We start from the raw sequence: 57,671 nt of genomic DNA, 5'->3' as shown, positions 1-57,671 counted from the left end.
CAGTGACAATCAAGGTGGGATATGTGTCGGAGGCAGCAAGCTATAATATGCCATCACAAACGGAAGTCCTGCCTTTTCTTCAAATTCTGGCGAACAAGAAAGACATGAAACAACCCATTGGCGAGAATGTCAAAACAAGCTTGAAAGGGGTATTCGATTTTTTCAGAGACTTGTTAAAAACAAAATAGTAAAAATGAGTAATTTAAATTATGGGGTAGTAGGCAATTGTCGGACTGCCGCACTTATATCCGAAAAAGGCAGCATAGACTGGTTGTGTTTTCCCGATTTTGATTCTCCGTCTATCTTTGCATCACTACTTGATCGGGAAAGAGGAGGAAGTTTTGGATTTGACGTTACAGAAGACTATCATATCTCACAATCTTACGTTCCTCACACTAACATATTGTCTACTTCTTTTTCTTCGAAAGAGGGAGAATTTGTCGTACTTGATTACATGCCTTATTACCGTTCCTGCGAAAATGCCCATTATCTTCCGGCAGAATTGTATCGATATGTGAGGTGGATAAAAGGTAAGCCCCGTTTCAAAGTAAACTATGTCCCTGCTCCCAATTATGCGCAAGGTAAAGTGATTCATAATGTCACTTCTGAATTTATAGAAAGCTATTGTTCTTCTGATAATAAAGATAGACAATATTTGTATTCTTCCCTTCCTTTGCAGAACATCGAACAGAAAAAAGAAATTATATTGGAAAAAGATGAGTTCTTTCTTTTGTCATACAATGAAAAGGTCATTCCGGTGGACATTGAACGGGAAAAAATTGAATATTGCCGTACTTTGGTTTATTGGCTTAATTGGACCAACCGTACTAAGAAATATTCTCTCTATAATGATGTGATAGAAAGAAGCATGCTGGTTTTGAAACTGATGTCTTACTATAACGGAGCCGTACTGGCCGCCCTTACTACCAGTTTGCCCGAATCCGTCGGCGAAGTACGTAATTGGGATTATCGGTTCTGTTGGTTGAGGGATGCCTCCATGTCTATCGAAACTTTGTTCCAGATAGGCCATATAGGGGCAGCAAGACGTTTTATGAAGTTCATACAGTCCACTTTCGTATCCAAGCACGAATCCTATCAGATAATGTACGGCATTCGGGGAGAAAGGCAGCTGACCGAGATTATTCTGGAGCATTTGTCCGGATATAAGAATTCCAAACCAGTACGGATAGGTAATGATGCTTACCATCAAAAGCAGAATGACTCGTTCGGTTATCTGATGGATTTGATTTACCAGTACTATCGGCTGATGCCCGGTACATTAGACGAAATAGAGGATATGTGGGAAATGGTAAAGAGCATTCTTTCCACGGTAATGGAAGATTGGAAGAAACCAGATAAGGGGATATGGGAAATCAGAGGAGAAAGCCGCCATTTTGTTTCATCCAAAGTGATGTGTTGGGTGGCTTTGGACCGTGGTGCAAAGATAGCTTCCATGCTCAATAAATACGGTTATAGTGAACGTTGGCAAAAGGAAGCTGACAAGGTATGGCAGGATGTAATGACATATGGATGGAAGGAAGAACTTCAAAGTTTCTCGCAGACTTATGATAATATGGCAATGGATTCCTCTTTGCTGTTGATGGAACCTTACGGTTTTATTGCAGCAGACGATATCCGATACCATAAGACAGTGAAGGCTGTGAAAAAAGCTCTTTTGCATAAGGGATTGATGTACCGGTATAACAGCGAAGATGATTTCGGGCTTCCTTCCTCGGCTTTTACCATTTGCACTTTTTGGCTGATACGTGCGCTTTTTGTTATCGGAGAAAAGGAAGAAGCCCGTTGTTTGTTTGATGATGTTCTGACATATTCCAATCATTTGGGATTATTCAGTGAGGATATTGATTTTAATACGAAGGAACAACTGGGGAATTTTCCACAAGCTTATTCGCATTTGGCATTAGTCAATACGGCTATTCTGTTTGCAGAAGAAAATAAGAGATTGGCTTTTATCCGGCCGTAACGAGGAGGGGAACTTAATTAATACTGCAAATGGGAGCATTTTGTATTTGTCCTTCTTTCTTTCGTTTTTAATTCCATTGAATGATGATACCTTTCTTTTTTTATGTATTTTTGCATAAATAAAATTTCACTATTTCGGCAGTTGTTTTGTACTCATATCGCTGATATAGTTTAGGAACTCAAAATAAAGGATTATCATGTTACGGAAGATTAGACTGACTTTTGCAATGATTTGCTTTGTACTCATCACCTTGTTGTTCCTTGATTTTACGGGAACGTTGCATGGGTGGTTCGGCTGGTTGGCCAAAATCCAGTTTTTGCCGGCTGTATTGGCGCTAAATGTGGGAGTGATATTGTTTCTTGTAATTCTCACTTTGGTATGCGGGCGTATCTATTGTTCTGTGATTTGCCCCTTAGGGGTATTTCAGGATATACTGGCATGGCTGGGCCGGCAACCTAAAAAACGCAGGAAGCTTCCTTACTCTTATTCTCCGGCCTTATCTTGGCTGCGCTATGGCGTATTGGGTGTGTTTATCATTGCTTTGATTGCCGGAATTGGTTCATTGGCTGCTCTACTTGCACCCTATAGTGCATACGGACGTATTGCCAATAATCTTTTTCAACCTATATGGCAATGGGGCAACAATCTGCTTGCTTATCTGGCTGAACGGGCAGACAGTTATGCCTTTTATGAAACGGATGTATGGTTGAAGAGCCTGCCGACTTTTATTATTGCTGCCGCTACTTTGGCTGTGCTTGTTGTTCTGGCCGGACGCAACGGACGAACCTATTGTAATACGATTTGCCCGGTAGGAACGGTCTTGGGCTTCCTTTCACGTTATTCGCTTTTCCGCATCACAATAGATTCGGAAAAGTGCAACCAATGCAGTCTTTGTTCACGCAACTGCAAGGCAGCCTGCATCAACTTTAAGGAGCATCAGATTGATGCAAGCCGGTGTGTGGTTTGCATGAACTGCATTGAGAAGTGCAAGCATGGAGCCATTTCCTACAAGTATCATCCTTTCGGTAAACCTGCTGCGGGCAAGGCAGATTCGGAACAGATAAACGAAAACCGCCGCAGTTTTTTCACAGCAACGGCTCTGGTTGCAGCCACTTCTGTTTTAAAAGCGCAGGAAAAGAAAGTAGACGGAGGACTGGCAGCCATTGAAGATAAGAAGATTCCTGAGCGAAGCACTCCCCTCACTCCTCCCGGCTCATTGAGTGCCCGCAATATGGCGCAACACTGCACGGCCTGCCAGCTCTGTGTGTCGGCATGTCCCAATCAGGTTCTTCGTCCTTCTGCAGACTTAAGGAAATTGATGCAACCGGAAATGTCATACGAACGCGGCTATTGTAGACCGGAATGTACAAAATGTTCGGAGGTATGTCCTGCAAGGGCTATCCGTCCGATAACCAAAGCTGATAAATCATCCGTTCAGATAGGGCATGCCGTGTGGGTAAAGAAAAATTGCATACCACTGACGGATGGTGTGCAGTGTGGCAACTGTGCACGCCATTGTCCGACGGGAGCCATACAAATGGTGCCGAGTATACCTGAAGACAAGGATTCTCCAAAGATTCCGGTAATCAATGTGGAGCGTTGTATCGGCTGCGGGGCATGTGAGAATCTTTGTCCGGCCCGTCCGTTCAGTGCCATCTATGTGGAAGGACATGAAAGACATCGAATTATATAACAAAGTAGAATTTCTATAAGTATGGAAGAACATCATAAAAACAATATGAACCGTCGTGATTTCTTGAAGATAGTGGGAATTACAGCCGCCACATCTACTGCTGCCCTCTATGGATGTGGTTCTAAGGAAGGAAGCAGTGAAGGCAGTAAAGTATTGGGCCCCATTCCGACGGATAAAATGACCTATCGTAGTTTTCCTGGTTTGGGGAGTGACAAAGTTTCTATTTTAGGATATGGCTGTATGCGCTGGCCTACCGTTCCTGCTCCGGATGGAAAAGGGGAAATGATAGACCAGGATGCTGTAAACGAACTGGTGGATTATGCCATTGCCCATGGCGTGAATTATTTCGATACGTCTCCGATGTATGTACAAGGATGGAGTGAGAAGTCTACGGGAATAGCTCTGAAACGCCATCCACGCGAATCGTTCTATCTTGCCACCAAACTATCCAATTTTCATCCTGATACCTGGACTCGCGAGGGTTCCATCGCCATGTACCGTAAGTCGTTCGAGGATATGCAGGTGGACTATATAGACTACTATCTGCTACACATGATTGGTGGCGGTGGCATGGAGCAATTCCGCAAACGCTACATAGACAACGGTATGATTGATTTTCTTGTCAAGGAGCGTGAAGCAGGACGCATCCGCCGTTTGGGATGGTCGTTCCACGGAGATATCGAAGTCTATGACTATGCCTTGCAGATGCATGACCGTGGTGAAGTTCATTGGGACTTTGTACAAATACAGTTGAATTATGTGGACTGGAAACATGCTTCGGGCAGCAACTTCAAGGCAGAGTATCTGTATGACGAGCTGGCCAAGCGTAAGATCCCTGCTGTCATTATGGAGCCTCTGCTGGGTGGGCGGCTCTCCAATGTCCCCGACCATATTGTGGCACGGCTGAAGCAGCGCGAACCCGAACGCAGTGTGGCGTCTTGGGCATTCCGTTATGCCGGTTCTCCCCAGGATGTACTGACAGTGCTGAGCGGCATGACTTATATGGAACATTTGCAGGATAACATCCGTACTTACTCTCCATTGGTACCACTCACAGAAGAAGAAACTCAGTATCTGTATGATACGGCAGATTTGATGATGGAGTACCCCACCATACCTTGCAACGACTGCAAGTACTGCATGCCTTGCCCGTATGGAATTGACATTCCTGCCATCTTGATACATTACAATAAATGTGTCAATGAAGGAAATGTGCCGGAAAGCAGCCAGGATGAGAATTATCGGAAAGCACGCCGTGCTTTTCTCGTAGGATATGACCGAAGTGTACCCAAACTGAGGCAGGCCGACCATTGTACCGGGTGCAACCAGTGTTCTCCGCATTGCCCGCAAACGATTGATATTCCCAAAGAACTGCATCGTATTGACAAATTTGTAGAACAGTTGAAACAAGAGACTTTATAAAATGGAGAGTATCATTGACATACTGCACAAGGGAGGATACTCTTGTGTTATGAAGAACCGGGAGGAAGTCCGTACTTTCACCCAACGGGGAGTAGCGGATTTGTATGATTTGTACCAGGCAGATTCTGCATTTATGAAGGGGGCTGCCATTGCCGATAAGGTTATAGGGAAAGGTGCCGCTGCTTTGATGGTACTGGGAGGCTTTAAAACGGTCTATGCCGATATAATCAGCACTCCTGCGCTGGCATTGCTGTGCGAAGCAGGAATTGAAACGACTTTTGCCCAAGAGGTTCCCCATATCATTAACCGTGACAAGACCGGCTGGTGCCCGTTGGAGACGGCTTGCATGGAGCTGAATACGGTAGAGGAGATGTATCCGGTGATTCAGAATTTTATATCAAGAATCAGGGCAAAATAGCAACAGCCTGCTCTCTTTCCCTGATTACCTGATGCCTTTCTCTTCCAGCATCTTGAAGTCTTCCTTGAGCATACCGACATCATCCAGTGTGCGGGCTTCATTGTGGTCGTTCAGATAGACTCTGGGTCTTTCGATAAACAGAGCGCTGGTGACAGATAAAGAGTCATTCCGGTATGGGGTCTCCACTCCACCTATTTCCAGCATTGTCTGGAAGAATGAGGCACTGGAAGATACATTCTTCTGCCTATTGGCTTGTGCGGCCTCCAATAACGATGGGTATCTCTGCCGGTAGTTGTCGGACATCCAAATAAAGAATGGCACATGTATCTGATAATAGGAAGGTACCGGTGAGGCATGCAGAAAGAGATGCCGGTTGTCATCGAAAATATCTTCTCCATGGTCTGAAGTGTATATCAGGGCAGAATTGACATGTTGTTCTTGAAGCATATCTATCAGACGAACCAGAAAATTATCCGTGTAGCGGATAGAATTGTCATAGGCATTAATCAGGTTGTCTTTGTATTTCACTTCCGCATCAACGGGCATGTCCGGCAGGAAGAAAGCCTGCTCTGCCGGATAGCGCTCTTTATAATTAAAATGAGAACCGTAAGTGTGGAGAACTATAAATTGCCTGGAAACTCCTTTGCCCAGTTCTTTTGCTACCAGTTTCAACAGTTCGTTATCAGAGGGGTTGTAATTGGAATCCCCCACATCTTCTTTAATGAAATCATACGTGTCGGCTTCTTTGCCGAAGAAGTCTATAAATGAGTGGTTATAGCGCTGGTTCGAGAAAAAGGCGGTCTGGTAACCGGCTTCCTTGAATGCTGTGATAATCCCTTTTTGATAATAGATGGAATCAAAACTGGAAGCACTGACCGGTGACAGCAACATCGGAACACTCTTGTGGGTAGTGTTTGATTCTGTCAGCACATGGCTGAAAGCTGTCAGTCCGCCAATGCCCGACAGTCCCGGGTTAGTCTCCCGTTCGTAGCCGTACAAAGCCCAGTTGCATGCCCGTGAGGTTTCTCCCACCACCATTACATATACTTCCCTTTCATCAGCCTGATGAGTACTTCTAGCATGAAAGGTAAAATCTTTAGAGGTCTTGTGATAATTCCGCGTCTGGGCCGTCCGTTGAAAAGCAAGTGCTATGTTGTAGCATACGTTGGCAGGATACAGTTCGGATTTCGGCTCATACCGGTTATCTGTCAAATAAGCAGTGCCTAAGGATAATATTCCGGCAGACAACACATACAGAGTGCGACGGCGAGCTTGCCGGATGAATGCTTCGGACAGTCTGCGTTTGTGTACAATGGATATGGTTGCCAGAATTAATGCAGGTATATAGAGCACTACCACAATAACGATGGCAGGTATCAGATTGTCCAGCAGTTCCAGCGCCTCGCTCGAATTGGTTGTCACCAGATTCAGAAACATATCCACTGCGATAATGGACTGACCGAAAAGATACAGCAATACAAGCTGGAAGGCTCCGAAGAAGATGAACGGAAATAGCAGCCAGAATGTCCTGCCACAGTTTCTCGACCAAGCCATTACAGCATAATATATAGAAAGGGGTAGCAGGATATTACATATCTTTGCCGTCCATGATATGGGTTCTGTAAAGCATAGCACTACATTGGGCACTATCAGAATGACCAGAAACAGATAGAACAAATGTTCCTGATTGTCGAACCATTTTTTTATGTCTCTAAAAAGCTTCATTGATATTGAATATAAATCCGGTCTGGTGTTTGCCAAAACCTAAATCCAAACGTACGTTTACTCTCTTTTTGAACTCCCAGCGGTAGCCGAAACCATAATTAGGAAGAATATGCCTGGCCTCCAATTCCGAGAAATTCGGGAATATGGTTCCCGCCCCTACCCATACGGCAACTCCATTTCGCTTCCATACATGTTGGCGTAGTTCCAGCTGGACATCCATTGCACACTTGTCACGGTAGCGCCCCTCATAATAGCCACGCATAGAATAGGAACTTCCCAATGTTGCCATCAGTCCCCAGGGCGGATTTCCGTAGTTCAGCAGAGTATGGAACTGGCCTGCCAACACCCCACCCTTCCACACGGACTGGTAATAGCTGGTCGTCAGTTCCGTATTGCTGAATGCATATTTATTTCCCAAAAAGGCCGGACTGAAGCGCTGGTCTATCCGTAGGTAATATCCTTTATAGGCATTTGTCAGAAAATCGCGTGAATCATACAACAAGGAAAACCCCAAGCTCACGTTGGTGCTACGCGCTTTCATTCCTTTCCATAATTCCGGTTTTTCAAAGTCATGTCCATACACGTAATCAAATGTTGTCATCGGACCGATATAAAAGTTACGTGCCATCCGGAACATGAAGTCCACCTTAACCTGCGCCTGAAAGCGATCGTATTCACTCTCATTGTCATCATTGGCTCCATTGTCATATCCTTGTCCCCAGTAAAGGCTTGGGAAAGAATAGAAATACAGATTGTAGTTCAACCGGTATTTGTCTTGGGGAAACAGATGGTTTCCACGTACTCCCAGCAAATAGAATCCCACTGTGGAGACATCCCCATACAGAGAGACATTGGACGGAGGGAGAATACTATCGTTCCGGTCGGTACGGTAGAGTCCTGCCGCCACCAGTCCGATTCCAAATTTGGTGTCACTGGAATAATGAGGCCCGCCTATAATGCTGAAATCAAATTTCTTGTTTTTCTTTTCTTTGTTGGCATCGTTGAAGTAATTCAAAATTTTTCCGAAAAAACTGCGTTTCTTGGGAAGCGAGTCTATCGGATACGTAGAAATTGAGTCCACAGAGTTTTTTGCTTCTGCAAGGTGTGTTTGTGCATGAACAGCCGTTTCTGTAATCAGCATCAATATTGGTAATATCCATTTTGTCAATTTAGTGTCCATTTACTTGTAGAAAACTTCCGTGGCAAAGTTAGTTTTTATGTTCTTCATTACAACAATGTTACTGTTCTTTTTGTTTCCAATTTTTCTCTTTTAATGTTCATTTCTACATTGCATGTGGGGTTCACTCTTTTTAACTACATCATTTATAGAACTTTCCTCGATTTATACTGTTATTTTAATATTACAAAGAACAACATGATATTGAATTATGAAAACAGCAATGGACATTCCCGATAAAGAGGGACAGAAACGACTGGTAATCGTAGGCGGCGGCTTTGGCGGATTAAAGCTGGCACGAAAATTGAAAAGCAACAAGTTTCAGATAGTTTTACTGGATAAGAATAACCATCACATCTTCCAACCGTTACTCTATCAAGTGGCCACAGCAGGTATTGAACCGAGTGCCATATCATTCCCATACCGAAAAATCTTCAAAAAAAGAGAGCATTTCCATATACGTATTTGTGAAGCACAGCAAGTCTTCCCGGAACACAATCTGCTGGAGACTTCCATCGGCACGCTGGCATACGACTATTTGGTCATTGCCACCGGCTGCAACACAAATTATTTTGGAAACGACGGGCTGGAGAAACAGACCATGGCACTAAAGAATACTTCGGAAGCCTTGTTCAACCGAAACCAGATATTGGATAGTTTTGAACAAGCCCAGAACACCGGTAATAAAGAAGAGCGCAGGCGTCTGATGACCTTTGCCATTGTAGGCGGTGGAGCTACGGGAATAGAGTTGGCTGGTGCTTTGGCCGAGATGAGGAAGTTTGTCCTTCCTCAAGACTATCCGGACTTGAATATCAATGAGATGCGTATCATCTTGTTGGATGGCTCTTCCCGGCTCTTGTCTGCTTTTTCAGAAGAGTCTTCCAAAGAAGTGGCCGATTATCTGAAGAAGCGTGATGTGGAAATCAAATTGAACCAACGGGTGATGGGATACGAGAATTATCAATTGGCATTGAATGACGGGACTGCCATCGATACCAAAAATGTATTCTGGGTGGCCGGTGTCAAGGCAAACAGCCTTCAAGGATTGCCTGCCGATGCCTATGGACCGGGAAACCGCTTGAAGGTGGACACTTATAACCGTCTTTCTCAATATCCCAATATTTTCGCTATCGGGGATACGGCCCTTATGATTTCTGAGGAGTATCCCAAAGGACACCCGCAAGTGGTGCAACCAGCCATCCAGCAGGCCCGCAACTTGATAAGGAACTTGCAGCGTGCAGAAACAGGCCTGCCGTTGCAGCCGTTTATATATCAAAACAAAGGCTCCATGGCGACCATTGGCCGCAATCATGCCGTAGTCGAGCTTAAGAAACTGCGTTTTGGCGGTTTTCCGGCATGGGCTGTGTGGCTATTCATCCATTTGATGAGTATTGTGGGTGTAAAGAACCGTCTTTTCATCTTCGTAGACTGGATGTGGAGTTACTTTACCTATGACCCGTCTTTACGGATTATCATCAAACCCTTGAAGCGGGAGTAAACTTTTATTGAGTAATATTTGTTATAGTTCATATACGAACTTAAAAACGAATGAATATGTTAAAACGACTTTTATTTCCTGTCAAACCGGACGGAACGGCAACATCTGCTATACTATTGATTGCAAGAATTGTATTCGGTATATTATTAATGAACCACGGCATCCAGAAGTGGACTAACTTTCAAGAGCTGTCGGCTGTTTTCCCTGACCCGCTGGGTGTAGGCAGTCCGCTGTCTTTAGGACTGGCTATCTTTGGTGAATTGGCATGTTCCATGGCATTCATTATAGGCTTTCTCTATCGTTTGGCTATGATACCAATGGTGTTTACAATGGCTGTTGCCTTTTTTGTAATTCATGGTAATGACCCGTTTGCCACGAAAGAGTTGGCTTTTGTATATCTGGTAGTGTTCATATTGATGTATATCATAGGTCCGGGCAAGTTTGCCGTTGACCGCTGGATAAGAAAAGCTCTTTTCCAAAAGGCTCGTAAATAGACACTTCCGTTTTACTGAAAACAGATTTTAAGCTCAAATAGGATGTATTTTCGTAAAAAATCCTATATTTGCGGATGCTTAAAATAACTCGATGAGCTATAAAGCTAATTAAACACAGTAAAATAAAAAAGAGTGATTATGAAAAAGTTCAATTTGAAGATGGCTGCGACCGTAATGATTTGCGGCTCGTTTCTTTTCTGTTCTTGTATCGGTTCTTTTGGACTGCATAGTAAACTGGTCAGCTGGAATCAAGGTATTGGTACCAAGTTTGTAAACGAACTGGTTTATCTGGCATTCAATATTATCCCGGTATATGGCGTTTGCTATCTGGCCGATGCATTGGTCATCAACTCCATCGAATTCTGGAGTGGTTCAAACCCTATGGCCAGCATTGGTGATGTAAAGAAAGTGAAAGGCGAAAACGGTGACTACCTGGTAGAGACACTTGAAAACGGCTATTCTATCACCAAAGAAGGTGAGACTGCTTCTATGGAACTCATTTACAACAAAGAGTTGAATACTTGGAATGTTGTTGCCGATGGTGTCAGCACAGAATTGCTGCAAATGAACAATGACGGCACTGCACAAATGACCCTTCCGAACGGTGAGGAAATGACAGTGACGCTGGATGCCCAAGGTGTGGCAGCAGCACGTCAGGCGACGATGATTGGCACGTACTACGCTTTTAATTAATGGAAAATTGAAAATGGAAAGTGGCTGGTACATAGATGCCCAATAAGCATTTCTCACTTTCCATTTTCAACTTTCATTAGAACGGATATCCCACAGCAAAGTGGAAAGCAAAATCGCGGCTGAATTTAGGATGAATAATGGGATAACGGTCTTTTTTCTTTTCATAAGCCGGATTGATGGCCTTCATACCTCCGTCGAAACGCAATACAAAGAAATCCAGGTCAAGACGCAATCCCAAACCATATGCCACGGCAATCTGCTTATAGAACTTGTCAAATTTAAACTGACCTCCCGGCTGGTCTTTATAATCCCGTATTGTCCAGATATTCCCGGCATCTACAAAGAGGGCTCCTCTGAATTTCCAGAACAACCGTGTGCGGTATTCAATGCTGGCATCCAGCTTGATGTCTCCCGACTGGTTCATGAAGTTATTATCGCCGGGGAAAGAACCGGGCCCCAAATCACGTACAGACCATCCGCGCACACTGTTGGCGCCGCCGGAGAAGTAGCGCTTCTCAAATGGAAGCATTGTTGCATTGCCGTATGGAATGGCAATACCGGCACCAAAATGAAATGCCAATGAATTGCGGTTGTCAATGACCAGATTCTTGGCAAAGTCAAAATCGCCTTTCAGGTATTGGGCAAAAGGAATGTTCAACAAAGTGTATTCCCCCGATGCATTCTTTTTCATTCCTCCGAGCTTTGCCACAGCATACAACAAGTTACCCGCCGATTCAAAATTGAGGCGGATGGTATAGGAATTTCCGATACCGGAGTTATTCATCAATGCTCTTCCGGCACTGTTGTAGATATAGCTATAGCCGGTGCGGACAATAAAGCGGTCTTCATAATTGTATTTGAGGATGTAGTTCTCGTCTTTCTCCAGATAATCCTCTTTGAATGTCTGGTCTATGCTGGGCATATACAGATAGTTGATGTCCAGCAAATCAATGCGATGCTGCGAACGCTGTTGTTGTACCCCCCATTTGTAGCTCCATCCGGCAGATGCTACAATGCGCGTGAATTCGGGTCTCATCTGGTAGTTATATTGCAATCCGAATTCTGTAGTAGCCCTTATCCTCCGCTTGAAATCGCTGGATACAAAGGGAAACATAAACCGTGGGAAGTTGATGGTTGCTTCCGCACCTAATTCTATGTAGTCTTGATTCAAGGAGCTCTGCAAACCGGACACAGCCTCGTATGCCCCACGTAGTTTGAACATGAATGTTTCGGAACCTTTGAACATGTTGCGGTGCTGAAAAGCCACCGAAGCGGCAGCTCCCAGGTCGCCGGCAGAGTTTGTGCCTTCCACTTCAAAGGATACGGACTGATGCTTGCCTCTGGTCAGCATCACATAGGCGTTGAGCTTTGCACTGTCACTCTGTTGCACTTCAAAAAAACGGATATTGGTATATTTCAGGGCTTGCAGGCGTCCGTAGTTGGAGTAGGTACGCTGCACGTTCTGCTCGTTATAGAGAGTTCCCGGAGTGATGCGCAGATTGTTGGTCAGCACTTTGGGGCGCAGATAAAGCTTGTCTTTGTAGTAGATGGGAAAGCCTTTGTAATGCAATGAATCATTCACCTCGATGCTGTTCTGGGTGGATGCCTGCAACACATTATAATCGGTAATGAAACTCACTTTATTGATAGTGTATTGCCGGTGATTCTGCGGCGTATCCTCGTTATGCTGTCTGTATGGAGCCAAATGCAGTGTCAAATCTACCAGATAAGAATTACGGACAGTATCCGCAGTATAGGATATGTACTCTTTATTGAACTTGTAATATCCATTCTGAAGCAGTTTGTTTGTGATGCGCTGGCGTTCTGCATCCAGTACATTGACATCAAAATACATGCCTTCGGATAATAAGGTTACTGCGGAATCCTGCCGCATGTATTCCTTTATTTTACTGTCCTGGATATCATATTTCAAGGTACGAACTTTATAGGGCTTGCCGGTTGTCACTTTATAGACCAACTTCATCTTTTTCTTCTTGACTTGGCGTACCGGTTCCACCAGGGCGCCCATATAGCCCATATTCTGCACAGCCTTAGTGATTTCTTCCCTGGTCCGGTTGGTTTCCTCCTCACTGTATATGACCGGGGCATCACCTAATTTCCTCAATGTACGGTTTATCCAGCGTGTAGAGTCCCGTCCGGACCAGTTGTAGACATACAACTGGGTCTTTATCAGGCTGAACCACTTCGCATTGGGATTCTGGCGGATGTACATGGAGAGATTGGATGGTTTTACTTCCTTATTATCAGTATGTATGCGCACTTCATCCAGCAAATACGAGCCGTCCGGCACATATTTGGTAGAAGAACAGGAAGCCAACAAAAGTACGATAGTAGTAAGTATCGCGTAGCGGAAACCTTTATTCATACCGAGTCATTAATTGCGCATAAACAGCTACAAATATACTTGTATTTTTTTGTTCCCGAAATAAAAAACGCCGGAAGAGTGCAGAGTTTTTGATTATATTGAAATAATCACGTATTTTTGTCAAATGATAACATGTGTGTCCTATGGCATTAAGTAAAAATCGCATTAAATATATCCACTCGTTGGAGCAGAAAAAGAACCGGAAGGCCGACAAGGTATTTCTGGCAGAAGGACCTAAACTCGTAGGGGATTTGTTGGGACATTTTCCTTGTCAGTTCTTGCTGGCAACTTCAGAATGGCTTTCCCGGAACCGCCCTCTCTCCACCGTAACGGATGTCACGGAAGTATCGGAGGAGGAACTTTCGCGTGCCAGCCTGCTGAAAACTCCCCAACAAGTGCTGGCTGTGTTCCGGCAGCCGGATGAGGAGACGGATATTTCCGTCATCAGCCACTCCCTCTGTCTGGCTTTGGATGATGTGCAAGACCCCGGTAACCTGGGAACGATTGTCCGCCTTGCTGATTGGTTTGGGATAGAGCATATTTTCTGTTCGCCCAACACGGTGGATATCTATAATCCCAAAACTGTGCAGGCCACGATGGGAGGTATCGCACGCGTCAGACTGCATTATACTCCCCTACCCGAGTTCATCCGCTCACTGAAGGATATTCCCGTTTACGGCACTTTCCTGGACGGAGAGAATATGTACGGACAACCGCTTTCGAAAAATGGGCTGATTGTGATGGGTAATGAAGGAAATGGCATCGGAAAAGAAGTGGAGGCACTCATCAACCGCAAACTATACATACCGAATTATCCCGCCAGCCGTGAGACCTCGGAGTCATTGAACGTGGCTATTGCCACAGCAGTAGTTTGCGCTGAGTTCCGGCGCCAGGCTGCATTGTAGTAAAATCAAAAGGAAAAAACAACCAGGGAATCAAATAAGGCAATTCTTCCTCGATAACCGGAGGGATTGCCGTCAGTATATTGCAGCACGTATCAAAATGAGGATAGTCTGTTTCCACCTCCGTAAGCAAAGCTATGACTCCCGGTAGCCATTCCGTATTCTCCACCTCTTCTGTCAATGGGAAGATACGTGATACACATTGTCCTTCACCTATCTCCACCACATATTGTTTCAGATAGCCATGCCCGGGAAGAAACAGAAAATGGGAAGCGTAGCGTTTCATGCTTTCGGACGGGGACGTATGGTTCTGGGAGTCGTGGTATTTTCCTGCTCCTGAATTTCCAGAGGTTTCAATTTCTCAGGTTTTCCGATACTGTCTTTGCGAAGGGAGTCTGTCGCCTGCTGAAGGCTGTCCTTTGGGGCAATGACCAAGCTGTCCGTGGCGTGATAGCGCATCAGTGAGATACGGTCTGCCAGCAAAGGCTGTGGAGTCTCCTGCTGCGGATAATAGATGAACCCGCGTATTTCCTTGATTTCTCCTAAAGTATCGGCAAACAAGGTGAGCGTTTCCACACCTGTGTCTTGTACTTTCCGAATGGCACTGATGACACTGTCATTCTTTTCGTAAAGAATCTGCATCGCCATCAACGGAGCATGTATGCTGTCCGGTGCACCGTTGTGGAAACGGAAGCGCACGCTCCAGCGCAGCGTGTCACGGTCGTGGAAATTGGTGTCTGATGGCAACGTAAACGTTATCTTGTTGTCCAGGGGCATACCCGTCAACTGATAGATATGCTGCCATATCCACACGTCGATACTGTCTCCGGGAAGTGATTCTTTCGGCTTGTTGTCACGCAGGGCAATCAAGTGGTTGATACCGTCTCTCTCGGCTTTCAACCGTACATTCACTTTCTCGTAGATTTTGGTAAGTACTTCCGGGTTACGGGCAAACCAGACCATAGAAGAGTCAAAATCGGCCTGAGTAATGCCATATTTCTTGAAAACCGATTCAATGTATAGCACCCGCTTATAACTTTCGTTATACGGCACTTCTTCACCCATAGCTTTGGCTATGTGATAATCATAAAGCACGTTTTCCATCTTGGCATCCGGAAGGACGGTTTCAGGTCTTTTCACCTTACAAGCCGTCAGACTGAACACCAGAAGGACTACGCTACACCATTGAATTCGATTTATTCCTTTCATGATTTCTTTATGGCAGCATGATAGGCATCATTGAAGTCCTTGCCGTAGAACAACAGCAAAGCAATGATACCGCAACTGATTGCTGCATCCGCAAAATTGAATATCGGGCTGAAGAAAATGAAATGTTCTCCACCGACAAACGGCATCCATGCGGGCCAGTTTGTATCAATGATGGGGAAATAGAACATATCCACCACCTTGCCATGGAACCACGGGGCATATCCCCCTCCTTCAGGCATGAAGGAGGCTATCTGCGAATGGGTGCTTTCGTTGAACAGCACGCCATAGAACACACTGTCGACAATGTTTCCCAAGGCTCCCGTCAAGACCAAAGACACACAGATGATAAATCCGGTCTTCATGCCTTGCTTCACGAACTTGTACAGAAACCAGCCAATGACCGTGACTGCAGCAATGCGGAACAAGGTCAGGAACAGTTTGGCGAATATTTCCATACCGAAAGCCATACCACTATTCTCGGTAAAGTATATATAGAACCAATCCGTAATCCGGATACTCTCATGCCAGTACATGTGGGTCTTTATCCAAATCTTGATAATTTGGTCTATAACCAATACCGAAAATATGATAAGGCAGGCTATCCGGCCCTTCGTAAAGAATTTACCCATTTTTATTTCTTGCCGTTGTTTTTAGCTTCGATGCTCAAAGTGGCATGGGGCACTGCACGAAGGCGCTCTGCCGGTATCAGTTTGCCGGTTTCGCGGCAAATGCCATATGTTTTGTTCTCAATGCGCACCAAAGCAGCCTGCAATCCTTGGATGAACTTCAACTGGCGTTGGGCCAGACGTGTGGTTTCTTCCTTGGATAAGGTGTTGGCACCTTCTTCCAGTACTTTGTACGTAGGAGATGTATCGTCGGTGTCATTACCGTCTGCACCCGTCAGGCTGGCCTTTAACAGTTCATAGTCACGTTGTGCCAACTCTAACTTCTCCATAATGATAGCGCGGAATTCTTCCAATTCAGCATCTGAGTATCTTGTCTTTTCTGCCATAACTTTTACGTGTTAATCAGGGTTAGTATTTAATTATTCTTTCACTACGCTCACGTACAGCGAGAAATCGTCGAAGTTCAGTTCTGTACCATTTTCTACGTTGTCTGCCAGCGTCAGTGAAGTTCCTAAAACTTGGTTGCGAATATAGTCATTATATTCATTTACCGCATCATCTGTTTGAGGATTTTTTGATAATGTAATCTTTATTTTATCTGTTATCTCAAAACCGCTCGACTTGCGGATATTCTGAATGCGGTTTACCAGCTCGCGTGCAATACCCTCACGGCGCAACTCTTCGGTAACGGTAACTTCCAGAGCCACGGTCAGTTTGCCCTCGTTGGCAACCAGCCATCCCGGAATATCCTCACTGAAGATTTCCACATCTGCCGTTTCAATCACGGCTTCTGCACCGTCCAGATTGAACGTATAAGAGCCTTTCTTCTCCAGCTCGGCAATGGCTTCCTGGGACATTTCCGCCACAGCAGCAGCCACGGCTTTCATCTGCTTACCGAATTTCGGTCCCAGCTTCTTGAAGTCGCATTTCACTTTCTTTACCAGTACACCGGCAGCACCGTCCACAAACTGGATTTCTTTTACATTCACCTCGTTCATGATAAGTGCTTTCACAGCCTCGATGTGTGCACGCTGTTCTTCATCCACTACCGGTATCATGATGCACTGAAGCGGTTGGCGGACTTTGATGTTCACCTTGCGGCGCAATGCCAATACCATGGAAGTGACGTCTTGTGCCATCTGCATGCGGACTTCCAATTCCTTGTCTATCATTTCCTCCTTATATTCGGGGAACTTGGCAAGGTGTACGGAAACCACATTGTCGCGTCCCGTAGCTGCAATCAGGTCGGAATAGAGCATATCAGCATAGAACGGAGCGATGGGTGCCATCAGCTTAGCCACGGTTTCGAGGCATGTATAGAGTGTCTGGAATGCAGAGAGCTTGTCCTGCGTCATACCACCGCCCCAGAAACGTTTGCGGTTCAGGCGGACATACCAGTTGGAGAGGTTGTCGTTCACGAATTCGGAAATGAGACGTCCTGCTTTCGTGGGCTCGTATTCATTGTAGCAGGTATCCACGTTCTTCACCAACGTATTCAGTACAGAGAGAATCCAACGGTCTATCTCAGGGCGTTCTGCCATGGGCACATCGGCTTCTTTGTAGTCAAATTCGTCTACATTGGCATAGAGGGCGAAGAATGAATAGGTGTTATAGAGTGTTCCGAAGAACTTGCGGCGCACCTCTTCCACTCCATCCACGTCGAACTTAAGATTGTCCCACGGAGAAGAGTTGGTGATCATGTACCAGCGCAACGGGTCGGACCCGTATTTCTCGATGGTCGAGAAGGGGTCTACGGCATTGCCCAGACGCTTGGACATCTTGTTACCATTTTTGTCGAGCACCAAGCCGTTGGAAATGACAGCCTTATAAGAAATACTGTCGAACACCATTGTAGCGATGGCGTGCAACGTGAAGAACCAACCGCGTGTCTGGTCCACCCCTTCGGCGATGAAATCGGCAGGATATACCTGGTGGCTATCCAGCAGTTCCTTATTCTCGAACGGATAGTGTATCTGTGCATAAGGCATGGCACCGGAATCGAACCAAACGTCAATCAAGTCCGTTTCGCGTTTCATCGGCTTGCCGTCTTTAGAAACAAGGATGACATCGTCCACGTAAGGACGGTGCAAGTCTATCTTGTCGTAATTCTCTTTGGTATATACACCCGGCTGGAAGCCCTTCTCCTTGTAAGGGTTGGACTGCATCAGGCCGGCAGCCACGGATTTCTCTATTTCGTTGTAGAGCTCTTCTACAGACTCGATACATTTTTCCTCGCTATTGTCCTCCGTGCGCCAGATGGGCAGCGGAGTACCCCAATAGCGCGAACGGCTGAGGTTCCAGTCATTCAGGTTTTCCAGCCACTTGCCAAAACGTCCCGTACCGGTGCTTTCCGGCTTCCAGTTGATGGTCTTGTTCAACTCTATCATACGTTCCTTGCAAGCGGTGCTGCGGATGAACCAGCTATCCAGCGGATAGTACAATACGGGTTTGTCCGTACGCCAGCAGTGCGGATAGTTGTGTACATGCTTTTCTATCTTGAATGCCTGGCGGGCGGCTTTCATCATCATGCAGATTTCAATATCCAGCGATTCGGCAGCTTGTGCGACTTGTTCGTCGTACTTGCCGTCTACAGTGAATTGGGGGTCGTAGGCATTCTTCACCCACTTGCCCTGATAGTCCTTATAGAGGTCTACGTTGACACATGCCTTTACGAAATCCTCGTCCAGTTCGTCAATCAAGAAGAACTTACCGGTGAGGTCTACCATCGGGCGGGTCTCACCCTTCTTGTTTATCATGAACAAGGACGGTATACCTGCAGCGCGTGCCACAAAAGCATCGTCCGCACCAAAGGTCGGGGCAATGTGTACGATACCCGTACCGTCTTCAGTCGTCACATAGTCACCAGAAATTACACGGAAACCTTTGTCGCTGGGAGTCCAGCTACCGTCTTCGGCAACGTCTATCGGTTTCACCCAAGGGATGAGCTGTTCGTACTCCATACCTACCAAATCGGGGCCTTTGTACTCACCTACTATCTTGAAAGGTATCAGCTTATCACCCGGCTTATAATCCTCTAATGCAATGCCTTCCGCTTTTTTGTTGAAGTGAGTGTAGAGCAGTGCTTTTGCCAAGACAACAGTCATCTTCTCACCGCTATATCCGTTGTAAGTCTGTACGGCCACGTAGTCTATCTTGGGACCGACGCAGAGCGCAGTGTTGCTGGGCAACGTCCACGGAGTAGTGGTCCATGCCAGGAAGTAAGGAGTTCCCCACTCTGCCATTTCCGGTTTCGGATGCTTCATCTTGAACTGTGCCACCATGGTCGTGTCTTTTACGTCACGGTAACATCCGGGCTGGTTCAACTCGTGCGAGCTGAGTCCGGTTCCGGCAGCAGGAGAATAAGGTTGTATGGTATACCCTTTATAAAGGAGTCCTTTCTTATAGAGCTGTTTCAGCAGCCACCACAAGGTTTCGATGTAGCGGTTGTCGTAGGTGATATACGGGTCCGTCATGTCCACCCAGTAGCCCATCTTGTGCGTCAAGTCTTCCCATTCCTTGGTGAACTTCATGACGTCCTTGCGGCAGGCAGCATTGTATTCTGCTACGGAAATAGTCTTGCCAATATCCTCTTTCGTAATGCCGAGTACTTTTTCCACACCCAGTTCCACGGGCAGTCCATGAGTATCCCATCCGGCCTTACGCTTTACTTGGAACCCCTTCATCGTTTTGTAACGGCAGAAAATGTCCTTAATGGAGCGAGCCATTACGTGGTGAATGCCCGGCATACCATTGGCCGAGGGAGGTCCTTCGAAAAATACGAAAGAAGGACAACCTTCACGTTCTGTCATACTCTTGGCGAAAACCTGGTTTTCGTCCCATTTCTTCAACACTTTTCCGTTCACTTCGGAAAGGTCGAGCTTCGAATATTCGGCAAACTTCTTACCCATCTTGATATTTACTATTTGACAATTTACAATTTACGATTGAAGATACTCTTGATAGGCATTTGGTACGTCAAAAGCTACCTTCTCCATTTTAAGGGTGCAAATTTACAAAAAACTTAAATACAAGAGACTTTTTAAGAACAAAAAAATATGCAGGTACGATTTTAAAAAATATTCGCTCACTCAACACTGTCCCTCTTTTCTCTTTTCCCGAATTAGTACATAGAAGTGCATCTGTAGATGTCGTTTGGGGCAATGCAGGGTTCCCTAAGCAAAAAACGACAAAAAACGCAGAATTTGCCAAAACTTACCCCCTGAAAACTACGTTGAAAACAACAAATGAGAGGGCTATTTTGCTGAGTTCAACAAATGGTATGTAGAATTCTGCGAATGCTATTGCCGCAATCAGCAATAAGCGTGCAGAGAACAGCATGGGAAAGAATAATAAAGTATTATATTAAAAGAAATAATAACAGCATCATCAGCGGATAGACTTCAACTGTTGCTGCTGTAACTATAATGCAAGGTGAAATAATTAAGGTAATGATTCACCACTCCGAAACAATCCGATGTCTCATCGAAAGAGAGAAAGTAATACATCAGGTTTTCGGGTTCTTTCTTTTGGGTCAGGATTTCGTCCACATAGGCAAGAAAGGCGTTTTTGATGCTGTTATCGTTGTAGTAGTCTGCCAACTTTGCCAGTTTACGTTCTATGGGTTTGTTATGCTGCAATTGCATGGCAGATTTCGAGCGTTCAGGCTTCACATCTCCGGTCAGTCCCCCATCATTATAGTATTGGCGGCGCTCGTCATAGACTTGGCTCAGCAGTTGATAGATTCGGGCGGCAGCCTCGTGATTTATGGCGGAGGCAGGCTTCAGTTGTTCTTCCTTGCTCTTCTTCTGCATAGTGGCGTGGTAGGCAAAGTAGAGGATGAAGTCACGGAAGAGCGTGGTTTGGGGCATGATGATTTCTACCAGGACATCCACGTCGGCAAGTACACTGAAGTCCACGGAGTAATAGCGGACACGTCCACGGGTGACGGAATTGACCTTTATGTCGGTTTTCAAGAAGCCCAAGGCCGAGAATTGCTTAATGATGACTTCCTGCCGGGTACGGCGGATACGGGTTTCTTCCTCTACACGCGCCTGGGAGTAATGGAAAGGCTTGTATTTAAAAGAAATCTGTTTTACTGTAAGCCAGTCGAACAGAATCAGCTCGTCGGGAGCCAGACGGTAGTTAAGTAATCGCAACACATTGATGCAGAGAGGTATTTCGGGAGCAGAGAGAGCTTTCTTGGCCATTGTTTCTGTTTTTTAAAATAAAAGTTTTGTAAAGATACGGATAAACTATGGAATTACCATCCGAAATGCCATACTTCATCGTCCCGGATGCCACACTTCAGCAGCTGAAATGCCACACTCCGTTGTCCGAAACCTATGGCATTCCGGACGATGAAGTGTGGCATTTCGGAGAATAAGGTGTGGCATTGGAGGCAACCGAGTGTGGCATTCGGGAAAGTCATCTTTTCATCTTCACCTCGTACAAATCGCCTCTCCGGTCTTTCAGGTTGCGTACACTGCCGTAGGTATGCAGTTCATTCAGCAAGTCCAGATCCACATCCGACACAAGAATCATTTCGGTATTCGGAGTGGCTTCCGCACGCTTGCCGTCTGTGGGGAAAGCGAAGTCGCAGGGAGTGAACACGCCGGACTGGGCATACTGGATGTCCATGTTGTGCACGCGGGGAAGATTGCCCACGCTGCCGGCTATCACGACGAAGCACTCGTTCTCGATGGCACGGGCATGGGCGCACACCTTTACGCGGCTGTAGGCATTCTGTGTATCGGTAAGGAAAGGCACAAAGAGTATCTGCATGCCTTGGTCTGCCATGATGCGGCTCAGTTCGGGGAACTCTACATCATAGCATATCAGCACGCCTATCTTCGCACAGTCCGTATCGAACGTCCGGATGGACTTGCCTCCGCTCAATCCCCAAGACTTTATTTCGTCGGGAGTGACGTGTATCTTCTCATACATTTCATAGCTTCCGTCACGCCGGCAGAGGAATCCTACGTTGTATAGCAATCCGTCCTCCTTGATAAGCGGCATACTGCCCGTAATGATGTTGATGTTGTAACTGATGGCGAGCTTGATGAAACGCTCCCTGATTTCCTCGGTATAGGCCGCCAGCCCGCGGATGGCCTGCGACTCGCCCTCGTTGTTGAATTTTGCCATCAGCGGCGCGTTGAAGTATTCGGGGAAAAGGATAAAATCACTCTTGTAGTCGCTCACGGCATCCACAAAGAACTCCACTTGCTCAAAGAGGTCATCCAGTGTCTTGTAGGTACGCATCTGCCATTGCACCAGGCCTACGCGGACGGTGGTTTTGGGGCTTACATAGTCTTGTGTGGGAGCCTGATAGTAGATGTTGTCCCATTGCAGCAGGCAGGCATAGTGCTTGGATTCCTCGTCATTGGGAAGGTAGTTGCGCATCACCTTGCGCACGTGGAAGTCGTTGGAGAGCTGAAAGGTCAGCACCGGGTCGAAGATTTCCTTTTGCTTCACCTTGTCTATGTACTCCTTGGGGCGGATTTGGTCAGCATATCTATAGTAGTTGGGGATACGTCCGCCAAACATGATTGCCTTCAGGTTCAATGTCTCGCAAAGTTCCTTGCGGTATTCGTACATGCGGCGTGCCAGACGCAGGCCGCGGTATTGGGGATGGATAAAGACTTCGATGCCATAAAGTATGTTGCCTTTCGGATTGTGGGTATTGAAAGTCTCCTTGCCCGTAACCTGGGCGTAGGTGTGGTCGTTCTTCACATCATCGTAGTTCACTATGATGGAAAGCGCACAGCCCACGATTTTCTCGTCAACCACCGTCACAATCTGCCCCTCGGGGAAGATTCGTATCAGTTTTTCTATTTGTTTGTGTGTCCAGAACACATCGCTTCCGTCTGAATAAACGCGTGTAAACGATTGTGCCAACTGGTCATAATCTTCAATCTGCAGATTGCGTATCTGTACCTTATTGATTTTCATTGAATCCATAACTTTCTTGCTATTCCTGATTAAAAACAGTGCAAAGGTACGGTTTATCCTTACATGTTATCTTCCCCTCCGAAGATTTTTCTTTCCCATCTTGAACGGATAAGGGAAAAGATACGGAATTGATAACAAAAAGAGGAGGCATTCATCAGGCCTCCTCTTTCCCGTCTTATATGGACAGTTTCAATGACGGTCTTATCTATTGTTTCTTCTATTCTTCCACAGCTTGGTCATGTCTTCCAGTGTCTTGCCTTTCGTTTCGGGAACAAGCTTCCAGACAAACAGGGCAGCCACCACACAGATGATTCCGTATAAGCCATAAGCAAACATGTGCCCGAACTTGTCTCCCATATCTCCCAGGCTCATATTGTACATAGGCACGAAGGTGGAAGATACGATGAAGTTGAATATCCATTGGAAGGCCACGGCAATGGCTACTGCAGCGCCACGAATGGTATTCGGGAAGATTTCGGCAATCAGTACCCAGCAGATGGGGCCCCAGCTGAACATGAACGAAGCACTGTAGACCATGATGCTGACAACAGCCAACATGGGAGGAAGCCCTGCCACCACATTGCAGAGAGCTACTCCGAAAGCACCTATCGCCATGCCGACAGACCCCGAGATGAGCAGCGGCTTGCGTCCCCATTTCTCGACTGTAAAGACAGCCAGCAACGTGAACAGTATATTGATGATACCCATGATGACGGTCTGCACCATCGGGTTGCCCATACCCATCGTTTCGAAGATGCGCGGTGCGAAATAGAGTACGGCATTGATGCCTACCGCCTGCTGGAATACGCTCAGCATGATACCGATGAAGATAACCATCCAGCCATAAGTGAAAAGCTTTTCCGTCTTTTCCTCTGCCGTAGCCTTGATTTGAGACAGAATGACCTTTGCCTGGGCCAATCCGTTGATACGGCTCAACACCTGGAGTGCCTTTTCATCCTTGCCGCTCATGGCAAGATAGCGCGGCGTTTCGGGAACAAACAGTACAAGCAACGCAAAGATTCCCGCAGGAACGGCTTCGCTGACAAACATCAGACGCCATCCTGTCTCTGTGACCCATGCTGCCGCTTCGGGATTCAGAATCTGGTTGATTCCTTCAATGGCCTTTATCACCGGATTTGAATTCTCGCCCAGAATCAGGAAGTTGACGAAGTAAACCACCAACTGGCCGAAGATGATGGCAAACTGATTCCATGATACCAGAGTCCCGCGAATGTTGCTCGGTGCAATCTCCGCAATGTACATCGGGCAGATGGCCGATGCCAAACCTACGCCGATTCCTCCCAATACACGGTAGAAATTGAATGCTACAAGCAGTGAATAGGAAGGGACACCGTAATCAAAGAAAATAAATTCCGGATTGTAAGAGCCCAATGCCGACAGAAAGAACAGGACACCGGCTATGAAAAGAGAATTCTTGCGCCCCAGATTGGATGCGAAGAACCCCGAAAGAGCACTACCGATGATACATCCGATAAGTGCGCTGGAAGAAGTGATGCCGTGAATCGCGTCTGTGTAGACAAAATCGGAAGCACCCATAAAGAATGCCTGGAGCCCTTTGTCGGCTCCGGATATGACTGCTGTATCGTAACCGAAAAGCAACCCTCCGATTACGGCTACAAGCACAATGGAAAAGAGGTAGAGTTTACTGCCTTTTTCTGTATAATTCATGATGATTTGATTTAATGGATAATGGAAAATGAAGAACGGATAATTAGGATAATCGACAGTCCGGCATACGTCACCGCATGGCAACTGTCAATTATCCATTATCAATTATTCATCAGATTAGCAGTACATATTCACGATTGCCTCATACAGTTCCTGCTTGCCGCTGGTCTGTTTCGGCTCACCGTTGGCTTTCGCGTATGCCACTACATCTTCCAGCGTCAGCTTGCCATCTTCGAATTCCTTGCCTTTACCGCTGTCGAAGGAAGCATAGCGGTCGGCCAGCATCTTCTTGTAAGGAGACTCTTCAAGCAGTTTGGCTGCACTTTCCAGGGCACGTGCCATCACGTCCATACCGGCGATGTGGGCAATGAAAATGTCTTCCAGGTCGGTGGAGTTACGACGGGTCTTGGCATCGAAGTTGGTACCGCCATTGCCGAAACCGCCGTTACGGATAATCTGCATCATGGCTTGGGTCAGTTCAAAGTTGTCGATGGGGAACTGGTCTGTATCCCAGCCGTTCTGGTAGTCGCCACGGTTGGCGTCAATGGAGCCGAGCATACCGTTGTCTACGGCTACCGCGAGTTCGTGCTCGAAGGTGTGGCCTGCCAAGGTAGCGTGGTTCACTTCGATATTCACTTTGAAATCCTTGTCCAGGTTGTGAGCCTTCAGGAAGCCGATAACGGTTTCGGTATCTACATCATACTGGTGTTTGGTAGGTTCCATCGGTTTCGGTTCAATCAGGAAGGTACCTTTGAAGCCACGGGCACGGGCGTAGTCACGGGCGATGGTCAACATCTGTGCGAGGTGCTCTTTCTCACGTTTCTGGTCTGTGTTCAGCAAGGACATGTAGCCTTCGCGACCGCCCCAGAATACGTAGTTCGTACCTCCCAGCTCGATGGTGGCGTCGATGGCGTTCTTGATTTGAACGGCGGCACGTGCCACTACATCAAAATCGGGGTTGGTGGCTGCACCGTTCATATAGCGTGCATGACCGAATACGTTGGCGGTACCCCACAACAGCTTGATGCCGGTTTCGGCTTGTTTCTGCTTGGCATACGCTACGATTTCCTTCAGGTTGGCCTCGTATTCTTCGATGGTCTCGGCTTCTTCGCAAAGGTCTACATCGTGGAAGCAATAGTATTCGATACCCATTTTCTGCATGAATTCAAAGCCGGCGTCCATTTTGTTCTTGGCAGCCTGAACCTTGTCAGCCTCACCGTTCCAGGGGAATTTCTTTGTTCCGCCACCGAACTGGTCACCGCCTTCTGCGCAAAGGGTGTGCCACCATGCCATGGCGAACTTCAGCCATTCGCTCATCTTCTTGCCCATGATTACTTTATCGGCATCGTAATAACGGAATGCCATCGGGTTCTTGCTCTCTTTACCTTCGAATTTAATCTTTCCTATTCCGGGAAAATACTCTTTTGTTGCCATAAGAATTTAATGTTTTAATGTGAGAATGTGCCAATGACAGACACATTCATCACGGGGTTAATTATTAATTTAACGTGAGTTCAATATAACTTTTGTTCGTTTTTTACCGGTTATGAGGTAAAAGACAAAAGAATTATTTTTAGACATAAGAACAAAAGAACATATTCGTAGCGTACTATAGCTTATATTTTTCTTTTTGTTCTTTTGTTCTTCTGTCTAAAAAAAGAATATTCTCTTTAGCTCATGTCTATACCGTTATAAGACAATTGGTTCATATCGGTATATTACTCACAATACCCAGTGCTTCCAACGTGCATATGCGTCGGCATAAGCCTGGCGGTCTGCCACTTTCGGCTCTATCACCTCGAGCTTCTCAAGCGTGGCAAATGCTTCGTTGTTGTCCTTGTATATGCCCGCACCGATTCCGGCGCCTTTGGCGGCACCTACAGAGCCGTCGGTATCATACAGTTCGATGACAGCTCCCGTCACACCGGCCAATGTCTCGCGGAACAGCGGACTGAGGAACATATTAGCCTTGCCTGCATGAATTTTCTGCACGGGAATGCCCATTTGCTCCATGATGTCGATTCCATACTTGAAAGAGAAAACGATGCCTTCTTGTGCCGCACGGATAATGTGCTGCTTGCCATGTTGGTTGAAGTTGATGCCATGAATGGAACAGCCGATTTCCTTGTTCTCCAGCATACGCTCCGCACCGTTCCCGAAGGGCAGGATGCTGATACCGGCACTGCCGATGGGGGCTTGCGCCGCCAGCAGATTCATATCGCTGTAAGAGATACCTTCGGGAGCAACGGTGCGTTTTACCCATGAATTGAGGATGCCCGTACCATTGATGCACAGCAGAACACCCAGACGGGTTTGCCCGGCAGCATGGTTGACGTGTGCAAAGGTGTTGACACGTGACTTGGGGTCGTAGTTCACCTCACCGTTCACGCCGTATACCACGCCGGACGTTCCGGCGGTGGAAGCAATTTCACCCGGATTGAACACATTCAGGGAAAGGGCATTGTTGGGTTGGTCGCCGGCACGGTAAGTGATAGGCGTACCTTCTTTCAGACCCAGCTCTGCGGCGGCAGCGGCATTGACACGTCCCTGCTCGGAGAAAGTCGGTTTGATGTCGGCAATCAGAGAGGAGTCGAATCCATAATACTCCATCAGAAAGTCGGCAACCCGGTTGTTCTTGAAATCCCAGAACATCCCTTCGGACAAACCGGACACCGTGGTACAGATGGTACCGCTCAACTTCATGGCGATATAGTCGCCCGGCAGCATTATCTTATGAATCTTTTCGTAAACGGAAGGCTCATTCTCCTTAATCCAAGCCAGTTTGGAGGCCGTGAAGTTGCCCGGAGAATTCAGCAGATGTGAAAGGCAAGTCTCCTCTCCCAATGTTTCGAAAGCCTTTTGTCCGTAGGGCACGGCTCTGGAGTCGCACCAGATAATGGCAGGACGCAACACCTGCTGGTTTTTATCTACACATACCAAGCCATGCATCTGATAAGAGATACCGATCGCCTTGATGTCTTCTGCGTTTACTCCGGATTCTGCCAATACCGCTTGTGTGGCCAGTTTCAAGTTTTCCCACCAGTTTCCGGGGTCTTGCTCTGCCCAGCCGGGCTTCACTGCGATAATTTCCGCTTCAGTCTTGGGGAAGAAGGCAGACGATACACACTTGCCGCTTTCCGCATTTACCAGACTCGCTTTTACAGACGAGCTGCCGATGTCATAACCTAATAAATACATTTCTATCAATATTAAAATGAAAGTGATATGAAGAATTTACAATCCGGCTACCGTCGGATTTTATTGTATATCTTTTTGTCGAAACGGTAGTAGCGTGCCGCCCGGTGGGCCACGCCCTGCTGTTTTTCTTCCAGGGGGACGACATACTCCATCAAGGCAATTTTTTTATGGAAATTGCGTACGTCGTACTGCTTGTCATACACCAGTTCGTACAAAGTGCGAAGCTGGGATGCGGTGAACTTACGCGGCAACAAGTCGAACAGTGAAGACGGGTTGAACTCGACGTACTGACGGACATAGGTAATGGCTTCCTTGATAATCAGGTTGTGGTCGAATGCCAGAGCCTTTATATCCGGCATGGCTACCCAACTAGCTTGATAATTGTCCAAATCACGGTTCAATGCGCGGTCTATCTTCACCAGGGAAAGATAGGCTATGGTGACAATACGCTCTACCTTGGACTGCATGGCACGTTCCAGCCAATGTACATCTCTGGGGTCCTTCGTACGGTTTTTTGAGCCGAATGCCTTGAATTGCATCAGATTGACGTTCTTCAGCCCCGTCAATTCATTCAACACCCGTTTGGCAGCTTCATCCAAATCCTCATCCATGTAAATCAAACTTCCGGGAAGCTTCATATCATGAAAGATTTCTCCTTCTTCCTCTCCTGCACGCTTAATCAGCAGAACCTTTAGCTGTTCTCCGTCAAAACCAATCACTACACAGTCCACAGAGATATGATTGTTTGCCAACGGCGTTTTTTGTTCTATGTTTTGCATAATATATCTCGTTAAGCGCTGCAAATATAAATAGGTTTTTCTAATTTGCAATAAAGGAAAAGAATATTTTTATAATATTATAAAGCATTATTTTTCAACTGAATACATATCTTACTTTATACAATATCATTTTCAGTTGTTATCGTATGGAATACAATATGTAATTTACAAGAATATACAAGAGGTCTAATTGTAGGAAGTACAATAAGGAGAAAGTGTTTCATTTATAAGTATTTCAGCCTCCGGATACCACAGAAGGCCCAAGCATACATATTGTATTTTAGCTTCCCTCCTTAAAGTAAGGGCATTGCACAAAAAACATCCGTTTGTGCGGTGAATATCAGAAAAACCTCTACCTTTGCAGCACTTTTTATTTAAACACTAAAAAACGAGTAAATATGAAAGCATTTGTATTTCCGGGTCAAGGTGCCCAATTCGTTGGCATGGGAAAGGACCTGTACGAAAATTCGGCATTAGCCAAGGAACTTTTTGAGAAAGCAAATGATATCCTCGGGTATCGTATTACTGATATTATGTTCAACGGAACAGATGAAGACCTGCGCCAGACTAAAGTTACCCAACCTGCCGTATTCCTTCATTCCGTTATTTCCGCCCTCTGCATGGGCGATGACTTTAAGCCGGAGATGACCGCCGGTCACTCATTGGGCGAGTTCTCTGCCTTGGTTGCTGCCGGTGCACTGAGCTTTGAAGATGGTCTGAAACTGGTGTATGCCCGTGCCATGGCTATGCAAAAGGCTTGTGAGGCACAGCCTTCCACTATGGCAGCCATTATTGCCCTGCCGGATGAAAAGGTTGAGGAAATCTGCGCTCAAGTAAGTGCTGAAGGTGAAGTTTGCGTGGCAGCCAACTATAACTGCCCGGGACAGATTGTAATTTCCGGTTCCATAGAAGGTATCAACAAGGCTTGCGAACTGATGAAGGCTGCAGGTGCAAAGCGTGCTCTGCCGTTGAAGGTAGGCGGTGCGTTCCACTCTCCGCTGATGAACCCTGCCAAAGTTGAACTGGAAGCAGCCATCAATGCAACAGAAATCCATGCTCCGAAGTGCCCCGTATATCAGAATGTAGACGCTATGCCTCATACTGACCCGGTAGAAATCAAGAAGAACCTGGTGGCTCAGCTGACAGCATCGGTACGTTGGACGCAAACAGTGAAGAACATGGTTGCCGATGGTGCTACGGACTTCACAGAGTGCGGTCCTGGTGCAGTGCTGCAAGGTCTTATCAAGAAGATTGCACCGGAAGCTACGGCTCACGGGATTGCATAATTCCTTAAATAGAATATTTTCAAGGCTGTCTTTCTTCAAATAGACAGCCTTTCTTGTTTTAATAGGCCATTTCCTTTATATTTGCCACTCACAACAAAATGGGATATATGGAAAAGATTACGGAGTTCAGAAATACCTTGGCAGTACCTATTCATAAGTTATCGATAGACTCTCTGGTACAAGAGGTATGCCTCTGCCCCGAGTATTTTGAAGATATATACCGATTGACATACGATGAAAAACAGACGGTGTCATGGCGGGCAATATGGGTATGCGAGAAATTGAGCGAAATCCATCCCGGCTGGTTCATCCTACTGTACGATGAAATCATTCAACGGCTGATAGACTGCACGCACGACGGTTCCAAACGTCTCTTATTATCTATACTGTATAATATTCCCATCCCTACTCCAATCTCCGTCGATTTGCTGAATTACTGCCTGGACCACATGCTATCTCCGCAAGAAAGCATAGGAGTGCAAGCCCTTTCCATCAGAATAGCCTATCTGCTTTGCAGGAAGGAGCCGGAACTGCTGCAGGAATTGCAACTGATACTGGAAAATGCAGAGCTTGATTTTTATTCAACTGGAGTCAGAACCACTGTTCGGAATACGCTGAAAAAGATACGTGCCACAAAGGGGCGCGAGTAAACAAAAAGTAATCACTGAAATAAAAAGTACGTTCTTTTGTTTTTTATTTCCGATTTTCCCTTACCTTTGTTGCCGTAAAGACAAAGGGGTGCCCCGACGGGCTGAGATTATACCCTCGAACCTGATGCAGTTAGTACTGCCGTAGGAATTGGATATTTCTTTCTTCACTGAACTTGCCGTAAAGACGCTTCTTTGTATTTACTTCCATTTGTTTTATTTCTTAATGAACAGAAAAATGAAAGTATTGGTCAACAACAAGGAAGTGAAAACCGGCGCCACTACCCTTTCACAACTTATCGAGGAACTTGCCCTACCGATGCAAGGCATTGCCGTGGCCGTAGACAACCGTATTGTACTTCGCACGGAATGGACAAAATGCATCCTGAGGGAATACATGCCCATCATCATTATCAAAGCAGCTTGCGGAGGGTGAGGAAGATGAAGGACGAGAGACTGAAAAACGGAGGAATGCAGTTCATCACGCACTATACGGAACGATATTCGTATCTGGATGCTGCACGCATGGCTCTTGAGGGCGGTTGCCGCTGGGTGCAACTGCGCATGAAAGACACCCCGGTGGAAACGATAGAACCCGTAGCTTTGGAAGTGCAGGCCCTTTGCCGGCAATACGGTGCCACCTTCATCATTGACGACCATGTGGAACTGGCAAAGAAGCTGCATGCCGACGGCGTACATCTTGGAAAGAAAGACATGCCCATAGCCGACGCACGCCGGATTCTGGGCGCGGAGTACATTATAGGCGGCACGGCAAATACCTTTGAGGATGTACTGCAACACTACAAAGCCGGTGCCGACTACATAGGCTGCGGCCCCTTCCGCTACACCACTACCAAGAAGAATCTGAGTCCGATATTGGGACTGGAAGGATATACAGCTATCATCCACCGGATGCAGGAGAAGGATATACACCTTCCGATAGTAGCCATCGGTGGAATAACCATAGCGGATATTCCAGCCGTTATGCAGACGGGGGTAAGCGGGATTGCCCTTTCCGGTACGGTACTGCATGCCGATAGTCCGGCAGATGAAATGAAAAGAATCATTTCTTTAATGGAGAATGAAAAATAAAGAATTAATAGATGACGACTGATATGGAAAAATTAGTGATTGCGGGACGTGAGTTCAACTCCCGCCTGTTTTTAGGAACCGGAAAGTTCAATTCCGATGAAGTGATGGAGCAGTCTATCCTGGCATCCGGCACAGAAATGGTGACGGTAGCCATGAAACGCATTGAACTGGACAACAAGGAAGACGATATGCTGGTACACATACAGCATCCCGGCATCCAGCTTCTACCCAACACCTCCGGCGTGCGCAATGCCGAAGAAGCTGTTTTTGCCGCACAGATGGCACGTGAGGCTTTTGGCACGAACTGGCTGAAACTGGAGATACACCCCGACCCCCGCTATCTGTTGCCGGATTCTGTGGAGACGCTGAAAGCCACGGAAGAACTGGTCAAGCTAGGATTTGTGGTACTGCCCTATTGCCAGGCCGACCCCACACTGTGCAAGAGGCTGGAAGAAGCCGGTGCCGCCACCGTCATGCCGCTGGGTGCTCCTATCGGCACAAACAAAGGACTGCAGACAAGGGATTTCCTGAGAATAATCATCGAGCAAGCCAATATCCCCGTAGTGGTGGATGCCGGTATCGGTGCCCCGAGCCATGCGGCAGAGGCTATGGAAATGGGCGCTTCGGCTTGCCTGGTGAATACAGCCATTGCAGTGGCGGGCGACCCCGTGACCATGGCGGTAGCGTTCAAGCAGGCTGTAGAGGCGGGACGCATGGCATACGAAGCAGGTCTGGGCATACAGGCAGATAATTTTGTTGCGGAAGCCAGCTCACCGCTGACGGCTTTTTTGAACCTATAAAACTGACAATGCAATGAACCAGAAGATAAAATTCCCCCGTTCCGAGAAAGTATATTTGCCGGGCACCTTGTTTCCCGAATTGCGCGTAGCTATGCGCAAGGTGGAGCAAGTGCCCAGTACGAACTTCGTTGATGGAGAAAAGGTACTTACTCCGAATCCGGAAGTGTATGTGTATGATACCAGCGGACCGTTCAGCGACCCTGCCGTCGAAGTGGATTTGAAGAAAGGGCTGCCCCGTCTGCGCGAGCCGTGGATACTGAAACGCGGCGATGTGGAGCAGCTTTCCGAAATAACGTCGGAGTACGGACGCATGCGCCGCGACGACCGGTCGCTCGACTCTCTGCGCTTTGAGCATATCACCCTGCCCTACCGCGCCCTTCAAGGAAAATGCTGCACACAGATGTACTATGCCAAACAAGGTATCATCACGCCTGAAATGGAGTATGTGGCGATTCGCGAGAACATGAACTGCGCGGAGCTGGGAATAGAGACACACATCACACCGGAATTTGTACGCCGGGAGATTGCTGCCGGACGCGCCCTGCTTCCTGCCAACATCAACCATCCCGAAGCAGAGCCGATGATTATAGGCCGTAACTTCCTGGTGAAGATAAATACCAATATCGGAAACTCCGCCACCACTTCCGGCATTGAAGAAGAGGTGGAAAAGGCTTTATGGAGCTGTAAATGGGGCGGCGACACGCTGATGGACCTCTCCACCGGAGAGAATATCCACGAAACGCGCGAATGGATTATCCGTAACTGTCCCGTTCCGGTAGGTACTGTCCCCATCTACCAGGCATTGGAGAAAGTGAACGGCAAGGTGGAGGACCTCACCTGGGAAATCTATCGCGACACCTTGATTGAACAATGCGAGCAGGGAGTGGACTACTTCACCATCCATGCCGGTATACGCCGCCATAATGTGCATCTGGCCGAGAAAAGGTTGTGCGGTATCGTGAGCCGTGGCGGCAGCATCATGAGCAAATGGTGCCTGGTGCACGACCGCGAGAGTTTCCTTTACGAACACTTTGATGACATTTGCGACATTCTGGCACAGTATGACGTTGCCATCTCTTTGGGAGACGGGCTGCGTCCGGGGTCTACGCACGATGCCAACGATGAAGCGCAGTTTGCAGAACTCGACACGATGGGCGAGCTTGTGCTGCGTGCTTGGGACAAGAATGTGCAGGCTTTCATCGAAGGTCCCGGCCACGTGCCCATGCACAAGATTAAGGAGAATATGGAGCGCCAGATAGAAAAATGCCACGATGCGCCTTTCTATACGCTCGGCCCCATCGTGACGGACATCGCACCGGGTTACGACCATATTACGTCTGCCATCGGCGCGGCACAGATAGGCTGGCTGGGTACGGCCATGCTCTGTTATGTCACCCCCAAAGAGCATCTGGCGCTGCCCGATAAGGAGGATGTGCGTGTAGGTGTCATCACCTATAAGATAGCCGCCCATGCCGCCGACCTGGCAAAAGGGCATCCCGGAGCACAAGTGCGTGACAATGCACTGAGCAAAGCACGTTATGAATTCCGCTGGAAAGACCAGTTTGACTTGTCGCTCGACCCGGAACGTGCGTTCAGCTATTTCCATGCAGGGAAGCATGTGGATGGGGAGTATTGCACGATGTGCGGACCGAATTTCTGTGCGATGCGGTTGTCGAGAGAATTAAAAAAGAAATAAATGGGAATTGATAGAGCACTATGTTTTCAGACGAATTAGAACATATATCCTGGGAGGAAACCACGGCACGCATCCATGCCAAGACAGATGCGGATGTGCGCCGTGCCCTCTCCAAAGAACATTGTAATGTAGAGGACTTCATGGCCCTCATCTCACCCGCTGCCACCCCCTATCTGGAGACGATGGCACGGTTGAGCAAGAAATACACCGAGGCACGATTCGGGAAGACCATCTCCATGTTCGTGCCTCTTTACATCACGAATTCCTGCACCAACTCTTGCGTGTATTGCGGTTTCCACATCAGCAACCCCATGCCGCGTACCATACTGACGGAAGAAGAAATCGTGAACGAGTACAAGGCCATCAAGAAGCTGGCACCTTTCGAGAATTTGCTGTTGGTGACGGGAGAAAATCCGGCCAAAGCAGGCGTGCCCTACATAGCCCGCGCACTGGACCTGGCAAAACCCTACTTCAGCAATCTGAAAATAGAAGTGATGCCCTTAAAGGCGGAAGAGTATGCAGAGCTGAAAGAGCACGGCATGAACGGTGTGATTTGTTTTCAGGAAACCTATCACAAAGCGAATTACAACATCTACCACCCCCGCGGCATGAAGTCCAAATTTGAATGGCGTGTCAACGGTTTCGACCGCATGGGGCAGGCAGGCGTCCACTCCATCGGCATGGGAGTGCTCATCGGTCTGGAGAAAGAATGGCGAACAGACATCACCATGATGGCTTATCACCTGCGCTATCTCCAAAAACATTATTGGCAGACGAAATACAGCGTCAACTTCCCCCGTATGCGTCCTTCGGAGAATGGCGGCTTCCAGCCCAATGTCATCATGAGCGACCGCGAACTGGCACAAGTCACTTTTGCCATGCGTATCTTTGATCATGATGTGGACATCTCCTACTCCACCCGCGAGCCTGCCGATATACGCGACCATATGGCAACACTCGGTGTGACAACCATGAGCGCCGAAAGCAAGACCGAGCCGGGAGGATATTACAGCTATCCGCAAACGCTGGAACAGTTTCATGTCAGCGACGAGCGCAAGGCTGTGGAAGTGGACAAAGCGTTGAAACGCCTGGGGCGCGAACCGGTGTGGAAAGATTGGGATGCGAGTTTTGATTTGAAGGCTTTCAAGAGATGAGTGACCGAATACAGAACCTTAATAACAATGAACAAATGAACCGATATGCCAGACAAACGTCCCTTCCCGAAATAGGCGAAGCCGGACAAGAGAAACTGCGTAATGCCAAGGTGTTGATAGTCGGTGTGGGAGGATTAGGTTCTCCCATTGCCCTCTATCTGGCGGGAGCAGGAGTCGGAACGCTGGGATTGGTGGACGATGACCAGGTCAGCATCAGTAATCTTCAACGTCAGGTTCTGTATGCTGAAGCTGACCTTGGGCAGCCTAAACCTCTATGTGGCGCCCGTAGAGTGCAGGGTTTGAACAGCGATGTAAACGTGGAAGTATACCCCTTCCGTCTGGACAAGAAGAATGCCGGAGAACTGATAAGGAACTACGATATAGTGGTAGACGGATGCGATAACTTCGCTACCCGCTACTTGCTGAATGACGTATGCAACGCTTGGGGCAAGCCCTACGTTTATGGTGCCATTCAAGGCTTTGAAGGCCAAGTGTCCGTCTTCTGCTACGGTGAGGGTGCAAAAAACTATCGTGACCTCTATCCGGATGAAGAAGGGACACTGCTCATGCCATCTCCGGACAAATCGGTTATCGGCGTAACCCCTGCCATTGTGGGTAGCGTAGAAGCCAATGAAGTGTTGAAACTGATTTGCGGCTACGGTGAACCCTTGGCAGGAAAGCTATGGACGATTGATTTAAGAACCATGCAGTCGTATATTCTCTCATTATAGACAAACATCCATAAAGATATGAAACTGATAGTCATTACCACGCCGCAATTCTTTGAAGGAGAAGCAGCGGCAGTTACCTCCTTATTCCAAAACGGTTTGGAAATACTCCATCTGCGCAAGCCGGGAGCTTCGGCAGAAGAGATGGAGTATTTCCTGCGGCAGTTGCCGATGGAATATATGCCACGCATTGTCACGCATGAGCAATTCCAGCTGGCATCCGTTTTCGGTCTGAAAGGAATTCATCTGAACGGGCGCAATCCGCAGATACCGTTCGGATATAAGGGACACATCAGTTGTTCCTGCCACTCTCTTGAAGAAGTGTTGAAACATAAATCAGATTGTAGCTATGTGTTCCTCAGTCCCATTTATGACAGTATATCCAAAGAAGGCTACTCTTCCGCTTACTCCTGCGATACCTTGAAGAAAGCACAGCAAGCAGGTATCATCGATTCCAACGTCATGGCATTGGGTGGCATCAGCCTGGAGCATCTTCCGGAAATAGCCGTTTTAGGTTTCGGAGGTGCCGTCCTGCTAGGAGACATCTGGCAGCAAGCGAAGGAAGATTTCATCCCCCACTTCCTCCACCTGAAACAGCTCTCCTCCCCCCTTTAATTTTTAATTTCTAATTTTTAATTATTTCATGCTTCCCCCTATTATCCTTTCCATTGCCGGTTCCGACTGTTCGGGCGGTGCAGGCATACAAGCAGACATAAAGACCATTTCCGCTTTGGGAGGTTATGCCGCTTCCGTCATCACGGCTGTTACTGCACAAAACACACTGGGAGTACAATCGGTTTATCCGATACCTGCGGATATGGTTAAGGCACAAATCACCTCTGTTATGGATGATTTAAGGCCGGATGCCGTCAAGATAGGTATGGTACATGATGCCGGTATTGTGACCACCATTGTCGATTGTCTTCAGACTTATACTCCGGAGTGTATAGTCTATGACCCCGTCATGATATCGACCAGCGGACGGCGACTGATGACCGAAGAAACCATACAAGTCATTAAGACGGAACTGTTTCCGCTATGCACCCTCATTACTCCCAACCTGAATGAAGCAAGCCTGCTTTGGGGGCAAACCATTACCGGTACTGTGGAGATGCGACAAGCGGCACAGGAATTATCCTGCAGATACAACACCGCTATTCTCGTCAAAGGCGGACATCTAGAGGATAATGACATGTGCGACGTGCTTTATTGCCGGCAACCTTCTGCCGGGGCTGACATCCTGCCATCCGGATGCATCCTCTATTCCAACCCCAAAATAGAGAGCCGTAACCTGCACGGCACAGGGTGTACCCTTTCCTCTGCCATAGCTACATTTCTTGCCGGTGGCAACAAACTCGATGAAGCGGTCTGCAAGGCTAAAGAGTATATCGGTACTGCGATAAACCGGGGGAAAGACATGAATATAGGGCACGGGAACGGTCCGTTATGGCACTTTCCTTTATCGGAATAAGAGCTCGTCGAAACGCATTATCTGTTTACCTTAAACGCATTATCTGTCAGCCTCCGATACATCATGTGTTTGGCACCAACGGACAATGCGTTTCGACATGTCTGCTTCTTAATAGCGTATGCCCAGAATTTTCTTGGCATCGTCTTTCTTAAACAGTGAATCAATGACGTCTAAAATCGCTTCGTAGTTTTCCGGATCTACGATATTGGGAGCGAATATTCTGAGGACTTTCATCTTGTCGTCATCAAAAGTATATAGTGCCATCAAACTGGCACATTGCACACAGTTCAGACTGTTGTTTCGGGCAACAGTTCTCATCATTTCGATTTGATCATCCTTGAAAGGGCGGGACTTCACTTTTTCATAAAAATGCCGGAAGTCTTCGGGGTGCATCCCCCTGACATAAACCGGAGCTGGAGAATCTATCACTACTTCACTGGGAACAACCGGCAACGTACGTGGCTCTCCGGAGAATGAGTCCATTGCAACGACTCTCCCACCTTCAAAAGTCACGACAATCTGAGTTCGGGTGATATTACTTTTACCGGACAGCACTCTGGAATATTCCCATTCTTCTATATCCCGGTCGAAGCGGCGATACTCTGGAGTTCCCAATATCTTGGTGACCTCCTGCCTGCTCATCCCCTTCTGGATACTGTTCAACACATCTACCTTAGCATCATAAAACAAACTGGAACAACTGCTGAATCCCATCGTCATTACCAGTCCCGCAATAATTAGTCTGATTGTTTTCATCTTATCGAGTTTTTAGTTGCCACAAAGGTAGGCAGAAACATGGATAGACCTCTTATTATCCCCCTATTTGTCAAAAGGGATTTCCCTACTTTTTTTAGCCATATACCTATTAATATGGAAATAATCCGTTATTTTTGCAGATACTATCACTATAAACAGGTAAAACACATGGAAAAAGCAAAAGTATACTACTCTGATTTGCGTACCTCCCCTACATCCAATCTTTTGGATAAAATGGAACGCTTGCTGAAACGGGCAGGCATCGAGCAACTCCCTTTGAAGGATAGCTTTGCTGCCATCAAAATCCATTTCGGCGAACCCGGCAATCTGGCATACTTGCGTCCCAATTATGCAGCTCGAATGGCAACCCTGCTCCGCAGCCTGGGAGCCAAACCTTTCCTGACGGACTGCAACACACTGTATTCCGGTCGTCGCGCCAATGCCGTAGACCACTTGCAAAGCGCGATGGAGAATGGGTTCAACCCCATTTCGGCCCAGTGCCAGGTCATCATCGGCGACGGACTGAAGGGAACGGACTACCGCGAAATCCCTCTGAACGGAGAATATTGTCCGGCACCCAAAATCGGTACAGCGATAGCCGACGCCGATATTGTAATCAGTATGAACCACTTCAAGGGACACGAACAAGCCGGCTTCGGCGGTGCTTTGAAGAATCTGGGCATGGGATGTGCCAGTGTAGGCGGAAAGCTGGAACTGCACTGCGCCTCGCAACCCAAGATTGACGTAGAAAGCTGCATAGGCTGCAACATCTGCGTGAAGCACTGCGCACACGACGCTGTGCACCTCAATACCAGCCGCAAGGCAGAAATAGACTACACCAAATGCGTAGGTTGCGGACAGTGCGTAGCCCTCTGCCAGCACGACGGTGCCGTGATGGGAGCCGAAGATACCTCCGAGCGCCTGAACTACAAGATTGCGGAATATGCCCTCGCTGTCGTTATGGGCAAGCCCCATTTCCACATCAGCTTCATCATGAACGTATCTCCCGAATGCGACTGCTGGAACCACAACGATGCCGCCATCGTGCCCGACCTCGGCATTCTGGCTTCGGCAGACCCGGTTGCACTGGACAAGGCATGTGCAGATATGGTCATCCAAGCCCCGATACTGCACGGTAACAATTGCCTTGCCACGGCACACGAGCACGACGACTTGTGTGGATGCGACAAGTTCCACTTGATGCACCCCGACACGGACTGGCTTGCCGGATTGCGCCATGCCGAGAAAATAGGATTGGGAACCATGGAATATGAATTGGTGAAGATTTGATTAAACCTTTTCAGTTTTAAACAGTCATACTAAAAATAGATTTATCAACTATAATATTATACAAATGGAAACATCTGCAAAACTTTATTCTTTGCCTTTCGGCAACGTAAAGACCTATCTATTCGTCCTGCTGTTCGTGGCAGGAAACATCGCCTTGCCGCAACTCTGCCATCTGGTCCCAGCAGGCGGTCCGACGTTGCTTCCCATCTATTTCTTTACACTGATAGCTGCTTATAAATATGGTTTCAAGGTAGGTCTGCTGACGGCTCTCTTGTCTCCGGTCATCAATCATCTGCTTTTTGCCATGCCTGCAGCAGCCGTGTTGCCGGCCATACTTATAAAGTCCGGTCTGCTGGCCGGAACCGCCGCTCTTGCTGCACGCTATGCCAAGAATATCTCTTTATTGGCATTGCTGGGTGTAGTCCTCTCCTATCAAATTATCGGTACGGTCTTTGAATGGGCGTTGTGCGGTAATTTCTTTCTGGCTGTGCAAGATTTCCGTATGGGGATTCCGGGCATGCTGATTCAGTGGTTCGGAGGATATGCACTGCTGAAAGCAATCGCAAAAAATTAAGCGTATATTCTCAAACAGTATCCCTTAATCCTAAAACTTTGTTCGCAAACTGCGGATACATATCCCCAGTTTGCGGATGTCTATCCCAAGGCTTGGGATAGACATCCGCAAACCATAAACAAAGTTTTTTCTTAACTGATAAAAACTTTTTCCCTAACTAAGAAAAACTTTCTCCTTAATAGAGAAGACTTTTCTCTTAATACTTTGAACTTTTTTCCGCTATTTTCCTTTCTCCCTACAATAAAATCATTAATTTCGTGCCGAACAATATATCATATTTTCAACATGGAAGTAGTAACGAACAACTGGTTCACTAAAAAATATCCAATAGGTTTTGCCTTAAGCGGCGGTTTCATCAAAGGCTTTGCCCATTTGGGTGCCATGCAATCCTTATTGGAACATGACATAAAGCCCAATATACTTTCCGGAGTCAGCGCCGGAGCCTTGGCCGGGGTATTCTACGCCGACGGCAATGAACCGCATAAAGTTCTTGACTACTTTGCCGGGCACAAGTTTCAGGACCTGACCAAACTGGTGATTCCCAAAGTCGGATTGTTTGAATTGGGAGAATTCATCGATTTCCTGAAAAGCAATTTGAAATCCAAAAAACTGGAAGAACTGCAAATTCCTCTGATTATTACAGCTACTGATCTGGACCATGGACGTTTGGTACATTTCCATAAGGGTGACATCGCCGAACGCATAGCTGCTTCGTGTTGCATGCCGGTATTGTTTGCTCCGGTCAATATAGACGGTACACATTACGTGGATGGAGGTCTGCTGATGAACCTGCCGGTCTCTACCCTCCGCCGTATATGCGAAAAAGTGATTGCCGTGAATGTCAGCCCTCTGATGGCGACCAAGTATAAAATGAACATTGTGAGCATTGCCTTACGTTCCTATAACTTTATGTTCCGCTCCAACTCTTTTCCTGAACGCGAGAAGGCTGATTTGCTGATAGAACCTTATAACTTGGAGGGATACAGCAATACAGAGCTGGAAAAGGCGGAGGAGATATTCATGCAGGGATATAATACGACCAATGATATATTGGAACGTCTGCTCATAGACAAAGGCAGCATTTGGAAAGAATAAAACAACCATTCTATAACATAGAAAACAAAGAAATGAACGACGAAAACAAATTGATTATTTATCAAGTGTTCACCCGACTATTCGGAAACAACAATAACCACTGCATCAATAATGGCAGCATCACCGAAAATGGATGCGGCAAGATGGCTGACTTTACAGCCAAGGCGTTGGGAGAAATCAAGAAGCTTGGCGCTACACATATATGGTACACGGGCATCATCGAGCATGCTACGCAAACTGACTACCGCCGTCACAATATCCAACCCGACCATCCGGCCATTGTGAAAGGTAAAGCCGGGTCTCCCTATGCCATCAAGGACTATTATGATGTCGATCCGGATCTCGCCAAGGACGTACCGGAGCGTATGAGAGAGTTTGAGAATCTGGTGCAGCGTACTCACCGTAGCGGTCTGAAGGTCATCATAGATTTTGTTCCCAACCACGTAGCCCGTCAATATCACTCGGATGCCCAGCCGGATGGCACTTCACAACTGGGTTCAAACGATGACACCAACTATGCGTTCAGCCCATATAATAACTTCTATTATATCCCGAAATCGGAACTGCATGGCCAATTTGACATGAAAGGTACAGCCGCCGAATCTTATAGGGAATTTCCGGCAAAAGCTACCGGAAACAACCGTTTTGACGCTTATCCAAACATCACCGATTGGTACGAAACTATAAAGTTGAATTATGGAGTGGATTATCAGAACGGCGGGACTTGCCATTTCGACCCCATTCCCGACACATGGACCAAGATGCTGGATATCATGCTGTTCTGGGCGGGAAAGAATATAGACGGTTTCCGTTGCGATATGGCCGAAATGGTTCCCGTAGAGTTCTGGGAATGGGCAATCCCGCAGGTAAAGGAGCAATATCCCTCCCTGCTGTTTATAGCCGAAGTCTATAACCCGGGAGAATACAAGAATTACTTGTTCCGTGGCAAGTTTGATTATTTATACGACAAAGTAGGACTTTATGATACCTTGCGGGCTGTTACTTGCGGGTATGAATCGGCAACTGCCATCACCCGCTCTTGGCAAAGTCTGGGAGGTATAGAAAAACGCATGCTGAACTTTCTGGAAAACCATGACGAGCAACGTATCGCTTCCGACTTTTTTGCCAGTAACCCACGCAAGGCGATTCCGGCACTCATTGTGTCAGCCTGCATGAACACCAATCCGATGATGATTTATTTCGGTCAGGAGTTTGGTGAGCTGGGCATGGATAGTGAAGGTTTCAGCGGCCGGGACGGACGTACAACCATCTTTGACTATTGGAGTGTAGATACCATCCGTCGTTGGCGCAATGGCGGCAAGTTCGACGGCAAGATGCTGACGGAGGACCAGAAACACCTATACAGCATTTATAAACGGCTACTGACTCTTTGCAATGAAGAAAAGGCCATCTCTCAGGGGGCTTTCTTCGATTTGATGTATGCCAATGTCAACGGATGGCGCTTTAATGAACATAAGCAATATACATTCCTGCGCAAATTTGAGAGAGACCTGCTGCTGTTCGTCGTGAACTTCGACCATATCTCGGCAGACCTTGCCATAAATATTCCTTCTCATGCTTTTGACTTCCTGCAAATACCGCAGATGGACCAGTACAAAGCTACGGAGCTGCTCAGCGGAAAAGAAGAAAACATAAGTCTGCTTCCCTACAAGGCTACTAATGTGGCCGTCGAAGGATATGGAGGAAAGATACTTAAGATAAAGCTATAACGGAGTCACAACTCTGGTGATTTATTAGATTTGGCACTGATTATGCAGAACAACACGGATTTCTTAATCGCTTCGTGGTTTTCCGCATAATCAGTGCCAAGTCTTTATTTGTTCTCTTCCATATATTCCTTCAGCCGATATAGCCGCGTGATGGCAGGATTATAAAAATCATCAGGATAATGTGCATCTATGTCACTCAGGTTAGCTTGCACAAAACGTTTCACATCCACTATGTTCTCAGCATCAGACAATGTTACACTTTGAGGGAAAGATGTGCTCTTTGCCCAATCTATCAGCGCTTTAACGCTATCTTCATCAAATTTATATTCGGCCATATTCTACATATTTTCTTGCAAAGATAGTGCAAACCGGATGCAGAATAAAATGACCCACCCATTTTTTTATGCTAAAGTTATCCTCATCTGCATGAACAAAATTCCAATTTGTTGTGTTATATAAATGTGTTTTTCATAGTATTAGATATAAGATTAATTAAAAGAGACGTACCCGCTTGTGATAAGTAAGTACATCAAAAACAGAAGCGTCTGTTTGATTGATAAATGTGTAAGGAGCATCGGTTTACCAGAGCCGATGCTTTTTTTTACCCTTCTTTGTAGCATGTTAGAAATATTATCCGTAAATTTGGCAGATAATAAGGAAAGAATATGATATGAATATCCCTGTTATATTTCAATTTTTGAAAGAACTGTCTGCAAACAACAATCGTGAATGGTTCAATTCTCACCGGGAACAGTATGAAGTCGCCCGCAGCGAGTTTGAAAACTTGCTTACAGTAATTATCTCCCGTATCTCTTTATTTGATGAAAGCATCCGTGGTATAGAAGCAAAGGACTGTACATACCGTATTTATCGTGATACACGCTTTTCCGAAGATAAAACTCCCTACAAGACACATCTGGGAGGATATATCAATGCGAAAGGAAAGAAATCCGACCATTGTGGCTATTACGTGCATCTGGAACCGGGAAACTGCTTGTTGGCCGGTGGAAGTTATTGTCCTCCCCCGCCCTTGTTAAGAGCTCTGCGACAAGCGGTATACGACAATATAGATGAATTTCGCAGTATAGTGGAAGATCCTGCTTTCAAGCAATACTTTCCCGTCATCGGAGAGAATTTTCTAAAAACAGCTCCAAAAGGATTTCCAAAGGACTATCCCTATCTGAAATACCTTCAGTGTAAAGAGTATACGGTTGCCTGCTGCCAGCCGGACAGCTTCTTTCTTGCTCCAGACTTTTTGGATCGTACGGACGACATCTTCAAGCAGATGAAGCGTTTTTCTGATTTTGTGAATTACACCATAGACGACTTTGAATAATTTACCTATATAACTAACTTAAAACATTTGAATTATGGTTATAGACAGACTTGAAAACATAGAAAAATATACTTTGCTGCATCCTCTATTTGAGCAGGCCATTGATTTTTTAAAATCACATGACTTGCACTCTTTGGAAATCGGCAAGACCGAACTGAAAGGAAAGGACTTGCTGGTCAACGTGGCGCAGACAAACCCAAAAGAAAAAGAAAATGCCAAACTGGAAACCCATAAAGACTATATTGACATTCAAATACCCTTGTCCGGTACGGAGATAATGGGTTATACCGCCGCCCAAGACTGCCTTCCGGTTGATGCTCCTTACAATGCGGAAAAAGACATCACTTTTTTTGAAGGACTGGCGGAGGACTATATTGCAGTGAAGCCCGGAATGTTTGCTATCTTTTTCCCTCAGGACGGGCATGCTCCGGGTATTACCCCTGACGGTGTAAAAAAAATAATTGTGAAAGTTAAAGCGTAAATTTATCAAATATCCAAAACTCATCCTCTTTATGGAAACATTGAATTTAATCAAGAATGACCCATGGCTGGAACCTTTTGCCGATGCCATCAACGGACGTCATCAACATGCCATAGACAAAGAATCGGAATTGACCAACAAAGGAAAACTAACCTTGTCTGATTTTGCATCCGGATACCTCTATTTCGGCCTGCATCGTACTGACGATGGTTGGGTTTTCCGTGAATGGGCGCCTAACGCAACCCAAATCTTTATGGTCGGAACTTTTAACGATTGGAAAGAAGAAAAAAAATATAGCTTGAAGCGTAAAGCAAACGGTAATTGGGAAATCAAGCTTCCTGCTGATGCCGTGAAACACGGTGACTTGTACAAGCTGATGGTACATTGGGACGGTGGTTGCGGTGAACGCATTCCTGCATGGGCTACACGTGTCGTACAAGACGAACAGACTAAAATATTCAGTGCCCAGGTTTGGGCTCCGGAGAAACCCTATAAAATGAAAAAGCGGGTTTTCAAGCCATCTACAGATCCTTTATTGATATATGAATGCCATATCGGTATGTCTCAGCAGGAGGAAAAGGTCGGTAGCTATAAGGAATTTCAGGAAAAGATTCTTCCACGTATCGCCAAAGAAGGCTACAACTGCATACAGATTATGGCTATCCAGGAACATCCCTATTATGGTAGCTTCGGATACCATGTTTCCAGTTTCTTTGCCGCTTCTTCCCGTTTTGGTACTCCGGAAGAACTGAAAGAACTGATTGATACAGCCCATAGCATGGGGATTGCCGTTATCATGGATATTGTCCATTCACACGCTGTGAAGAATGAAGTCGAAGGCTTGGGTAACTTTGCCGGTGATCCTAATCAATATTTCTATCCCGGTGGACGTCGGGAACATCCGGCTTGGGATTCGCTTTGCTTTGATTACGGCAAGAACGAAGTTATTCACTTCCTGCTGTCTAACTGTAAATTCTGGCTGGAAGAATATCATTTCGACGGCTTCCGCTTTGACGGAGTAACCTCCATGTTATATTATAGTCATGGTTTGGGAGAAGCATTCTGTAATTATGGAGATTACTTCAACGGACATCAAGACGACAATGCCATTTGTTATCTGACACTTGCCAACCGGCTTATCCATCAGGTCAATGCCAAAGCCATCACCATTGCCGAAGAAGTATCGGGAATGCCCGGACTGGCGGCAAAATATGAAGATGGCGGCTACGGATTTGATTACCGTATGGCCATGAATATTCCCGATTATTGGATTAAGACAATCAAGGAGAAAATAGATGAAGACTGGAAGCCATCCAGCATGTTCTGGGAAGTGACCAACCGCCGCAAAGATGAAAAGACCATCTCCTATGCGGAAAGCCATGACCAAGCTTTGGTGGGCGATAAAACCATCATTTTCCGCTTGATTGATGCGGATATGTACTGGCACATGCAGAAAGGAGACGAGAACTATACCGTAAATCGAGGCATTTCTCTCCATAAAATGATACGTTTACTGACTGCGACTACTATCAATGGCGGTTATCTTAACTTTATGGGCAATGAATTCGGACATCCGGAATGGATTGACTTCCCCCGTGAAGGTAACGGTTGGTCTTGTAAATATGCCCGCCGCCAATGGAATTTGGTGGACAACAAGAATCTGGCATATCATTATATGGGTGACTTTGATGCTGCCATGTTGGGAGTTGTAAAAAGCATAAAGAACTTCCAGGCTACTCCGGTCCAAGAAATATGGCATAATGACGGTGACCAGGTATTGGCCTATATGCGCAAGGACTTGATTTTTGTATTCAACTTCAACCCTAAGCAGTCTTTTACTGATTACGGTTTCTTGGTTCCTGCCGGAACTTATGAAGTTATTTTGAATACAGATAATCCAGATTATGGCGGTAATGGTTTGACGGATGATACCATCAAACATTTTACCATTCACGACCCGCTTTACAAAAAAGACAAGAAGGAGTGGCTGAAGCTTTACATACCGGCACGTACAGCTGTTGTACTGAGAAGAACTAAATAGTCATTTCATAACACAAAAAAAGAGGCAAATATCTGAATTGATATCTGCCTCTTTTTTATATATGAGTCTTTTATTTCACTTGACTGTCGATGAAGTTCAACATCGTTTTTGCATTATCCATCATCTTCTTTTGAGCTGGTTTGTCCGCAGAGAGCAATGGAATAAGTTTATCCAAATATTCTTTGGCTTCCTTGAATTCAACTTTTGCTTTTTCTACATCTGTTTTCATGGTATTGGCACCCTTACTATAATACAAAGAACCCAGACTGTTAAGTGCATTTACATTATCTGCTTGGATAGCTATGGCTTGTTTAAATGCTTCTTCGGCTGCATCCATCTTTTTGGCTTTCTGCGCCATGATACCTTGATTTACGTAATAAGTGGCATACAATTTAGTCAATGTCTTATTACCGGGATTTGCTTCCAGCCCTTCCTTTAAAGTGGCAACATACTCATCATTTTTCTTCAAATCTTTCAAAGCACCGGCTTTACCTATATAAGCATTTGCCAGGTTATACTTTTTCTGTACAGCAATATCAAAATACTTCAAAGCTTCGGCAGGTTTCTTTATCTTATCGGCACAAACGCCACAGTTATATGCAATTACGGAATCTTGGTTGTTTGTTTGTGTCAGATAAGTACTAAATTTTGTGTAAGCTTCCTGGTAATTTTTAGCTTCAAGAGCAGCCTTACCATCGTTGACCAACTGGGCAGGGTCAGCATTCTGCGCAAAGAAATTCGTAGCTGCACAACATAGTGCAATAGATAAGATTAATTTTTTCATATGCTTTAATTCATTTAAAAGTTGATTCCCAAAGTTAGTTTACAATGGTATAGAAGCAAAACCTTTTTACTTTTTTTGAGGTTTTTAGCATAGTCGTAACAAGTGTTATTTTACGTAAAAGCAAATATCCGGATATGTGTGTTGGACTTTGTCACATATGTTACACTTATACTTAGAATATCATATTATCTTTGCCACAAAAAAAGATTATGGAACAATTACATGCACATGAAGTCCTTCACATGATGGAAGGTAATAGTTATACTGAGTTATCATTGAGAGAAGCCATTATCCAAAAATTCGGCGAGCAGCAGCGTTTTTTCACCTGCTCTGCCAACAATATGGATGTAGATACCCTGATAGAATTTCTTAAAAGAAAAGGAAAATTTATACCCGCCAATGGTGGATTTACAGTGGACATGACTAAAGTTTGCAATCACTGATGAGGAATATTAATTCCTTCTTCTGTTAAATTGAATATTATTTATGTTAATAGTTAACGGAAATAATATTCTACTAAACCATGTTATAATATCCGCTGATTACCCGCTAAAATTTGGATATCTCCTGCAAGTACGTATCTTTGTACTGTGTTTTTCATAGTATTAGATTTAAGGTTAATAAAAAAGATTGGCTGTCTGGGATAGATAGCCTTTTTTTATGTCTAAATGTCATCTTTCCCCTTTTTAGTTATAGTTTTATTCTATCTTTGTAGGTCAGATAATCCACGCAGCATTAATAGAATAAACTGAATATGGGAAAACGCTTTATTTTTATCTTGATGGCATGCTCATTATTGAGTATAGCTACTGTTGTGCATGCACAGCATATTGACAAGCAAACATATACTTTTGCCATCAAAAAGGCTGATACTCTGAAACTGGACAAGTATGTAATGATTGATCAAATACAAGGGACACAATCAAAGCCCGTCATTCTTTTTGCATTTGGGGGAGGTTTCAAAGGCGGGAGAAGAGATAATCCCGATTACATTTCTTATTTTCATTTTTGGGCACGAGCCGGCTATGTGGTAGTATCAACAGATTACCGTACCCAATTAAAGGATATAGATAAATCGGAGTATTCGGACTTGCAAGGATTCTCTTCTGCCCTGCAACAAGCAATCACTTGTGCTGTAGAAGATTTTGGTGATGCTACAAATTATATAATTGAGCATAGTGTAGAATGGCAAATAAATCCTGCACAAATTATAGCTTGCGGTTCGAGTGCAGGTGCGATAACTGCCCTTCAAGCAGAGTATGAGATTTGCAATCAAACGGCTTTTGCGGACAGATTACCTGCCAATTTCAATTATGCAGGGGTCATTTCCTTTTCTGGAGTAATCTGTGCCAATGGTATTCCAAAATGGATAATGTCCCCTTGTCCTCTTATGTTGTTCCATGGTGATGCCGACAGCACGGTTCCTTTTACTAAGGCAGTAGTAGAGGAAATGGGGCTATGGGGCTCAAACTTTATCTGTATGCAACTGAAAGAAAAAGAGACAGCATACTATTTCTATATAGCGGAAGGTATAGGACATTCCCTATCCTATTCTCCTATGAAGGATAATCGTCATGACATCCTGAGCTTCCTAAACCGGTTGGTACTTGGTAAAGAAAAACGTTGCATTACGACTGTAGAGAAGAATCCGGAAATATCTAGATATAAGAGTGATTTTACAATAGAAGATTATATCCGTGAAAATATGCGTTAATTCCTATCTTTATATCCTTTCCAGAGTTTTTGTTTCTCCACCAATCAATTATCTTTGCACATTATTATTCTATAAAAACAAATCTTTAATTCTATAAATTATGTTGGTACGTATTATCAGTATGGTCATAGCCGGAGTTATTATAGTATATCTAGTCCGTTGGATTGATAATTTTTTCTCCAGGTATCGCAAATAAATCTTGCCTGCAATGTAAACCAAATACTCCAATTTGTTTCCCATTACAACCTATGCTGACAAAATGCGGACATTTTCTAATTCTAAAACAAGAAAACCGCAAAAGCTTTTTATTAGCCATTTGCGGTTTTTTCCTTGTGATTCCGTTGCGATTCGGAATGTAAAATACTATAAAACCAATACATATAACATTATATTAAAAATCAGAGTAATATAAAAATATTATATTGCATGCCATTGCATTATGTTGTGCAATATTTGAACTGAGTTGTGCAATTTATGTATATTTGCACAACCGATATAACAGAGAATATATGACTACAGTAAAAGCATTTATAAGAACTGGGAAGAAAGATAAAGAGGTAAATATCAGATTTCGATTATCTGATGGACGCAATGTACAGTTATTCCACAAATCAGATATTATGGTCTCTCCTACTCTTTGGGATGCCAAGACTGAAAAATATAAGGCTAAAAGTATTATAAAGTTAGACATAAGAACATCATTTAATACATCTATTGAAGAACGGAAGAATCTAATTTTATCCATTTATGGGAGCAACAAAGAATTAACCAGTGAAAAACTGGAAATCTTAATAGACCAGCACTTACATCCTGAAAAATATAACATCAGCAGTGAAGAGGAATCCATGTGTAGTATGTTCCAACGCTATGTTGACGGATGGCTAAATGCAGGTGTAATAGGTCCTGGCAGAAAGAAACATTACGATGTAGTGATAAGGGAACTGACTCGATTCCTCATTATCAATGGCATTGACGGGTTGCCGGTCAATGAATTCAATAAGGAACATATTCTAAATTTTCGTGATTTTCTACGCAAAGAATACACTCTGGTTGAAAAATTTCCAGAACTGTACGCAGAAATGAATAAGCGGAATATACCATCAAAGGAAAGAAGCCAGAATACAATTGCTGAGAAACTATTATTATTACAAGCATTTATGGTGGAGCTTGAAAGTAATGATGTTATTCCCGTATCTCCTTTCCGGAAGATAGGAAAAGAAAAAGAGTCCATTATGAAGCAACAATATGACGAGCCTTTCTTTCTCACCAAAACAGAATTCAATGAAGTAGTCCACAAAGAATGTCCCGAAACATTGCAGCGAGTAAAAGATGTATTCGTTGTTCAATGTTGTTTCGGTTGCCGTATAGGTGATTTCAGACGATTCACTTTTGATAATATCAGCATTGAAGAAGGAATACCTTACATTCATTATTTACCTCAAAAAACGCACAAGGATGGACTTATACGCACTGAGATAAAAACTCCCATCATTCGTATTGCTTATAATATTATTATGAAGTATAAAGGTAGGCTACCAAGCAATGCTTTGTTACCCTATTATCCTGATGGCAATGGTGAAACCGGGTACAATTATCAAATAAAAAAACTACTTGAATACTGTGAGATTAGCCGGAAAGTGGCAATGTTTAGTGCGGCATTGGGAACAAATGAGTACAAATCCATATATGAGATTGCAAGCAGTAAACTTGCCCGTAAAACTCATGTAGATTTAATGAATAAAGTTCAGATAGATAAATACGCAGCAGGACTTCATGCAAAAGGCAGCGGAGCTGTAGACAGATATACCGGATTAGGTATAAAAGAACGTTTTATTTTAATGTGTGCGGCTTTTGGCTGTAATCAGTATGAAGTTGACGATGATTTATCTGTAATGGAATAGGCTCACTTAGTATCTCATATTGATACTCTGTTATTTGACACCATCCCCGTAGTTGAGCCGCTACGGGGATTTTTACTGAAAGAGGAGCGATTCATTCAACTGCCTTTTCCACAATCTCCATCACTACATGGCTTGACTCCAACCAGAACCAATACCACAACCAAAGCATAATCCCACCCAACCAAACAAAAGCCACATCAATATAGTACAAATTTAATATCCTGCTAACCAATACACATAAGAGTTCTCCGCAAAGCACATAGGCAGCAACCATAGTAACAAGCTGGTCATTGGCAACAGTTATCAAAACCAGAATGCCTATAACGGGAAGAAGGGAAATACAATCAATTAGAAGTTGTTGTTTGTCATTCATAATACAATAGGGATTAGAATACAAATATAAACATTATTTTGTATAAAACAACCCTCTATAATAGGAATTTCTGACGAAAAAGAAACGAACTATTATTACAATATAAACAAAAAGAGCGACTATTCAGCCGCCCCTTTCGCATTAACGAGATAGACATAAAAGCATCTCGAATCATCTCTGTAGATGGATGCCGAACCACTACAGAGTTTCCATTCATTCTACAGTTTCTCCTTTTTCATTCAGAAGTACCGTTACTTCTTCAGTGGATTGATTTTCCTTGGTGATGGTCAACACAACCTTATAAATCTTACCGGTTTCTTTCTCGGAAATGAAAGCCTCCTTTATTACAGCCCCCTCATAGTCCTTAGCCAAGACATTCATAACTGCCTGAGGCAAGTCTTTTACTTCCACTTTTGTGAACTCATCCTGAGGATTTTGCTGAGTTTGCTCTACAGACTGTGTTCCAGAAACCACGTAAGCAAATGCTACTGAACTGCCTAATCCCATAACCATTGCTAATGCTACCAATACTTTTTTCATAATCGTAAGTTTTAAGTAAATAAATATAGTTTTTGTATTAACTATAGGACAAACGATATGCCATGATGTACATCAGTACATAATACATTATACATCAGCATATTATAAAAACAAGAAGGAATAATTATGTGTGGAAATATGTGGAACTGAGTACCACACATGGGGAATAATTACACAATATGGATTACTTAATTCTTGGGAAATGGAACAAGACAGCTGAATAAGCTGCCCCTTCTATAAAACAGTCAACAAACAGACATTCACTAATCAAATGACATAAACATAAGCATAAATAACCCGGCTAAAGCCATAGCAAATGCAATTACCATACAAAACTCTTTTTTCATAACTAATAATTTGGTTAAACACATATTTCCATCGCACGTTCAACAACGCACTCTTGTCTCCGACAAAACCTCAGCCGCATAAAAGCTGAGGTCCAGCATGTTCCTTTCAATATATACAATCAATTAGAGCACACAATGTTGGAACATTCTGTAAATCCAGTATAAAGAAACTGCAATGGCTGAAAGAAGGACTATACTAACACTATATACCGGATTCTACTATAAAGACAACTGCTTTTCTGAAATTCCCTACGTGACTTGAGGGAATTTTTATAAAAGAAAGGGCACGCAAACGAAAAAGCCCCGACATGTCATACACAAGGTATGAATTGTTACTGAAATATGAACAAAGGAAAAGGCAACTTATTGGGCTACCTTTCCTTTTATATAATCTATTCCCTCATTCCCCATACCTTTTTTCCAGATATTATATGTAATATATGACAAATAATCACAGTTTTCATTTATAATATTTTTATCAATACTGAACTCATTACATCTTAAAGCCTCACTGGATTTGCAATGCCTTTCAATACCTTTTTTCTTATACAAACAACATATCCTCTCGCTCGTATAATAATTCGTTTTATAATATTTACATAAGAAACAATTTCTCACATTTTCATAATTTTTATAGGCAATTACCCAACCAAAAGTCAAAGGATCTATAGTACGATTAGTATAATAATCGAATGTAATCTCAAATATAGCAGATGAATATCGATGGGTATATTCATTACAACTAATACGCTTATATAAACCTTTCATTGATTCTAATAATACGAATTTATTGAGTTGCATCCCACATGTTCTAGTAATCCCATCTTTACGCCTAAAATTATAAAACATTGTTGTCTCATCTTCTGAAATCATTCCATTTCTTATAATATCGTCTAATTCATATTCAGAGCTTAGAGCAACTTCAATAATACGCATCCCAGATTCTATCTTCTCCTTCTCACATTGATGTGAAACTAAAATCTCAATAAAAATAGGCTCATGTCTATTTTCAGAATCAGAAAGAAATAAATCAGCCCGGAAACCTTTATATGTTTTTTCTCGAGTAATTACATTGTAATAATTCTTTAAGTTAAAAGATCGGCTCGATTCTTTCTCACAATAATAAGAAGTATAGTCATCATGATTCCATAGACAATGTTCAAAATTAGAGCATCTATCTTTTGTTCTAAAAGAGATATTTAATGCACCATCTGAATTAAACCACTCTTCAATTCTTTTCTTGGCAAGAGCATGAAGATAAGTTTCATAGCTACAGTTTTGCGGTCTTATCTTATGAGCATAATGCTTTACTTTAATAGAACCTTCTTTTACAACCATTTCTCCTTTGCAATGAGGACATCGATATTCTATTCCTTTCTGAGCATTTTCAATACCAATGCAATTTTCATTCTTATCAAGAGCATACGTATATTTGAGTTCTGCCATAATATTAAAGAATCATGCTTTATTCAACTACTCCTTCAACAAACCATTCCTATTCATAATAACCAAATAACAATTAAATTTGAATTACTTCTCTTTTTTTATATTTATAAAACTAATATTATTATATTCTCCCAATTTTGCTTGCTGATTATTTGTTAAAACTTTAATCTGCCACTTTATATCATCGTAAGAATCCTGACCATAATGATAAAATATAAGCTCTTTTTCTTTACATCCAAATTGAGATTGTCGTCTAAAAAAATCATCAAAATAAGAATGATCTGTTTGCCCCAAAGAATATCCAAAAAAGACTATTTTCTCTGCATTATCCAAGATGTAAGGTAACCCCTTGACTTTTTGATAAGGATTATGAGATTTATACAGAAATACATGCCTTTTATCTATTTCGGCATTATCTTCTACTCCAAATACAATGCCATTCCTCAATGTACCATGAACATGATTGATTAAATATTCTGATTTATTATATGAAATATCACTTAATATATTTTCAATTGTATAGGTATAATTAAATGTAAGAATATAGACTGGAGATGATTTAAAAGCATGGTCTAACACATAAGTGCCTATAGCTGAAGAATAGCACCCTTCCTTAGTCACCTCTATCAAATATGACTTTAAATGAGAACACAGTTCATTGTATTCATCACGCAATGTGTCACTCTTTTTAGGTTCACCTTCTATAGATATTCTTGAAAGAAAAGTTCTTTGCGAATACTCACTTAACTCATTTTCAATATCAATCCATAAATTTAGAGATTGCCTCTCTCGAAGATAGTCCACCAAAAAGTTATTCTTTATATCAGAAAACCAATGGCTTTTCATAAAATCCTTATAAGAAGTTTTCAGACCAAGATTTAAGTCAAACCCGTTACCTACAACAAACACGGTTTTATAGTTTTGCAATTCATCCATAGTATTATAGAATCAAAGTCACTTCACAAAAATACAAAGTTAAGAGGAATTATCCTATAAAAAGTAAATAAAAAAGCCCCGATGGAAACCGGGGCGAAATGCGTATTAATTTAAAATTTAGAAAAAAGGAATTATACTTGAGCATAAAAACAATCTAAATCTAAAACAGCTCGTCTTATTGCTCGATAATCATTATGAGGTACCGTAACAAATTGTTCCCCTTCCTCCCCTAATTCTGCAGAAAATAATCCTTGAGGGGCTCGTGATGTATTTATTAAGTCCACATAACATCCATAATCTATACTATAAACATTATATCGTATCCCTGGAGTATCCTGACTTGAGACACTCTGTTTTATAACGTGTATCACTCTAGCATCGTACAAATAATCAATAAGATTATTTTCAATATCTGTCCTTAATAAGAAAGCGCGAGCATTCCTTTTACCAATCACCTCATCTATAATCCATCGCAAAAGTTTTATAGCTTCCATACTTGAAGTTACAGACTTTTCTTTATCACGATTATACCATATACGAGAGGCGTCTCTTATATTTTTAATAGATATATTACTAGAAGCAGCCTTTGTAGCAGCTTGAACTAAAATATTTATTGCGTCTCTAGGTACTCCCTCCGAAGCTCTCACTAATTCTTCAAAGGCAGGAATTTGCGTAAAAGTATTACTAATTAATTCATCCGCAAACTTTACTTTCTGCTCTTCTGGCAATAATGAATTTATATGCTTAAACAATAAATTTTTAAAAAAGTCTATTGATAAATAATCATTATTATCGAATACCATAAATTCATCCAAATTAAGACTTGTCATATCAGCACCTGTTTCGATACCAATATATTCCGAAATACTCTTTTGGATTTTAAAATTAGAACGATGTTCTATCGCTCCTATTTTTACTGTTACACCATAAATAGGAAATAAACAACGCCTCAATAAATCACCTAAAAAAGGTTGTAATTCAACAGGTATTTCAGCCCATTCGTCTAATACAATCCAAAACTCATGAGGAGCTATCAAGTTAAGTATTTTAGACATAATGACCCTAATAGAAGGAAAGTGTACTCTATGATTTTCGAAGCCAGTATTTACTGTTTTTTCTCCTATTTTTTCCCCAATACAACAATCTTTTGTAAAACCAATATTTGGAGCTGTTCCCAAAGTTAGTGCGACATTGTTAGAGTTTTTAATATTTGATTCAACCAAATTTTCTTTAGTAATTTCACCGCTTATTTTTATTTCTGAGATAGAAGTTGCTAATTCCTCCAATAAAGGTCCCATAGTTCCCATATGTACATCTTCTCTATTGTCTTCAGCAATGAATTCAAATATCTGATCATGAATAACTGAGAACACATCAATAAGCAGTCTTGTCGCTCTTTCCGAGACAGGAATAGTTCTATCTGAATATAAACCGCCTGTAGAACCTACTAAACGTAAATCAATATAAATAGGATAACTACCTTCATTTTCTATTTTCGAGCATAAATATTTAAGAACATGCGTCTTACCTGTCCCGCGTCGGCCATATAAAATTTGATGGTCATTATTCATTAATTGAGTAAACAAAGAGCCGACATCAACAAAAGTATTTACCAATTGTTCCGTAGAATATTTCTCTGACCTTTTCCTTAATTTTAAGATAGCTGTATTTATTTCTTTAGCCATAGCACTAATTATATAGTGCAAATATAACTAAGTTTAAGATATAAAACAAAATTTTCAAATAAAGAGATTCACATAATATTACCACTGAAATAAATCATAACTTATACCACCGCCAACATAAAAACCACCCGGATAACCATATCCAGCCTGCAACCCTAATCCCCAACGCTTCTTCTTCGACTTGACAACCACCGGATGGTAAATATCATTCGTCACCGTCTGATACACAGTCTTAGGAAATACCTGTAAACTATCCAGCCGAGGGTCTACATATCCACTTACCACAGCCCGATACGAGCTGTCTCTATATACCACTTGCTTACGATGAAGCAAGGTATCACCTATCCGTGTCGTATCATCTGGCACGAAACGCCAGAACACAGCCATCGGTGCAGAGATAAGCATCGTATCTACCTTGACAACCGTCTTTATCTTCGTCTCGGTACGTATTTCTGCCGACAAAGGCTCGTGCGGACGAAACCAAGCCGCCACACAAGCAAGCAATACAACCAATATCCACAGTAACTTTTTCATTCCTCAAACCTTAAATCGTTAATCCGATTCATCCACCCCCGTTTGAATTTATTGTTCGCCGGACGAGAGCGGCATATATCCTCGATGAAATCGAACCGTGCAATCTTAATCATGTCGAACAACTCACGCGGGTTCCTGGCATTCACCGCAGCGAGTGTCTTAGGACCTACTATTCCATCCACAGTAACACCAAGCAAGCGTTGAGGTATCTTTATTCCGTGTGCACCCGATGCCCACACCCAATCGACAAGGATATTTGCTACGGACTGGCTCGTTATCAAATCTGCCTTCCATCTATCCCAATAATGCGGCTTGAGCACCCGGTTAACGACATCCTCACGGGTAAGCAGACGCAGGTCATCCACGTCTATATCACCGTCACCGTCCTTGTCA

54 protein-coding genes and 1 riboswitch (2 of these 55 running past the window's edge) are annotated in these 57,671 nt (G+C 44.4%); of the genes, 30 read left to right on the top strand and 24 right to left on the bottom strand.

All coding sequences use genetic code 11. From position 1 onward, the window contains the following. From DW096_RS02385 to DW096_RS02365, 5 genes are all read left to right on the top strand, one after another. A protein-coding gene (locus DW096_RS02385) for a bifunctional alpha,alpha-trehalose-phosphate synthase (UDP-forming)/trehalose-phosphatase (protein WP_044468746.1) crosses the window boundary here: on the top strand, positions 1 to 188 show its 3' end. It extends 2,068 nt beyond the left edge of the window; the window shows 188 of its 2,256 coding nt (coding positions 2,069–2,256); its start codon lies off the left edge, out of view; it ends in the stop codon at positions 186 to 188. A 5-nt stretch (positions 189 to 193) separates the two neighbouring features. Further along, positions 194 to 1,984 carry a glycoside hydrolase family 15 protein gene (locus tag DW096_RS02380; RefSeq protein WP_005825506.1) on the top strand — a complete coding sequence of 597 codons (1,791 nt, stop codon included), beginning with the start codon at positions 194 to 196 and terminating at the stop codon, positions 1,982 to 1,984. 196 nt (positions 1,985 to 2,180) lie between these two features. Continuing rightward, positions 2,181 to 3,677, top strand: coding sequence for a 4Fe-4S binding protein (locus DW096_RS02375; RefSeq protein ID WP_087332426.1), 1,497 nt, complete (start codon positions 2,181 to 2,183; stop codon positions 3,675 to 3,677). Between the two features lie 21 nt (positions 3,678 to 3,698). Beyond that, positions 3,699 to 5,099: an aldo/keto reductase gene (locus DW096_RS02370; RefSeq protein ID WP_005825512.1), complete on the top strand. Its 1,401-nt coding sequence runs from the start codon at positions 3,699 to 3,701 to the stop codon at positions 5,097 to 5,099. A gap of 1 nt (position 5,100) precedes the next feature. Continuing rightward, a complete protein-coding gene (locus DW096_RS02365) occupies positions 5,101 to 5,517 on the top strand; it encodes a DUF1893 domain-containing protein (protein ID WP_005825513.1) in 417 nt (138 codons plus the stop codon). Positions 5,518 to 5,541: 24 nt separating this feature from the next. On the opposite strand, the gene DW096_RS02360 is transcribed toward DW096_RS02365, so the two are convergent. Together DW096_RS02360 and DW096_RS02355 are read right to left on the bottom strand one after the other, a co-directional pair. Further along, positions 5,542 to 7,242: a lipid A phosphoethanolamine transferase gene (locus DW096_RS02360; protein ID WP_005837124.1), complete on the bottom strand. Its 1,701-nt coding sequence runs from the start codon at positions 7,240 to 7,242 to the stop codon at positions 5,542 to 5,544. Further along, on the bottom strand, positions 7,229 to 8,422 hold the full coding sequence (locus DW096_RS02355; RefSeq protein ID WP_117962492.1) for a BamA/TamA family outer membrane protein: 1,194 nt from the start codon (positions 8,420 to 8,422) through the stop codon (positions 7,229 to 7,231). Before DW096_RS02355 ends, DW096_RS02360 begins: the two co-directional genes overlap by 14 nt. Before the next feature lie 208 nt (positions 8,423 to 8,630). Here DW096_RS02355 and DW096_RS02350 point away from each other — a divergent pair, with 208 nt between their 5' ends. The 3 genes from DW096_RS02350 (at position 8,631) to DW096_RS02340 (ending at position 11,104) form a co-directional block, all read left to right on the top strand. Continuing rightward, positions 8,631 to 9,917: an NAD(P)/FAD-dependent oxidoreductase gene (locus DW096_RS02350; RefSeq protein ID WP_008664590.1), complete on the top strand. Its 1,287-nt coding sequence runs from the start codon at positions 8,631 to 8,633 to the stop codon at positions 9,915 to 9,917. Positions 9,918 to 9,973: 56 nt separating this feature from the next. Beyond that, on the top strand, positions 9,974 to 10,411 hold the full coding sequence (locus DW096_RS02345; protein WP_008664591.1) for a DoxX family protein: 438 nt from the start codon (positions 9,974 to 9,976) through the stop codon (positions 10,409 to 10,411). A gap of 138 nt (positions 10,412 to 10,549) precedes the next feature. Further along, positions 10,550 to 11,104: a DUF3332 domain-containing protein gene (locus DW096_RS02340; RefSeq protein WP_118930753.1), complete on the top strand. Its 555-nt coding sequence runs from the start codon at positions 10,550 to 10,552 to the stop codon at positions 11,102 to 11,104. Between the two features lie 76 nt (positions 11,105 to 11,180). Here the strand turns inward: DW096_RS02340 and DW096_RS02335 are convergent, their stop codons facing one another. Further along, on the bottom strand, positions 11,181 to 13,490 hold the full coding sequence (locus tag DW096_RS02335) for a BamA/TamA family outer membrane protein (RefSeq protein WP_005837118.1): 2,310 nt from the start codon (positions 13,488 to 13,490) through the stop codon (positions 11,181 to 11,183). A 143-nt stretch (positions 13,491 to 13,633) separates the two neighbouring features. Between DW096_RS02335 and DW096_RS02330 the strand changes: the two genes are divergently transcribed. Next, positions 13,634 to 14,395: an RNA methyltransferase gene (locus DW096_RS02330; protein ID WP_008664596.1), complete on the top strand. Its 762-nt coding sequence runs from the start codon at positions 13,634 to 13,636 to the stop codon at positions 14,393 to 14,395. On the opposite strand, the gene DW096_RS02325 is transcribed toward DW096_RS02330, so the two are convergent. The 6 genes from DW096_RS02325 to DW096_RS02300 all read right to left on the bottom strand — a co-directional run bounded on the left by DW096_RS02325 (position 14,343) and on the right by DW096_RS02300 (position 21,434). Next, the gene (locus DW096_RS02325; protein WP_005837115.1) at positions 14,343 to 14,678 is read right to left on the bottom strand and encodes a hypothetical protein; all 336 of its coding nucleotides are present in this window, start codon (positions 14,676 to 14,678) and stop codon (positions 14,343 to 14,345) included. The genes DW096_RS02330 and DW096_RS02325 overlap by 53 nt on opposite strands. Beyond that, positions 14,675 to 15,601, bottom strand: a complete 927-nt coding sequence (locus DW096_RS02320) for a DUF4296 domain-containing protein (RefSeq protein ID WP_005825524.1) — start codon at positions 15,599 to 15,601, stop codon at positions 14,675 to 14,677. Before DW096_RS02320 ends, DW096_RS02325 begins: the two co-directional genes overlap by 4 nt. Next, the gene (locus DW096_RS02315) at positions 15,598 to 16,230 is read right to left on the bottom strand and encodes a lipoprotein signal peptidase (protein WP_005825525.1); all 633 of its coding nucleotides are present in this window, start codon (positions 16,228 to 16,230) and stop codon (positions 15,598 to 15,600) included. The genes DW096_RS02320 and DW096_RS02315 overlap by 4 nt, the downstream gene beginning before the upstream one ends. A 2-nt stretch (positions 16,231 to 16,232) precedes the next feature. After that, positions 16,233 to 16,613: a TraR/DksA C4-type zinc finger protein gene (locus tag DW096_RS02310; RefSeq protein WP_004290962.1), complete on the bottom strand. Its 381-nt coding sequence runs from the start codon at positions 16,611 to 16,613 to the stop codon at positions 16,233 to 16,235. Positions 16,614 to 16,646: 33 nt separating this feature from the next. After that, a complete protein-coding gene (gene ileS, locus DW096_RS02305; RefSeq protein ID WP_120028663.1) occupies positions 16,647 to 20,135 on the bottom strand; it encodes an isoleucine--tRNA ligase in 3,489 nt (1,162 codons plus the stop codon). A 492-nt stretch (positions 20,136 to 20,627) separates the two neighbouring features. Then, positions 20,628 to 21,434 carry a hypothetical protein gene (locus DW096_RS02300; RefSeq protein WP_005825533.1) on the bottom strand — a complete coding sequence of 269 codons (807 nt, stop codon included), beginning with the start codon at positions 21,432 to 21,434 and terminating at the stop codon, positions 20,628 to 20,630. A 47-nt stretch (positions 21,435 to 21,481) separates the two neighbouring features. Between DW096_RS02300 and DW096_RS19650 the strand changes: the two genes are divergently transcribed. Then, positions 21,482 to 21,610 (top strand): hypothetical protein, encoded by a 129-nt coding sequence (locus DW096_RS19650; protein ID WP_005837113.1) that lies wholly within the window; start codon positions 21,482 to 21,484, stop codon positions 21,608 to 21,610. Between the two features lie 41 nt (positions 21,611 to 21,651). Here DW096_RS19650 and DW096_RS02295 read toward each other — a convergent pair whose 3' ends face one another. From DW096_RS02295 to DW096_RS02275, 5 genes are all read right to left on the bottom strand, one after another. After that, positions 21,652 to 23,184, bottom strand: coding sequence for a carbon-nitrogen hydrolase family protein (locus DW096_RS02295; RefSeq protein WP_120028662.1), 1,533 nt, complete (start codon positions 23,182 to 23,184; stop codon positions 21,652 to 21,654). A 192-nt stretch (positions 23,185 to 23,376) separates the two neighbouring features. After that, positions 23,377 to 24,864 carry a D-xylose transporter XylE gene (xylE, locus tag DW096_RS02290; RefSeq protein ID WP_120028661.1) on the bottom strand — a complete coding sequence of 496 codons (1,488 nt, stop codon included), beginning with the start codon at positions 24,862 to 24,864 and terminating at the stop codon, positions 23,377 to 23,379. 117 nt (positions 24,865 to 24,981) lie between these two features. After that, positions 24,982 to 26,298, bottom strand: a complete 1,317-nt coding sequence (xylA, locus tag DW096_RS02285; protein WP_118930755.1) for a xylose isomerase — start codon at positions 26,296 to 26,298, stop codon at positions 24,982 to 24,984. 288 nt (positions 26,299 to 26,586) lie between these two features. Further along, positions 26,587 to 28,062: a xylulokinase gene (locus DW096_RS02280; RefSeq protein WP_120028660.1), complete on the bottom strand. Its 1,476-nt coding sequence runs from the start codon at positions 28,060 to 28,062 to the stop codon at positions 26,587 to 26,589. Positions 28,063 to 28,109: 47 nt separating this feature from the next. Continuing rightward, complete coding sequence (locus DW096_RS02275; protein ID WP_005825541.1) at positions 28,110 to 28,841, bottom strand: NUDIX domain-containing protein; 732 nt, start codon at positions 28,839 to 28,841, stop codon at positions 28,110 to 28,112. Positions 28,842 to 29,239: 398 nt separating this feature from the next. On the opposite strand from DW096_RS02275, the gene fabD reads away from it, so the two are divergent. The 10 genes from fabD (at position 29,240) to thiD (ending at position 37,715) form a co-directional block, all read left to right on the top strand. Then, positions 29,240 to 30,127, top strand: coding sequence for an ACP S-malonyltransferase (gene fabD, locus DW096_RS02265; RefSeq protein WP_005825542.1), 888 nt, complete (start codon positions 29,240 to 29,242; stop codon positions 30,125 to 30,127). A 107-nt stretch (positions 30,128 to 30,234) separates the two neighbouring features. After that, positions 30,235 to 30,777 carry a hypothetical protein gene (locus tag DW096_RS02260; RefSeq protein WP_165853727.1) on the top strand — a complete coding sequence of 181 codons (543 nt, stop codon included), beginning with the start codon at positions 30,235 to 30,237 and terminating at the stop codon, positions 30,775 to 30,777. A 74-nt stretch (positions 30,778 to 30,851) separates the two neighbouring features. Continuing rightward, positions 30,852 to 30,942: riboswitch (TPP riboswitch) on the top strand. 70 nt (positions 30,943 to 31,012) lie between these two features. After that, positions 31,013 to 31,210 (top strand): sulfur carrier protein ThiS, encoded by a 198-nt coding sequence (gene thiS, locus DW096_RS02255; protein WP_005837106.1) that lies wholly within the window; start codon positions 31,013 to 31,015, stop codon positions 31,208 to 31,210. A 5-nt stretch (positions 31,211 to 31,215) separates the two neighbouring features. Further along, positions 31,216 to 31,866, top strand: a complete 651-nt coding sequence (locus tag DW096_RS02250; RefSeq protein WP_022402453.1) for a thiamine phosphate synthase — start codon at positions 31,216 to 31,218, stop codon at positions 31,864 to 31,866. A gap of 23 nt (positions 31,867 to 31,889) precedes the next feature. Continuing rightward, entirely contained in the window at positions 31,890 to 32,666 is a 777-nt protein-coding gene (locus tag DW096_RS02245; protein WP_034523178.1) for a thiazole synthase, read from the top strand. 13 nt (positions 32,667 to 32,679) lie between these two features. Then, complete coding sequence (thiC, locus tag DW096_RS02240; RefSeq protein WP_005837102.1) at positions 32,680 to 34,362, top strand: phosphomethylpyrimidine synthase ThiC; 1,683 nt, start codon at positions 32,680 to 32,682, stop codon at positions 34,360 to 34,362. A 20-nt stretch (positions 34,363 to 34,382) separates the two neighbouring features. After that, positions 34,383 to 35,516 carry a 2-iminoacetate synthase ThiH gene (gene thiH / locus DW096_RS02235; RefSeq protein WP_005837101.1) on the top strand — a complete coding sequence of 378 codons (1,134 nt, stop codon included), beginning with the start codon at positions 34,383 to 34,385 and terminating at the stop codon, positions 35,514 to 35,516. 35 nt (positions 35,517 to 35,551) lie between these two features. After that, a complete protein-coding gene (locus DW096_RS02230) occupies positions 35,552 to 36,247 on the top strand; it encodes a HesA/MoeB/ThiF family protein (RefSeq protein WP_005837100.1) in 696 nt (231 codons plus the stop codon). Between the two features lie 18 nt (positions 36,248 to 36,265). Then, positions 36,266 to 36,859 (top strand): thiamine phosphate synthase, encoded by a 594-nt coding sequence (locus tag DW096_RS02225; RefSeq protein WP_005837099.1) that lies wholly within the window; start codon positions 36,266 to 36,268, stop codon positions 36,857 to 36,859. A gap of 28 nt (positions 36,860 to 36,887) precedes the next feature. After that, positions 36,888 to 37,715 carry a bifunctional hydroxymethylpyrimidine kinase/phosphomethylpyrimidine kinase gene (gene thiD, locus DW096_RS02220; protein WP_005837097.1) on the top strand — a complete coding sequence of 276 codons (828 nt, stop codon included), beginning with the start codon at positions 36,888 to 36,890 and terminating at the stop codon, positions 37,713 to 37,715. 108 nt (positions 37,716 to 37,823) lie between these two features. Here thiD and DW096_RS02215 read toward each other — a convergent pair whose 3' ends face one another. Further along, entirely contained in the window at positions 37,824 to 38,471 is a 648-nt protein-coding gene (locus tag DW096_RS02215; RefSeq protein ID WP_005837095.1) for a DUF4476 domain-containing protein, read from the bottom strand. A gap of 168 nt (positions 38,472 to 38,639) precedes the next feature. Between DW096_RS02215 and DW096_RS02210 the strand changes: the two genes are divergently transcribed. The 4 genes from DW096_RS02210 (at position 38,640) to DW096_RS02195 (ending at position 43,160) form a co-directional block, all read left to right on the top strand. After that, positions 38,640 to 39,761, top strand: a complete 1,122-nt coding sequence (locus DW096_RS02210) for a DUF362 domain-containing protein (protein WP_005837094.1) — start codon at positions 38,640 to 38,642, stop codon at positions 39,759 to 39,761. A 64-nt stretch (positions 39,762 to 39,825) separates the two neighbouring features. After that, positions 39,826 to 40,335 (top strand): hypothetical protein, encoded by a 510-nt coding sequence (locus DW096_RS02205; protein ID WP_005837093.1) that lies wholly within the window; start codon positions 39,826 to 39,828, stop codon positions 40,333 to 40,335. Between the two features lie 285 nt (positions 40,336 to 40,620). After that, on the top strand, positions 40,621 to 41,430 hold the full coding sequence (locus tag DW096_RS02200; protein ID WP_005837092.1) for a patatin-like phospholipase family protein: 810 nt from the start codon (positions 40,621 to 40,623) through the stop codon (positions 41,428 to 41,430). A gap of 32 nt (positions 41,431 to 41,462) precedes the next feature. Next, complete coding sequence (locus DW096_RS02195) at positions 41,463 to 43,160, top strand: alpha-amylase family protein (protein ID WP_005837091.1); 1,698 nt, start codon at positions 41,463 to 41,465, stop codon at positions 43,158 to 43,160. 104 nt (positions 43,161 to 43,264) lie between these two features. Here DW096_RS02195 and DW096_RS02190 read toward each other — a convergent pair whose 3' ends face one another. Then, entirely contained in the window at positions 43,265 to 43,495 is a 231-nt protein-coding gene (locus DW096_RS02190; protein WP_005825572.1) for a hypothetical protein, read from the bottom strand. Between the two features lie 335 nt (positions 43,496 to 43,830). Here DW096_RS02190 and DW096_RS02185 point away from each other — a divergent pair, with 335 nt between their 5' ends. The 3 genes from DW096_RS02185 to DW096_RS02175 are packed head-to-tail and all read left to right on the top strand — an operon-like array spanning position 43,831 to position 47,018. After that, positions 43,831 to 44,496 (top strand): DUF2461 domain-containing protein, encoded by a 666-nt coding sequence (locus DW096_RS02185; protein WP_005825574.1) that lies wholly within the window; start codon positions 43,831 to 43,833, stop codon positions 44,494 to 44,496. A 34-nt stretch (positions 44,497 to 44,530) separates the two neighbouring features. Beyond that, a complete protein-coding gene (locus DW096_RS02180) occupies positions 44,531 to 44,977 on the top strand; it encodes a YhcH/YjgK/YiaL family protein (protein ID WP_005825575.1) in 447 nt (148 codons plus the stop codon). A gap of 31 nt (positions 44,978 to 45,008) precedes the next feature. Further along, complete coding sequence (locus tag DW096_RS02175) at positions 45,009 to 47,018, top strand: alpha amylase C-terminal domain-containing protein (RefSeq protein ID WP_005825576.1); 2,010 nt, start codon at positions 45,009 to 45,011, stop codon at positions 47,016 to 47,018. Between the two features lie 70 nt (positions 47,019 to 47,088). Here the strand turns inward: DW096_RS02175 and DW096_RS02170 are convergent, their stop codons facing one another. Continuing rightward, positions 47,089 to 47,802: a hypothetical protein gene (locus DW096_RS02170; protein ID WP_005825577.1), complete on the bottom strand. Its 714-nt coding sequence runs from the start codon at positions 47,800 to 47,802 to the stop codon at positions 47,089 to 47,091. A 209-nt stretch (positions 47,803 to 48,011) separates the two neighbouring features. Between DW096_RS02170 and DW096_RS02165 the strand changes: the two genes are divergently transcribed. The 3 genes from DW096_RS02165 to DW096_RS02155 all read left to right on the top strand — a co-directional run bounded on the left by DW096_RS02165 (position 48,012) and on the right by DW096_RS02155 (position 51,417). Then, a complete protein-coding gene (locus DW096_RS02165) occupies positions 48,012 to 48,245 on the top strand; it encodes a YecH family metal-binding protein (protein WP_005825578.1) in 234 nt (77 codons plus the stop codon). Between the two features lie 311 nt (positions 48,246 to 48,556). Then, positions 48,557 to 49,516 carry a S9 family peptidase gene (locus tag DW096_RS02160; protein ID WP_005825579.1) on the top strand — a complete coding sequence of 320 codons (960 nt, stop codon included), beginning with the start codon at positions 48,557 to 48,559 and terminating at the stop codon, positions 49,514 to 49,516. 509 nt (positions 49,517 to 50,025) lie between these two features. Then, entirely contained in the window at positions 50,026 to 51,417 is a 1,392-nt protein-coding gene (locus DW096_RS02155; RefSeq protein ID WP_005825581.1) for a hypothetical protein, read from the top strand. A gap of 91 nt (positions 51,418 to 51,508) precedes the next feature. Here the strand turns inward: DW096_RS02155 and DW096_RS02150 are convergent, their stop codons facing one another. The 7 genes from DW096_RS02150 to DW096_RS02120 form a co-directional block, all read right to left on the bottom strand. Then, positions 51,509 to 51,790, bottom strand: a complete 282-nt coding sequence (locus tag DW096_RS02150; RefSeq protein WP_061411824.1) for a hypothetical protein — start codon at positions 51,788 to 51,790, stop codon at positions 51,509 to 51,511. A 213-nt stretch (positions 51,791 to 52,003) separates the two neighbouring features. Then, positions 52,004 to 52,330, bottom strand: a complete 327-nt coding sequence (locus tag DW096_RS02145) for a hypothetical protein (protein ID WP_008664637.1) — start codon at positions 52,328 to 52,330, stop codon at positions 52,004 to 52,006. A 710-nt stretch (positions 52,331 to 53,040) separates the two neighbouring features. Beyond that, the gene (locus tag DW096_RS02140; protein ID WP_118930757.1) at positions 53,041 to 54,123 is read right to left on the bottom strand and encodes a competence protein CoiA family protein; all 1,083 of its coding nucleotides are present in this window, start codon (positions 54,121 to 54,123) and stop codon (positions 53,041 to 53,043) included. A gap of 84 nt (positions 54,124 to 54,207) precedes the next feature. Next, positions 54,208 to 55,059 carry an AbiH family protein gene (locus DW096_RS02135; protein WP_118132165.1) on the bottom strand — a complete coding sequence of 284 codons (852 nt, stop codon included), beginning with the start codon at positions 55,057 to 55,059 and terminating at the stop codon, positions 54,208 to 54,210. A 131-nt stretch (positions 55,060 to 55,190) separates the two neighbouring features. Next, entirely contained in the window at positions 55,191 to 56,744 is a 1,554-nt protein-coding gene (locus DW096_RS02130; RefSeq protein WP_118930850.1) for a hypothetical protein, read from the bottom strand. Between the two features lie 78 nt (positions 56,745 to 56,822). Beyond that, positions 56,823 to 57,278: a DUF6808 domain-containing protein gene (locus DW096_RS02125; RefSeq protein WP_118930758.1), complete on the bottom strand. Its 456-nt coding sequence runs from the start codon at positions 57,276 to 57,278 to the stop codon at positions 56,823 to 56,825. Beyond that, on the bottom strand, positions 57,275 to 57,671 hold the 3' portion of the coding sequence (locus tag DW096_RS02120; RefSeq protein ID WP_118930759.1) for a glycoside hydrolase family 108 protein. Its footprint extends 128 nt past the window's final position; 397 of the gene's 525 nt are visible here — the last part of the coding sequence; the start codon falls outside the window, past its right edge — the gene reads right to left on this strand; its stop codon occupies positions 57,275 to 57,277. The genes DW096_RS02125 and DW096_RS02120 overlap by 4 nt, the downstream gene beginning before the upstream one ends.

Origin of the sequence: Bacteroides sp. AM07-18, from assembly GCF_003602695.1 — a bacterium.
In the GTDB taxonomy this organism is placed as follows: Bacteria; Bacteroidota; Bacteroidia; order Bacteroidales; family Bacteroidaceae; genus Bacteroides; species Bacteroides uniformis.
This window is presented reverse-complemented; position numbering and strand designations above follow the sequence as displayed.

Excerpts from the sequence above, each read along its gene's own strand:
- DW096_RS02275 (WP_005825541.1), bottom strand. The coding sequence starts at position 28,841 with ATGCAAAACATAGAACAAAAAACGCCGTTGGCAAACAATCATATCTCT.
- thiS (WP_005837106.1), top strand. The coding sequence starts at position 31,013 with ATGAAAGTATTGGTCAACAACAAGGAAGTGAAAACCGGCGCCACTACC.
- DW096_RS19650 (WP_005837113.1), top strand. The coding sequence starts at position 21,482 with ATGGAATTACCATCCGAAATGCCATACTTCATCGTCCCGGATGCCACA.
- DW096_RS02140 (WP_118930757.1), bottom strand. The coding sequence starts at position 54,123 with ATGGCAGAACTCAAATATACGTATGCTCTTGATAAGAATGAAAATTGC.
- DW096_RS02155 (WP_005825581.1), top strand. The coding sequence starts at position 50,026 with ATGACTACAGTAAAAGCATTTATAAGAACTGGGAAGAAAGATAAAGAG.
- DW096_RS02250 (WP_022402453.1), top strand. The coding sequence starts at position 31,216 with ATGAAGGACGAGAGACTGAAAAACGGAGGAATGCAGTTCATCACGCAC.
- xylA (WP_118930755.1), bottom strand. The coding sequence starts at position 26,298 with ATGGCAACAAAAGAGTATTTTCCCGGAATAGGAAAGATTAAATTCGAA.
- DW096_RS02340 (WP_118930753.1), top strand. The coding sequence starts at position 10,550 with ATGAAAAAGTTCAATTTGAAGATGGCTGCGACCGTAATGATTTGCGGC.
- DW096_RS02185 (WP_005825574.1), top strand. The coding sequence starts at position 43,831 with ATGAATATCCCTGTTATATTTCAATTTTTGAAAGAACTGTCTGCAAAC.
- DW096_RS02325 (WP_005837115.1), bottom strand. The coding sequence starts at position 14,678 with ATGAAACGCTACGCTTCCCATTTTCTGTTTCTTCCCGGGCATGGCTAT.
- DW096_RS02280 (WP_120028660.1), bottom strand. The coding sequence starts at position 28,062 with ATGTATTTATTAGGTTATGACATCGGCAGCTCGTCTGTAAAAGCGAGT.
- DW096_RS02125 (WP_118930758.1), bottom strand. The coding sequence starts at position 57,278 with ATGAAAAAGTTACTGTGGATATTGGTTGTATTGCTTGCTTGTGTGGCG.
- DW096_RS02135 (WP_118132165.1), bottom strand. The coding sequence starts at position 55,059 with ATGGATGAATTGCAAAACTATAAAACCGTGTTTGTTGTAGGTAACGGG.
- DW096_RS02165 (WP_005825578.1), top strand. The coding sequence starts at position 48,012 with ATGGAACAATTACATGCACATGAAGTCCTTCACATGATGGAAGGTAAT.
- DW096_RS02225 (WP_005837099.1), top strand. The coding sequence starts at position 36,266 with ATGAAACTGATAGTCATTACCACGCCGCAATTCTTTGAAGGAGAAGCA.
- ileS (WP_120028663.1), bottom strand. The coding sequence starts at position 20,135 with ATGGGTAAGAAGTTTGCCGAATATTCGAAGCTCGACCTTTCCGAAGTG.
- DW096_RS02320 (WP_005825524.1), bottom strand. The coding sequence starts at position 15,601 with ATGAAAGGAATAAATCGAATTCAATGGTGTAGCGTAGTCCTTCTGGTG.
- DW096_RS02210 (WP_005837094.1), top strand. The coding sequence starts at position 38,640 with ATGGAAAAAGCAAAAGTATACTACTCTGATTTGCGTACCTCCCCTACA.
- DW096_RS02190 (WP_005825572.1), bottom strand. The coding sequence starts at position 43,495 with ATGGCCGAATATAAATTTGATGAAGATAGCGTTAAAGCGCTGATAGAT.
- DW096_RS02315 (WP_005825525.1), bottom strand. The coding sequence starts at position 16,230 with ATGGGTAAATTCTTTACGAAGGGCCGGATAGCCTGCCTTATCATATTT.
- DW096_RS02345 (WP_008664591.1), top strand. The coding sequence starts at position 9,974 with ATGTTAAAACGACTTTTATTTCCTGTCAAACCGGACGGAACGGCAACA.
- DW096_RS02205 (WP_005837093.1), top strand. The coding sequence starts at position 39,826 with ATGGAAACATCTGCAAAACTTTATTCTTTGCCTTTCGGCAACGTAAAG.
- DW096_RS02380 (WP_005825506.1), top strand. The coding sequence starts at position 194 with ATGAGTAATTTAAATTATGGGGTAGTAGGCAATTGTCGGACTGCCGCA.
- DW096_RS02145 (WP_008664637.1), bottom strand. The coding sequence starts at position 52,330 with ATGAAAAAAGTATTGGTAGCATTAGCAATGGTTATGGGATTAGGCAGT.
- DW096_RS02350 (WP_008664590.1), top strand. The coding sequence starts at position 8,631 with ATGAAAACAGCAATGGACATTCCCGATAAAGAGGGACAGAAACGACTG.
- DW096_RS02310 (WP_004290962.1), bottom strand. The coding sequence starts at position 16,613 with ATGGCAGAAAAGACAAGATACTCAGATGCTGAATTGGAAGAATTCCGC.
- DW096_RS02330 (WP_008664596.1), top strand. The coding sequence starts at position 13,634 with ATGGCATTAAGTAAAAATCGCATTAAATATATCCACTCGTTGGAGCAG.
- DW096_RS02360 (WP_005837124.1), bottom strand. The coding sequence starts at position 7,242 with ATGAAGCTTTTTAGAGACATAAAAAAATGGTTCGACAATCAGGAACAT.
- DW096_RS02170 (WP_005825577.1), bottom strand. The coding sequence starts at position 47,802 with ATGAAAAAATTAATCTTATCTATTGCACTATGTTGTGCAGCTACGAAT.
- DW096_RS02150 (WP_061411824.1), bottom strand. The coding sequence starts at position 51,790 with ATGAATGACAAACAACAACTTCTAATTGATTGTATTTCCCTTCTTCCC.
- DW096_RS02355 (WP_117962492.1), bottom strand. The coding sequence starts at position 8,422 with ATGGACACTAAATTGACAAAATGGATATTACCAATATTGATGCTGATT.
- DW096_RS02370 (WP_005825512.1), top strand. The coding sequence starts at position 3,699 with ATGGAAGAACATCATAAAAACAATATGAACCGTCGTGATTTCTTGAAG.
- DW096_RS02195 (WP_005837091.1), top strand. The coding sequence starts at position 41,463 with ATGAACGACGAAAACAAATTGATTATTTATCAAGTGTTCACCCGACTA.
- DW096_RS02160 (WP_005825579.1), top strand. The coding sequence starts at position 48,557 with ATGGGAAAACGCTTTATTTTTATCTTGATGGCATGCTCATTATTGAGT.
- DW096_RS02175 (WP_005825576.1), top strand. The coding sequence starts at position 45,009 with ATGGAAACATTGAATTTAATCAAGAATGACCCATGGCTGGAACCTTTT.
- DW096_RS02260 (WP_165853727.1), top strand. The coding sequence starts at position 30,235 with ATGGAAAAGATTACGGAGTTCAGAAATACCTTGGCAGTACCTATTCAT.
- xylE (WP_120028661.1), bottom strand. The coding sequence starts at position 24,864 with ATGAATTATACAGAAAAAGGCAGTAAACTCTACCTCTTTTCCATTGTG.
- DW096_RS02375 (WP_087332426.1), top strand. The coding sequence starts at position 2,181 with ATGTTACGGAAGATTAGACTGACTTTTGCAATGATTTGCTTTGTACTC.
- DW096_RS02215 (WP_005837095.1), bottom strand. The coding sequence starts at position 38,471 with ATGAAAACAATCAGACTAATTATTGCGGGACTGGTAATGACGATGGGA.
- DW096_RS02245 (WP_034523178.1), top strand. The coding sequence starts at position 31,890 with ATGGAAAAATTAGTGATTGCGGGACGTGAGTTCAACTCCCGCCTGTTT.
- thiD (WP_005837097.1), top strand. The coding sequence starts at position 36,888 with ATGCTTCCCCCTATTATCCTTTCCATTGCCGGTTCCGACTGTTCGGGC.
- thiH (WP_005837101.1), top strand. The coding sequence starts at position 34,383 with ATGTTTTCAGACGAATTAGAACATATATCCTGGGAGGAAACCACGGCA.
- DW096_RS02130 (WP_118930850.1), bottom strand. The coding sequence starts at position 56,744 with ATGGCTAAAGAAATAAATACAGCTATCTTAAAATTAAGGAAAAGGTCA.
- DW096_RS02200 (WP_005837092.1), top strand. The coding sequence starts at position 40,621 with ATGGAAGTAGTAACGAACAACTGGTTCACTAAAAAATATCCAATAGGT.
- DW096_RS02335 (WP_005837118.1), bottom strand. The coding sequence starts at position 13,490 with ATGAATAAAGGTTTCCGCTACGCGATACTTACTACTATCGTACTTTTG.
- DW096_RS02300 (WP_005825533.1), bottom strand. The coding sequence starts at position 21,434 with ATGGCCAAGAAAGCTCTCTCTGCTCCCGAAATACCTCTCTGCATCAAT.
- DW096_RS02180 (WP_005825575.1), top strand. The coding sequence starts at position 44,531 with ATGGTTATAGACAGACTTGAAAACATAGAAAAATATACTTTGCTGCAT.
- DW096_RS02230 (WP_005837100.1), top strand. The coding sequence starts at position 35,552 with ATGAACCGATATGCCAGACAAACGTCCCTTCCCGAAATAGGCGAAGCC.
- DW096_RS02365 (WP_005825513.1), top strand. The coding sequence starts at position 5,101 with ATGGAGAGTATCATTGACATACTGCACAAGGGAGGATACTCTTGTGTT.
- thiC (WP_005837102.1), top strand. The coding sequence starts at position 32,680 with ATGAACCAGAAGATAAAATTCCCCCGTTCCGAGAAAGTATATTTGCCG.
- DW096_RS02295 (WP_120028662.1), bottom strand. The coding sequence starts at position 23,184 with ATGGATTCAATGAAAATCAATAAGGTACAGATACGCAATCTGCAGATT.
- fabD (WP_005825542.1), top strand. The coding sequence starts at position 29,240 with ATGAAAGCATTTGTATTTCCGGGTCAAGGTGCCCAATTCGTTGGCATG.